Here is a 56,486-nt window from a genome sequence, read left to right as displayed (position 1 = left end):
GATCATCGAGAACCCGTTCACGAACTGGACGCGCAGCAGCTCGGAAATCATCGGCACGGTCTATCTGTCGGTCGATTACCGCACGCCGCTCGCGCCGCTGCGCGAGGAACTCGCGCGGCTCGTCCACGCGGCGCCGGAGTGGGATGGCCGCGTGCAGGTGCTGCAGGTGACCGACGCGACGGAGCGCACGATGCAGTTGCGCGCGCTCGTCAGCGCGGCCGACTCGTCATCGTGCTGGGATCTGCGCTGCCGCGTGCGCGAAGGGTTGATCGCCTACCTGCAGGACCGCTATCCGCAATGCCTGCCGCGCAGCCGGATGGAACTGTATCCGCACGATGCCGCGCCGGACGCGCCGAATCCCGAACGGCCGCACGCGCGCTCGCCTGCCGCCAGCACGGCGGCCAATACCGCGGCCGACCCGCAGACCGCCGAAGGCCGCTGACAGCGGCCCGCACGCTCACCCTCCATCGTCATGACCGCGCTGAACACGCTCGCCATCGCCAATTACCGCTCGCTGCGCGAGCTGATCGTGCCGCTCGCGGCGCTCAACGTCGTCACGGGGCCGAACGGCAGCGGCAAGTCGAGCGTGTACCGCGCACTGCGGCTGCTCGCCGACACCGCGCAGGGGCGCGTGATCCCGTCGCTTGCCCGCGAAGGCGGGTTGCCGTCGACGCTGTGGGCCGGCCCCGAGCGCTTTTCGAGGGCGATGCTGGACGGCGATGCACCGGTCACCGGCACGGTGCGCAAGGGGCCCGTGAGCCTGAAGCTCGGCTTCGCCTGCGACGATTTCGGCTATGCGATCGATCTCGGCATGCCGATCCCGAGCAGCTCGCAGTTCTCGCTCGATCCGGTGGTGAAGCGCGAGTGCATCTGGGGCGGCGCGATGTTGCGCCCGTCGACGCTGCTGGTCGACCGGCAGGGCGCGCAGATCCGCGCGCGCACCGCGTCGGGCGACTGGCAGACGATTCCGCAGCCGGTGGCCAGCTTCGACAGCATGATGACCGAGTTCGCCGATCCGACCGGCGCGCCCGAGATGATCGCGGTGCGCGAACGGATCCGCTCGTGGCGCTTCTACGACCATTTCCGGACCGACGCGCAGGCGCCGGCGCGACAGTCGCACATCGGCACCCATACGCCGGTGCTCGCGGACGACGGCGCCGACCTCGCCGCCGCGTTGCAGACGATTCGCGAGATCGGCGACGGCGCGGCGCTCGATGCGGCGCTCGACGACGCGTTTCCCGGTGCGTCGGTCGAGATCGACAATCCGGGCGGCCGTGGCCGCTTCGACGTGCTGATGCGCCAGCCCGGGCTGCTGCGACCGCTTGCGGCGGCCGAGCTGTCGGACGGCAGGCTGCGCTACCTGCTGCTCGCGGCCGCGCTGCTGACCCCGCGGCCGCCGGCGCTGATGGTGCTGAACGAACCGGAGACGAGCCTGCACCCGGATCTGCTGCCGGCGCTCGGCCGCCTGATCGCGCAGGCGGCGCAGCGTTCGCAGGTGCTCGTCGTGTCGCACGCGGCGCGGCTCATCGCGACGCTCGAGCGCGAGGCCGGCTGCGAATCGCTGGTGCTCGACAAGCAGCTCGGCGCGACCGGGCTCGTCGATGCCGATACGCGCGACCTGCCGCCGTGGAAGTGGCCGTCACGCTGACGGGCAGGGCGGCGGCATGCGTTCGGACGCGATCGTCGCATCGGGGGCCGGATCGGCCCGACGGGCGGAATGTATCCTGCCTGTAACAACACCCATAAAATGAAAGACGGGCGGTTCCGCGCAGCGGGATCGCCAATAATGAAGGGATATCCGGCTGGCGCTGCATGGGGGCCGGGGCGTGAAAGCCCGAAGGCCCGCCGGCCGTGACGCAACGGACAGGACACAGGAGACGTGGACCATGAGAATTGCCCAGATCGCGCCGCTGACCGAATCGGTGCCGCCGAAGCTGTACGGCGGCACGGAGCGCGTCGTGTCCTACATCACCGAGGCGCTCGTCGAGCTCGGCCATGATGTGACGCTGTTCGCGAGCGGCGATTCGACGACGCGGGCGAAGCTCGAGCCGGTCTGGCCGCGCGCGCTGCGGCTCGATTCGTCGATCCGCGACCGGGTCGCGCCGCACATGCTGCTGATGGAGACGGTCGCGCGCCGCGCGAAGGACTTCGACGTGCTCCATTTCCACATGGACTACTACTCGTTCTCGGTCTTCAACCGGCAGGAAACGCCCTACGTGACGACGCTGCACGGCCGGCTCGACCTGCCCGAGCAGCAGCCGGTGTTCGACACGTTCAACACCGCGCCGGTGATCTCGATCTCGAACGCGCAACGCCAGCCGCTGCCGCAGGCGAAATGGCTGACGACGGTCTACCACGGGCTGCCCGATACGCTGTACATGCCGCAGCCGGTCGAGCCGCGCTATCTCGCGTTCCTCGGCCGCATCTCGCCGGAGAAGCGCGTCGACACGGCGATCCGCATCGCCCGCCAGTGCGGGCTGCCGATCAAGATCGCCGCAAAGATCGACGCGGCCGACCAGGAATACTTCGAGCGCGAGATCAAGCCGCTCTTCGCGTTGCCGCACGTCGAATTCATCGGCGAGATCGCCGATCACCAGAAGGCCGAATTCCTGTCGGGCGCGCATGCGCTGCTGTTCCCGATCGACTGGCCGGAGCCGTTCGGCCTGGTGATGATCGAGGCGATGTCGTGCGGCACGCCGGTGATCGCGTTCAATCGCGGCGCGGTGCCCGAAGTGGTGGACGAGGGCGTGTCGGGTTTCATCGTCGAGGACGAAATCAGCGCGGTGGCCGCCGTGAATCGGCTGCACCTGCTGCCGCGAGCGCGCGTGCGGCAGCGCTTCGAGGAACGCTTCACGTCGCGCCGCATGGCGCAGCAGTATGTCGACGTCTACCAGTCGGTGATCCGCGCGCAGAAGCGCTCGCGCTTCAAGGTGATCGACTCGACGACCTGACGCGCGAGGCGCACGACGCGCGCGGATGAAAAAACGGCGATGCCCGCAAGGACATCGCCGTTTGTGCTTGTGCATGGCCCGCGCGCGGTGCGCACGGGCGGTGCCGAGCGTCAGATCTTCAGCTTCGTGACCTTCGTGCCGTTGATCGACACGTCGCCCATCAGGCCCGCGTTCGTCAGCACGACGACCTGGACCGGCGCGGTGGCCGTGTTGGAGTCGACCGCGCCGTTCGCGCCCATCTTCACGAGCGCGACCGACGCGCCTGCGCCGGCTGCCCAGCCGTCCGAGCCGCGGAATTCGTCGAGCGCTTCCTGCGTCATGAACAGGAACACGATCGCCTTCGACTGCGCACCGGCCTGCAGGCCGACCGACAGCGACGACGTGTTGTAGTAGCCGACCGTGCTGCCGCCGACGCGCAGTGCGCCGTTGCCGGACTGGCCGCCGACGATGAAGCCGGCCTGGATGACGTCCGGGAAGACGAGCACGCCGCGCGACTTCGCGACGAGTTCGCGTGAACCCTTGACCGTGGAGTACATGCGCGACAGCGTGGCGTCGACGCTCGAGTCGATTGCCTGGCGCTTCGACGCGTTCGTTGCGGCGTTGTCCGGCTTGTCCGGGGTGGTGGTGCAACCGGTGAGCGCAAGGCTACCGACGATGAGCGCAGCGGCGGCTTTCAGCACAAGATTCCGTTTTTGCATCGTTCTTCTCCATCGGATGATGTTCGGAGTGAGTCTCGCTCAGGGAGCGGATCACGTCGGCAGTTATATCACAGCGGATTACAGCCTCTTTTCGTTGCAGCGTGAAAAAGCGTCAAATCGCTCGGGGATGTCGCGGCGCGCCAACGGACGAACCGGCAACCGCGCGCCGACATCGCATCGGCATGCGGGAAACACGGCGTTTGATCGGACGGCTGCTGCTGCCGCGCGCATCAGTGCGTGACGGGGGGAACAGGCGGCTTGATCGGGGGACGGCGCAGCGCGCGGCGGATCAGCGCGATCACGACCCCGCAGGCGAACAGGAACGCGGCCGGCACGACCCAGTAGCCGACGAACGCATGCCACAGGTAGCCTGCGAGCGTATTGCGGCGCACCACGTATTCGTCGCGGGCTGCCTGCTGGCGCGGTGCATTGCCGGCGAGCACGTCGGCCGGGCAGCCGGCCGCGCGCGCCTCGTCAGGATCCCCGTGGCACTTCGCGGCGGCGCCGGCGGCCTGCTGCGCGTCGCTGAGCTGCCAGGTGGTCAGCGCGAGTTGCAGGTCCGCCTTGTTGTACGCCATTTCCTCGCGGATCTCGCGCACGGCGACGATCGCGACGGGCACGGCCCAGAACACGATCACGATCAGCCAGCGGCGGAACCAGCGGTGTTGTCTCCATGCCATCCATGCCTCCGTTTGACGCGTGTGCGCGTCTGTCTCGAGGGCGGCCCGATGGCGCTTCTTGTACTTGGATGGGCCGCGTTGCAGCCATCATAGAAGAAAACGCGGCGAATTGCCGCACCATGTGGCGGCGCCGGTGCGGCAGGCTGGAAAAGCGGGGCGGGAGGCTGTTGCAACAGCGCGGCGGCGGGGCCGAGCGGGGCGCGTCGATGCGCGTGCAACGAAAACAAAAATGCCGCGCCCGCCGAAGCGGTGCGCGGCATTCGATACGGGAGCGCCGGAACTCAGGCGGCCGGCTGGCTGCTCAGGCAGCTCTTCATGAACGCCTTGCGGTCGTCGCCCTTCTTGCCGGTGGCCTGCGTGTTGCACGCCTTCATCTTTTCCTGCTGCGACATGGCCTTCGCGGGCTTCGCCGACAGGCAGTCCTTCATGAACGCCTTGCGTTCGTCGCCCGTCTTGCCGGCTGCCTGGGTGTTACAGGCCTTCATCTTGTCCTGCTGGCTGTTCGCCGCGAACGCGGGGGAAGCCAGCATGCCGCCGAGAAGCACTGCGGCTACGAGCGATTGGATTTTCATTTCGACACTCCCATGGGGTGAATTGCGTGTGATCGACGCCGTCACGAAGCACCGTGCAATGGCGATAGGGTCGCATCGCACAGCGCGCTCCGATTATGGCAAATCAATGTGAAAACACCAAAACGGCACTTTCTATAACGTTGCGGATGCCACGGCCGTTGACGGCACATGTTGCCGGACGATCGGGACAAACCATGATGCGCGGCGGCCGGCCTCGGTCGCCGTGCCGGAACCTGGCCGCAAGCCTTTACAATCGCGGCCATGAACACTTCGAATTCCGCATCCCCTTCGTCCGCGTCGGCCCTGCCGCGCATCGCCGTGCTCGCCACCGGCGGCACGATCGCCGGCGCCGCGCCCGACGCAGCCAGCACGGCCGGCTACCAGGCCGGCGCGCTCGGCGTCACTTTCCTGGTCGACGCGGTGCCGGCGCTTGCGTCCGTCGCGCGCGTCGACGCCGAGCAGATCGCCAGCATCGACAGCAAGGATCTCGCGTTGCCGCTGTGGAATACGCTCGCCGCGCGGATCGACGCGCTGATGGCCGACCCGGCGGTCGACGGCATCGTGATCACCCACGGCACCGACACGCTCGAGGAAACCGCGTATGCGCTGCACCTGGTCGTCAACGGCGACAAGCCGGTCGTGCTGACGGCCGCGATGCGGCCGGCGACCGCGCTGTCGTCCGACGGCCCGCTGAACCTGCTGAATGCGGTGACGGTGGCCGCGCATCCGTCCGCGCGCGGGCAGGGCGTGCTGGTCGCATTCAACAACCGGATCCACGGCGCGCGCGACGTCGTGAAGACGAGCACCTATGCGGTCGATGCGTTCCAGTCGCCAGAGCTCGGCGCGCTCGGCTGGGTGCAGGACGGCCGGGTCGAATTCGCCCGCCGCGTCACGCGTTCGCGCGACACGCAACTGGCGATCGCCGCCGCGTGGCCGCCCGTCGAAGTCGTCGCGAGCTACGCGGGCGTGACGCGCACGGCCGTCGATGCGCTCGTCGCGGCCGGCGTGCGCGGTCTCGTCGTCGCGGGCACGGGCAACGGCTCGATCCATGCGACGCTGCAGGCGGCGCTGGCCGATGCGGTGAAGGCAGGCGTTGCGGTGGTTCGCGCGTCGCGCGTCGGGTCGGGGCACGTGATGCGCAACGGCGCCGCGAGCGACGATGCGCTCGGCTTCGTGAGCGCAGGGTCGCTGAACCCGTTCAAGGCGCGGGTGCTGCTGATGCTCGCGCTCGCGAACGGCATTCACGGCCGCGACGCGCTGCAACGCGCGTTCGATACGCTGTGACCGACTGATCGATACGCGCGGCGCGGGCCGCACGCATCACCATGAAAAAAGCAGGCCATCGGCCTGCTTTTTTTTGTCCGTCAGTCCGGCAGCAATGCTCAGGACTGCGGCGGAATCACGAGCTTCTGGCCCGGGTAGATCCGGTCCGGGCTCGACAGCATCGGCTTGTTCGCCTCGAAGATCACCGGGTACTTGTTCGCGTCGCCGTAGACTTCCTTGGCGATCGCCGACAGCGTGTCGCCCGGCTTCACGTCGTGGTACTGCACTTCCGGATCGTCCGGCTGCAGATCGTCGTCGTTGACGCCCGCGACGCCTTGCACGTTGCCGGCCGCGACCTTGACCTTGGCCTTCGTGTCGAGGTCGGCGACGCTGCCCGACAGCGTCACGGTGCGCGATGCGCCGTCGAACGCCACGGTCAGGTTCGACGTGTCGAGGCCTTGCGTGTTGATGTAGTTCTTGATGGCATCGGCCGCGGTCTGGTTTGCGGCATTCGGATCTTCCGCGGCTTGCGCATCGGCATGACCCAGCAGTTTTTCGCCCGCCTCTTTGATAAACGAAAGAAGACCCATCGTTGCACTCCTTAGGTGGTTGAAAAGAAAACGCGCCGTGAAGTGGCGAAAAAAACACCGCGCTGGGCGCGGTCACCGGAAGTGAACGCTAGCGCGGCGGTTTTCTCGAAAGGCGTGGCGAAAGTGTAGGCGTTCATGACGACGATTGCATGAAAAATCGCACGCTTGAACGTAAAGAAATGTAATACGCGAAATCCGACAGGCGGACACCCGACGACGACGTCTGACCGACCAAGGCTTCCCCGGCGTCGCCGGGTGCCGCTGCGGACCCCACCACGCCGCTCTCAGCCCAGAGCGGCGTTTTTCGCCCCGTCCCGCATGCCATCGGCAGTGCAGGGCGGGGCGCCCCACCGTGATGCGCGAGCGTGTCGCGCATCGATGCGACCGGCCGTGCCGGTCACGTGTGTCTGTCGCGCGCGTCCGCCATCGCAGCAAAAACGCGCATCGTTGCAGCCGTGTTACGCGGCCGGCGTCTGGCCGATCTCGAAGTTCGACATGATCTCGAGCGCACGCACGAGTGCCGAGTGATCCCATGCCTTGCCGCCGTGCGATGCGCACACGCTGAACAGCTGCTGCGCGCTGGCCGTATGCGGCAGCGCGAGGCCGAGCTTGCGTGCGCCGTCGAGCGCGAGGTTCAGGTCCTTCTGGTGCAGCTCGATGCGGAAGCCCGGATCGAACGTGCGCTTCGTCATCCGCGCGCCGTGCACTTCGAGGATGCGCGACGCAGCGAAGCCGCCCATCAGCGCCTGGCGTACACGCTCCGGATCGGCACCCGAACGTGCGGCGAACAGCAGTGCTTCGCCGACCGCCTCGATGTTCAGCGCGACGATGATCTGGTTCGCGACCTTGCAGGTCTGGCCCGCGCCGTTGTCGCCGACGAGCGTGATGTTCTTGCCCATCTTCTCGAACAGCGGCCTGGCGCGCTCGAATGCCGTCTCCGGGCCGCCGACCATGATCGTCAGCGTCGCTTCGCGTGCGCCGACTTCGCCGCCGGACACCGGCGCGTCGAGGTAGTCGCAGCCGAGTGCGTTGATCTGCTTCGCGAATTCCTGCGTGTCGAGCGGCGAGATCGAGCTCATGTCGATCACGAGCTTGCCGGCCGTCAGGCCCTTCGCGACGCCGTCGTCGGCGAACAGCACGTTACGCACGTCCGGCGTGTCCGGCACCATCGAGATGATGATGTCCGCGTTCCGTGCGACTTCGGTCGAGTTCGCGACGACCTTCGCGCTCGTGCGCAGGTCGTCCGGGATCGGGAACGCGCCGTTCACGACGAGCTGATGGTCGCCCTTGAGCAGGTTGCGCGCCATGTGCGCGCCCATGATGCCGAGGCCGATGAAACCGATGGTTGCCATGTGAAAGTCTCCTATAGGGCTGAAAACGGAAAGGGCGGATCTCAGGCGGCGCGACGCGCCGAGCCCGGTGCGCAGCCGGCGACGCTGTGCAGCCAGCCGAGGCCTTCCGTCGTGGTGGTGCGGGGCTTGTACTCGCAGCCGACGTAGCCGGCATAGCCGAGCCGGTCGAGCAGCGCGAACAGGAACGCGTAGTTGATCTCGCCCGTGCCCGGCTCGTTGCGGCCCGGGTTGTCCGCGAGCTGGACGTGGCCGATCGATGCGAGGTTGCGTTCGATCGTCGCGGCCAGTTCGCCTTCCATGCGCTGCATGTGATAGATGTCGTACTGCAGGAACAGGTTGTCCGAGCCGACCGCGCGGATCACGTCGAGCCCTTCCGACGAGCGGTTCAGCGCGAAGCCCGGGATGTCGAAGCTGTTGCACGGCTCGACGAGCAGGCGGATGCCTTCGCGCTTCAACGCATCGGCGGCAAAGCGCAGGTTGTCGACGATCGTGACGAACGTCTTGTCGCGCGCCGTGCTGGCCGACGGGATGCCGACGAGGCAGTTCAGCTGCGGTACCTTCAGCGCCTTTGCGTACTCGATCGCACGGCCGACCCCTTCCTGGAACTCGCCGACGCGATCGGGCAGGCACGCGATGCCGCGCTCGCCCTGGTCCCAGTTGCCGGCGGGCAGGTTGTGCAGCACGAGGCGCAGGCGATGCGTCTCGAGGCGCTCGGCGAGTTCCTCTTTCGCGTACGGATACGGGAACAGGAACTCGACGGCGTCGAAGCCCGCGTCGGCGGCCGCCTTGAAGCGGTCGAGGAACGGCACTTCGTTGAACAGCATGGTCAGGTTTGCAGCAAACTTCGGCATGAGCTAAGCCTCTTCGGTCGGTCAGTCAAAAAATGTCGTGCGGTTCAGTCGAGCATCGAGATCGCGGTCGGTGCGTGCTCGGCCTTTTCGGCGAGATCCTCGAATTCGTTGATCGCGTCGATTTCGGTGCCCATCGAGATGTTCGTCACGCGCTCGAGGATCACTTCCACGACCACCGGCACGCTGAACTCTTCCGCGAGCGTTTGCGCCTGGCGCAGCGCCGGCTCGATCTCTTCCGGCTTGAACACGCGCAGCGCCTTGCAGCCGAGGCCTTCCGCGACGGCCACGTGGTCGACGCCATAGCCGTTCAGCTCCGGCGCGTTCACGTTGTCGAACGCGAGCTGCACGCAGTAGTCCATGTCGAATGCACGCTGCGCCTGGCGGATCAGCCCGAGGTACGAGTTGTTCACGACGACGTGCACGTACGGCAGCTTGAATTGCGCGCCGGCCGCCAGTTCCTCGATCATGAACTGGAAGTCGTAGTCGCCGGACAGCGCGACGATCGGGCGGCTCGGGTCCGCTGCACGCACGCCGAGCGCGGCGGGGATCGTCCAGCCGAGCGGGCCGGCCTGGCCGCAGTTGATCCAGTTGCGCGCCTTGAACACGTGCAGGAACTGCGCGGCGGCGATCTGCGACAGGCCGATCGTGCTGACGTAGCACGTATCGCGGCCGAACACCTTGTTCATCTCTTCGTACACGCGCTGCGGCTTGACCGGCACGTTGTCGAAGTGCGTCTTGCGCTGCAGCGTGCGCTTGCGTTCCTGGCATTCCGCCACCCATGCGCTGCGGTCCTTCAGCTTGCCGGCGGCCTTCCATTCCCGTGCGACGGCGACGAACAGTTCCAGCGCGGCCTTCGCGTCCGACACGATGCCGAGATCCGGGCCGAACACGCGGCCGATCTGCGTCGGCTCAATGTCGACGTGCACGAACTTGCGGCCCTTCGTATAGACCTCGACGCTGCCCGTGTGGCGGTTCGCCCAGCGGTTGCCGATTCCGAGCACGAAGTCGGACGCGAGCATCGTGGCGTTGCCGTAGCGGTGCGACGTCTGCAGGCCGACCATGCCGGCCATCAGCGGGTGGTCGTCCGGAATCGCGCCCCACGACATCAGCGTCGGGATCACCGGCACGCCGATCGTTTCGGCGAACTGGACGAGCAGGTCTTCCGCCGCTGCATTGAGCACGCCGCCGCCCGACACGATCAGCGGCTTGTCCGCGTCGTTGAGCATCGCGAGCGCCTTCTCGATCTGCGCGCGGGTGGCCGCGGGCTTGTAGACCGGCAGCGGTTCGTACGTGTCGATGTCGAATTCGATTTCGGCGAGCTGCACGTCGATCGGCAGGTCGACCAGCACCGGGCCCGGACGGCCCGAGCGCATCAGGTGGAATGCCTGCTGGAACACGCGCGGCACGAGCGCCGGCTCGCGCACGGTGACGGCCCACTTCGTGACGGGCTTCGCGATCGACTCGATGTCGACGGCCTGGAAGTCTTCCTTGTACAGGCGGGCACGCGGTGCCTGGCCGGTGATCGCGAGGATCGGAATCGAGTCGGCGGAAGCGGAATAGAGACCGGTGATCATGTCGGTGCCGGCGGGGCCCGACGTGCCGATGCACACGCCGATGTTGCCCGGGGCCGCGCGCGTGAAGCCTTCGGCCATGTGCGACGCGCCTTCGACGTGGCGTGCCAGTACGTGGCTGATGCCACCCGACTTGCGCATGGCCGAGTAGAACGGGTTGATCGCTGCGCCCGGCACGCCGAACGCGGTCTGGATGCCTTCTTTCTCGAGCACGAGCACAGCAGCGTCGACGGCTCTCATCTTGGCCATGAATGTCTCCTTGAATGGGGTGGATCTTGCAAATGGGTCTGTTGGGGACACTTTAGGGATGCAGGAAAGGTTTGATAAGATCAGCCGAAGTCGCTTTTTTCGAAACTAAAAGTATGGAATGACGGCCGGGCGGGGCTTTCCGCCGGTGCCGGCACAGAGACGGAGACGGGAGATGGATCGCTTCAAGCAGATCGAGACGTTCGTGCGGGTGGCCGATGCCGGCAGCCTCGCGGCGGCGGCGCTCGAGGAGGGCGTATCGCCGGTGGTGCTCGGGCGGCGCATCGACGCGCTCGAAAAGCGTCTCGGCGTGAAGCTGATGTACCGCTCGACGCGGCGGCTGGTGGTCAGCGAGGAGGGCGCCGCATTCCTCGAGCGCTGTCGCGGCCTCCTGTCCGAATGGGACCAGGCCGAGAACGAGCTGGCCGCCGGGCGCCGCGCGGTCAGCGGGCACCTGATCGTGTCCGCGCCGGCCGCATTCGGGCGCAAGCACGTCGCGCCGCACGCCCCCGGCTTTCTGGCCGACAAGCCCGAGATGCAGCTGTCGTTCAACCTGACCGACCGCGTCGTCGATCTCGTGCGCGAAGGCTACGACCTGTCGATCCGGATCGGCGGGGCCGTCGATCCGAACTTCGTCGCGGTGAAGCTCGCATCGAACCGGCGTGTCGTGTGCGGCACGCCCGAGTATTTCCGCCAGCACGGCCGGCCGAAGTCGCTCGACGACCTGCTCAAGCACAACTGCCTGGCGTTCAACCTGCAGGGCGGGCAGAACCGCGGCTGGTATTTCCAGCGCCACGGCAAGATCGCGACGATGCGCGTGGCGGGCAATCTCGACTGCAACGACGGCGAGCTGCTGCACCGCTGGGTGGCCGAAGGTCTCGGGCTCGGCTGGCGCTCCACGTGGGAGATCGCCGCGCAGCTCGAGACGGGCGAGCTTGAAACCGTGCTCGACGAATATGCGTTGCCCGACTACGACATCCTCGCGGTCTACCCGCAGCAGCGCTACGTGCCGGCGCGCGTGCGCTACTTCATCGACTACCTGCGCGCCGCTTACGCGAGCCCGGGCTACTGGAGTACCACGCCGTAACCGGCGCGGGCGGCCCGGCCACAGGACCGACCGGCGATTTTTTACGCTTCGGGCGCGCGGCGCGGGAATAAACTCGACGCAACGACGGTAAGGTCATCAAGCGTGCACGTTGCCAGTCTGTCCGGGCGCCGTGCTCGGAACGGGCGCGGCTTCGGCCGCCGGGACCAGGGAGGCCATGTGGGGCAAGCCGGACAGGCGATCGAAGAGCGGTCGGCGGACGACGCGGTTGCGCGCGGCGAGCGGTTTCGTGCGCTCGTGCTGCCGCATCTCGACGCCGCGTACAACCTCGCGCGCTGGCTGAGCGGCAACGCCGGCGATGCGGACGACGTCGTCCAGGACGCGTGCATGCGCGCACTGCGCTTCGTCGATTCGTGTCGCGGCGACAACGCCCGGCCTTGGCTGCTGACGATCGTGCGCCACACCTGGTACACGGAATGGCGGCGCCGCACGCATGCGCACGAGGTTGCGCTGCCCGACACGCTCGAGGACACCGACGTGCCCGACGACTGGCAACCCGCGACCGACGATCCGCTCGCGCACCTGCTGCGCGGCGAGAACGTGCGGCTCGTGAATGAAGCGCTCGCGAAGCTGGCACCCGAATACCGCGAGGTGCTCGTGCTGCGCGAGATGGAGGACCTGAGCTACCGCGAGATTGCGGCGATCGCGGACGTGCCGGTCGGCACCGTGATGTCGCGGCTCGCACGCGGCCGGCGCAAGCTCGCCGCGCTGCTGGGCGGCGAGCCGGCACCGGCGGCCGAAGGCAGGCAGGGCCGTGCGCCGGCTGGCGGAACCGCATCGGAGGCTATCGATGGACTGTAACGAAGCGCGAGCGTTGCTGGACGCGGACGTCGACCGCGAGCTGTCGGCGCCCGATGCGTTGCGGGTCCAGCAGCATGTCGAAGCGTGCGAAGCGTGCCGCCGCGAACGCGCGCGGATCGTCACGCTGGTGCAGGCCGTGCGCCAGGCCGACTACCACCGTGCGCCGGATGCGTTGCGGGCCGGCATTCTCGCGAGCCTGCCGGCGGCGGCCGATGCGCCCGTGCGCGAGCAGGCGCAGCCGCAGCCCGAACCGCGGTCAACGCCGCAGCCGCGTCCGCGCGGCCGCCGCTGGTTTTCGTGGCTGACGGATCAAGGCGGGTCGGCACGCCCGGCGTCGGCCGGCATGGGGCCGCGCGTGGCCGCGCTGCCCGGCCTCGGCTGGGGCGTCGCGCTGCTGGTGGCGCTTGCCGCGGCGGGCGGGATGACGTTGTCTGCCCGCCACGCCGACACCGACCGCACGGTCGACGAACTCGTGTCGAGCCACGTGCGGGCCGACCTGTCCGCGCACGACATCGACGTGATCTCGACCGACCGGCACACGGTCAAGCCGTGGTTCAACGGCCGGATCGACTATGCGCCGCCGGTCGAGGACCTCGCGGCGGCCGGCTTCGCGCTGGTCGGCGGCCGGCTCGACTATGTCGGGCGGCGCCGCGTCGCGGTGCTCGTCTACCGTTACCGGCAGCACGTGATCGACGTCTACGTGCGGCCGGCCGGGGAGGGGCCGGGGGCGCCGTACACGACCGTGTCGCAAGGCTACGCGCTCGACCGCTGGGAGGCGGCCGGAATGACCTGGTGGGCCGTGACCGACGCCGAACCGTCGGCGCTCGCGGCGTTCAGGACCGCGCTCGATGCGCGACTCGGCGTGACGCGCACCGAGTGACGGCGGCGGGCGGCGGCCTGCCGCTTGCCGCGCGTTTCTGTTCCGACCCTGACCGGGCAACGCACCGAAGAACGCCTGGGCTGCGCGGGTTCGCCCCTTCAAGTCTTTGAAAACATGGCCGAATCCGCGCGCGAATCGTCGATTGGCCTTGCATGCGCCCCGTATCCGGGTTAGAATCTTCGGCTTCTCACTTGCCACACCGGTTCAGACGCCCGGGTGGCTTTAATCCACAAGGAGTGTGTAATGCGTCATTACGAAATCGTATTCATCGTGCACCCCGATCAGAGCGAGCAAGTGCCCGCGATGATCGAGCGTTACAAGACCACGATCACGTCGCACGGCGGTCAGATCCACCGCGTCGAAGACTGGGGCCGTCGCCAACTGGCCTACATGATCGAGAAACTCGCGAAGGCTCACTACGTCTGCATGAACATCGAGTGCGACCAGACGACGCTCGACGAACTCGAACACGCGTTCAAGTTCAACGACGCCGTGCTGCGCCACCTCATCGTCAAGATGAAGAAGGCCGAAACCGGCCCGTCGCCGATGATGAAGGAAGTTCAGCGCGAAGAAGCCAAGAAGGCGGCTGCAGCTCAGCCGACCGAAGCGCAGGCTTAAGTTCGTCATTCATTAAGCCATCAAGGAGCGCGTCACTCACGTGAACAGGTTGCAATTGACGGCAAGCGTCGTCGAACGCGCACCGGTGCGATATACGCCGGCAGGTGTTCCGATCGCAAGCGCCACATTGCATCACCGCACGGAAGTCGTCGAAGCAGGCATTCCCCGTCAGGTCGAAATGACGATCGAGGCGGTGGCGGCCGGTGAGGCGAGCGGCAGGCTGGAGAGTCGTGAAATGGGCGTCGAAACGCTGTTCACGGGCTTCCTGGCAAAGAAAAGCCGCAACGCGAGAACCTTGGTGTTTCACATCACAGCATTGCAGGACATTGGAAAGGACTGAAATCATGCCCCGCCCGACTGGTAAGAAATTCGACAAGCGTCGTCAGCAACAAAACCCGCTCTTCAAGCGCAAGAAGTTCTGCCGTTTCACGGCTGCAGGCGTCGAGCAGATCGACTACAAGGACACGGAAACGCTGAAGGACTTCATCGGCGAAAACGGCAAGATCACGCCGGCTCGTCTGACGGGTACGAAGGCGCACTATCAGCGTCAGCTGGATACGGCCATCAAGCGTGCGCGTTTCCTCGCGCTGCTGCCGTACACCGATCAGCACAAGGCGTAATCAGGCGACGCAATAAGGAGAATTCGAATGCAAATCATTCTGTTGGAAAAAGTCGCCAATCTGGGTAACCTCGGCGACATCGTCAAGGTCAAGGACGGTTACGCTCGCAACTTCCTGATCCCGAACCGCAAGGCTCGCCGTGCAACGAAGGAAGCGATCGCCGAATTCGAAGTTCGCCGCGCCGAGCTCGAAAAGATCGCCGCTGAAAAGCTGGCAGCATCGCAGGCAGTCGGCGAGAAGCTGAACGGCCAGTCGTTCGAAATCACGCAGAAGTCGGGCGTTGACGGCCGTCTGTTCGGCTCGGTCACGAACGGCGACGTCGCGGAACTGCTGAAGAAGGCAGGTTTCGAAGTCGAGAAGCTGCAAGTTCGCATGCCGGAAGGCCCGCTGAAGATGATCGGCGAGCACAACGTCCAGGTCGCGCTGCATACGGACGTCGTCGTCGACGTCACGATCAACGTGATCGGCGACCACGCGTAAGCGTACGCAAGCTTTCCGGGCGGCTTCCGCCGTCCGGACAAGGGCAGGCGCCCGGGCAACCGGGGCCTGCCTTTTTTATTGCTCGTTCGCCGGTGGCCGGTATGGCGCCGTCCTGTGTAATTCGCGATAATCCCAACCCATGAACGCGCCGCAAGATCCTCAAATCGAATCGCTGAAAGTCCCGCCGCATTCGGTCGAAGCCGAGCAGTCGGTGCTCGGCGGCCTGTTGCTCGACAACGCGGCCTGGGACCGGATTGCCGACTTCCTGTCGCAGGGCGATTTCTACCGCTACGACCACCGGATCATCTACGAGCACATCGGCCGCCTGATCGCGTCGACGCGCCCGGCCGACGTCGTGACCGTGTACGAAGCGCTGACCACGTCCGGCAAGGCCGACGACGTCGGCGGCCTGGCCTACCTGAACGCGCTTGCACAGAACACGCCGAGCGCGGCGAACATCCGCCGCTATGCGGAAATCGTGCGCGACCGCGCGGTGCTGCGCCGGCTCGTGTCGGTCGCCGACGAAATCTCGGCCGATGCGTTCAACCCGCAGGGCAAGGAAGTCCGCCAGCTGCTCGACGAGGCCGAGTCGAAGGTGTTCTCGATCGCCGAAGAGGGCGCGCGCGGCAACCAGGGCTTCCTCGAGATCGGTCCACTGCTCACGCAGGTCGTCGAGCGCATCGATACGCTGTACCACACGGCGAACCCGAGCGACGTCACGGGCACGCCGACGGGCTTCGTCGACCTCGACCGGATGACGTCCGGGATGCACGGCGGTGAACTGATCATCGTTGCGGGGCGCCCGTCGATGGGTAAGGCACAGCCGCTCGACGCGCGCGTCAGGACGTTGACTGGCTGGAAGCCGATGGGCGAGCTGGCGATCGGTGATGCGCTTGCTTCGGTCGACGGTGCATCGTCGATCGTGACCGGCATCTACCCGCAGGGCGAACGCCAGGTGTATCGGGTCAGCTTTTCGGATGGACGTTCGGCCGAATGCTGCGACGAGCACCTGTGGTGCGTCCATTTCCGTGAGTGGGAAAAGCCGCGAGTGCTGTCGACCGCGGAGATTCGCACGTTGCTGACGCGCGAACGCTACCGGAACCGGTTGTGGATCGACATGCCGACCGGCGAGTTTGGTCATGGCGAGGCGCTGCCGGTTGATCCGTGGGTACTCGGCGCGCTGCTGGGCGATGGTGCGCTCGGCGGGACTGCCGTGCGTTTCAGCGTGAAGGCCGAGGAAACGTTGAACCGGATGCGCGAGCGTGTCGACGTGTCGCTCGAACTTGAATACGCAGGCCAGTACGACTGGCGCATCAAGCGCCGGCGGTCGACGGCCGCGGAGGCCCGGCCGTCCGTCAACCCGCTCAAGGCTGCGCTCGAGCAGCTCGGTGTGTGGGGGAGGACGAGTTACGACAAGTTCATCCCGCGTATCTACCTCGATGCGGACAAGGACGCGCGGCTGGATTTGTTGCGCGGGCTGCTCGACACCGACGGCTGGGTCGAGTCGTGGGGTACGGTGCGTTATTCGACCGCCAGTGCGCAGTTGGCGAGCGACGTGCGCGAACTGGCGCGTTCGCTTGGTGCGTGGTGCCAGGTGGTCGAAAAGGCGACGAGCTTCACTGTCGACGGCGAACGCAAGGCCGGTGCGACGGCTTACGTTTGCACGATCAGTCATCCAGATCCGCAGAGCCTGTTCCTGTTCGAGGGCAAGCGCGAGCGGCTGACGGCCGGCCGGACGCGCCGCAAGCTGCCGGTGATTACTGGTATCGAGCCATCGCGCCGGACTGCCACGCAGTGCATCTCGGTTTCGCATCCGTCTCGGCTGTACGTGACCGACGATTACGTCGTGACCCACAATACGGCCTTCTCGATGAACATCGGCGAATACGTCGCGGTCGAGTACGGGCTGCCGGTCGCGGTGTTCTCGATGGAAATGCCGGGTACCCAGCTCGTGATGCGGATGCTCGGCTCGATCGGCCGGCTCGACCAGCACCGGATGCGGACGGGCCGCCTGACGGACGAGGATTGGCCGAAACTGACGCACGCGGTGCAGAAGATGAGCGAGGCGCAGCTCTTCATCGACGAAACCGGCGGCCTGAACCCGATGGAATTGCGCTCGCGCGCACGGCGGCTGGCGCGGCAATGCGGCAAGCTCGGCCTGATCATCGTCGACTACCTGCAGCTGATGTCGGGTTCGTCGCAGGGCGAGAACCGCGCGACCGAAATCTCGGAAATCTCGCGATCGCTGAAGAGCCTCGCGAAGGAACTCGACGTGCCGGTGATCGCGCTGTCGCAGCTGAACCGCGGTCTCGAACAACGCCCGAACAAGCGCCCGGTGATGTCGGATTTGCGTGAATCGGGCGCAATCGAACAGGACGCGGACGTGATCCTGTTCATCTACCGTGACGAAGTCTACAACCCGGACAGCCCCGACAAGGGCACGGCCGAAATCATCATCGGCAAGCAGCGTAACGGCCCGATCGGCCCCGTTCGGCTCACGTTCCTGGGGCAATACACGAAGTTCGACAACTTTGCAGGGGCGCAGACGTTCTACGGCGAGTAACGCCGGTTGTAAAGCCCTAAATCGCCAAACGTTGTATCCAATCCCGGCGCGCGCATGTGCGCGCGTCGCGGCGCGACCGAAAACGGTACAATGTCGCCCGTTTTCGTGACAGTAGTTTGACAATCTCTCAGGAATCCCATGTTCGGTCGATTCATGCCCACCGAGGGCAAGTTCTTTGAACTCTTCAACGCGCACGCGAAGCACATCGTTTCCGGTGGCCGCGAGCTCGAACTGCTGATCGACAATCTCGCCGACGCCGAGATTCACAAGCAAAACGTGCAAACCGCCGAGAAGGCCGCCGACAAGCTCACGCACGAGGCGATCGATCTGCTGCACAAGACTTTCATCACGCCGCTCGATCGCGATGAGATCCACAAGCTGATCACGACGATGGACGACATCCTCGACCTGATGGAAGACGTCGCGACCGCCGTGTCGCTGTACGACGTACGTTCCGTCACGTCCGAAGCGAGCCAGCTCGCGCACATCGTCACGCAGTCGGCCCAGCACGTGCAGCAGGCGGTCGGGTTGCTGTCCGACATGAAGCAGTCGGCGCAGATCCTCAAGCAGTGCGAGGAGATCGACCGCTGGGAGTCGGAGGCCGATCGCGTGCTGCGCGCGGCCATGTCGAAGCTGTTCCGCGAGGAAGACGACGTGAAGACGCTCATCAAGCTGAAGGCGATCTACGAGCTGCTCGAAGAGATCACCGACAAGTGCGAGGACGTCGCGAACATCATCGAAGGCATCGTGCTGGAAAACGCCTGAGCGGACCACGATGCATTCGATACAACTCGCCCTATGGATGGTCGCGGCACTCGTGCTCGTCGCGCTCGTATTCGACTTCATGAACGGCTTTCACGACGCGGCGAACTCGATCGCCACCGTCGTGTCGACCGGGGTGCTGAAGCCCCAGCAGGCCGTCGTGTTCGCGGCCGCGTTCAACGTGATCGCGTACTTCATCTTCCACCTGAAAGTCGCGCAGACCGTCGGTAAAGGCACGATCGACCCCGAGATCGTCGACCACTACGTCATATTCGGCGCGCTGGTCGGCGCGATCGGCTGGAACGTGATCACGTGGTACTACGGGATCCCGTCGAGCTCGTCGCACGCGCTGATCGGTGGCCTCGTCGGCGCGGCGCTCGCGAAGTCAGGCTGGAGCTCGCTGAACATCGACGGGCTGCTGAAGACCATCGCGTTCATCTTCATCTCGCCGCTGCTCGGCTTCATCCTCGGCTCGCTGTTCATGCTCGGCGTGTCGTGGCTGTATTTCCGCACCGCGCCCAGCAAGGTCGACCGGCGCTTCCGCCGGCTGCAGCTGCTGTCGGCCGGGCTGTACAGCCTCGGCCACGGCGGCAACGACGCGCAGAAGACGATCGGCATCATCTGGATGCTGCTGATCGCGTCGGGCTATGCGTCGGCGACCGCCGATGCGCCGCCGGCGTGGGTGATCGGCGCGTGCTACCTGTCGATGGGCCTCGGCACGCTGTTCGGCGGCTGGCGCATCGTGCGCACGATGGGCCAGAAGATCACGAAGCTCAAGCCGGTTGGTGGCTTCTGTGCGGAAACCGGTGGTGCGATGACGCTGTTCCTCGCGTCGTTCCTCGGCATTCCGGTGTCGACCACGCACACGATCACCGGCGCGATCGTCGGTGTCGGCGCGACGCAGAAGCTGTCGGCCGTGCGCTGGGGCGTGGCCGGCAACATCGTGTGGGCATGGGTGCTGACGCTGCCTGCAGCCGCGTTGTTCGCGGCCGGCGGATGGTGGCTCGGTCACCAGATCTTCTGATCGCCGAGGTAGCCGGATCGACATCCGATGCGCCGCAAGCCGAAAGGCTGCGGCGCATTTTCATTTGGAGCGGGGAGTTCGCGGCGGAACGGGCGGGGTGGTGGCACATACCGCCAACGTGATTGACTGTCGAGGTTCGGGCAACCGGTCAGTAGCTTCCGTTCGCAAACCGCGCGATCGGATCGTCTGCCGTACTGGTGCGCGGGCTGACGGGCGCGGATTGCGTCGACGCGCGCAATACCTGCACAGGTGCGGGTTCGATACCGCGCGGAGACGCCGGCGCGGTGGCAGGCGGCGGTTCGGCATCGAACGCGGCGGCCTGGGCGGCCGTGAGCGCCGTCGTCGGAATCTGCGTGCCGGACTCGACCGGGGCGGCAGGCGCTGCATTGGCCGTCATCGCGGTCATCCCGTCATTCACTGACGTTGCCTGTTGCTGCGCGGCCTGCCTGCGCGGTGGCGGCGGTTCGTACGGATCGGCGGCCGGGGCCGAGGGTGCGGCTGCGGCGGTCGTCACGACCGGTGCGGCAGCGATGACCGGCGCGGGCGCAGGCGCCTGCGCGGTTCTCGCTTGCGACGACGCATAGGCAGGCGGCCGCGGCGCAGCGGCCGTCACGACCACCGGGGCCGGTGCGGCCGCCGGCGCGCTGCGCGGCTCGTCGCGCTTCGCCTCGTAGGTCGGTGCATCGAACGGCGTTGGCGCCCCACGCGGCGGCGCGACGCGGCGAATGCCGTCGAAACGCTTGGCCCAGTACGGGTTCGTCAAGTAGTCGAGTCGCACGGTGCCGCCCGTCGACGGTGCGTTGACGAAGCGCAGCTTGCCGACATAGATGCCGACGTGCGAATGTGGCCGTCCGGTCGTATTGAAGAAGATCAGGTCGCCCGGCGCGATCTGTTCGGGCTCGATCGACACGCCGCGGCCGCTCATGTCGGCCGTCGTGCGGGGCAGGTTCACGTCGGCCGCCCGGCCGATCACGTAGCGCACGAGCCCGCTGCAGTCGAAGCCGCTCGTCGGCGTGTTGCCGCCCCAGCGATACGGGACGCCGACGAGGCTCATCGCCTGGATCGAGATTTCTTCCTGGCCGACGCTGTGATCGACGAATTTCGGGAAATTGGCGGGGGCGGGGAACGCGCGCGGTGTCGTGATCCTCATGCCCGAATCGGAGCGCGAGGCCGACTGCGGCGGCACGCTGGAGCAGGCCGCAAGCAGGGAAACGACGGCGACGGGGACCCAAATTCGAAGCATGGCGAGGCGGGCGAGCGCGGCGCGCTCGCGAATCGTATGACAACAGACAGACCCGATGGTAGACGCTCCGGCGGGGCTTAAGCAACCATTCCTGAGAATTTACTTGAAGTTTCGCGCGTAAACTGCGTTGTTGCGTGACGAAGCGTTACTTACGTCTTCGACCCCAAATAAAAACGGCGCTCCTGATAGGAGCGCCGCGAGGCGTCGAAAACCGGCCGACGGGCCGACCTGTCGCGTTACAGGATGTCCGACGCGTAGTCGGCGAGCCGCGAGCGTTCGCCGCGCGCGAGCGTCACGTGGCCGCTGTGGCCCCAGCCCTTGAAGCGGTCGACGACGTACGTGAGGCCCGAGCTGCCTTCGGTCAGGTAAGGCGTGTCGATCTGCGCGATGTTGCCGAGGCACACGATCTTCGTGCCCGGGCCGGCGCGCGTGACGAGCGTCTTCATCTGTTTCGGCGTCAGGTTCTGCGCCTCGTCGATGATCAGGTACTTGTCGACGAACGTCCGGCCGCGCATGAAGTTCATGCTCTTCACCTTCAGGCGCGAACGGATCAGTTCCTGCGTCGCGGCACGGCCCCATTCGCCCGCAGCGTCGTCGGTCTTCTGCAGCACTTCGAGGTTGTCGTCGAATGCGCCCATCCACGGCTGCATCTTCTCTTCCTCGGTGCCCGGCAGGAAACCGATGTCCTCGCCGACCGGCACGGTCGCGCGCGTCACGATGATCTCGTTGTAGCGCTTGTCGTCGAGCACCTGCGCGAGGCCGGCCGCGAGCGCGACGAGCGTCTTGCCGGTGCCGGCCTGGCCAAGCAGCGTGACGAAGTCGATCTCGGGGTTCATCAGCAGGTTCAGCGCGAAATTCTGCTCGCGATTGCGCGCGGTGATGCCCCACACGTTGTTCTTGTGGTGGCTGTAGTCGCGCAGCGTCTGCAGCAGCGCAGTCTTGCCGTTCAGCTCGCGGACGATCGCGTGGAACGTCGGCTCGCCGTTCTGCGGCTCGAGATAGACGAACTCGTTGACGAGCATCGACGCGACGAGCGGGCCGGTCACGCGGTAGTACGTGGTGCCCGTCTTCGTGTCCTGCCAGCTCTCCATGCCCTTCGCATGCTTGGTCCAGAAGTCCTGCGGCAGTTCGCGCACGCCGTTGTACAGGAGGTCCTTATCCTCGAGCACCTGGTCGTTGAAGTAGTCTTCCGCGGGCAGGCTGAGCGCGTGCGCCTTGATCCGCATGTTGATGTCTTTCGACACCAGCACGACCTGGCGATCGGGCCGGTCGCGCTGCAGCGCGCGCACGACGCCGAGGATCTGGTTGTCGGCCTTGCCTTCGGGCAAGCCTTCGACGGGCGCGATGTCCGCCAGCTTCGTCTGGAAGTACAGGCGGCCGAGCGCCTCGCGGCTGCCGAGGCGCGACAGCGGGATGCCGGCCGTGATCGGGCCGGCATCGGCGACGAGCGCGTCGAGCGTGCGGCTGACCTGGCGTGCGTTGCGCGCGACTTCGGACATCCCCTTCTTGTGGTTGTCGAGTTCCTCGAGCGTCATCATCGGCAGATAGACGTCGTGTTCCTCGAAGCGGAAGAGGCTGCTCGGGTCGTGCATCAGCACGTTGGTGTCGAGCACGAACAGTTTCTGCAGTTCGGCTTCGGCGGGCTTGCGGCTGCGCGACTTCGTCGCGGCGCCGGTATCGCGCGCCGGTGCGGCGGCCGGTTTGTCGGCAGCCGGTTTGTCGTTGCGTGCAACGACGGGCGCCGCGGGTTCGGCGGGCGCCGGCATCGGCTGCAGCAGGGCAGCCGTCTGTTTGGTCTTGCGGCCGCGAGCGGGTGCGCTCGCCGCATCTTGCGCCGAAGACGCGACGGCGCGCAAAGGCGCGGCCGTGTTCGCGGCTTCGGTCATCGGTTGGGCCACGCTCGCCGGACCAAAGTCACCGGCTGTGGATGCGTCCCCTTCGGCGGATTTCTTCGCGGCTTTCGCGGGCCGCGCTTTCGCCTTGTATTCGTCGGGCGGCAGCAGGCTGCCGAGCTTGCTGGGGGGAGTAGGCAAAGGCATGGTGTCCCTCGGGAGGAATCGTGTCGCATGGCGTGCGCCGCTGATCGCATCCTGCGTGACGTAGACGCATGCAGTTTGCGCGCGGTGGCGCACAGGAAGTTCGTCTAGCCGGTTCGCCTAAGTGTCGATCAGCTCCTTGACGCGGTGAGGGCCGGACCGAGGCCCGGCGCGCAATCCATAAAAAAAGCCGCTGCCTCGTCGATAGAGGCATGCGGCTTGGCTGATACGGTCGTAATGCGCGTCAGGTGCCGGCAAGCATCGCAACGAGCACCGGCGCAGCTACGAGAAATATGGGGCGAACTGGCATTCATTGCGGCCCAATATAACGCGCCTCAAAGCGCTTGTACAGCACTTAGCACGTCGTCCACATGACCCGGTACCTTGATGCCGCGCCATGCCTGGCGAAGCACGCCGTCGGCGTCGATCAGGAACGTGGAGCGCTCGATTCCGCGCACTTCCTTGCCATACATTTTCTTCATCTTGATGACATCGAACAGCGCGCACAGCGCCTCGTCGGCATCGGAAATCAGCGGGAACGGCAGTTCGAGCTTTGCCTTGAAATTGTCATGCGAGCGCAGGCTGTCGCGCGACACGCCGATGACTTCCGCACCGGCTTTCTTGAACTTCGGATAGAGATCGCGGAACTGCAGCCCTTCGGTCGTGCAGCCCGGCGTGTTGTCCTTCGGATAGAAGTACAGCACGAGTTTCTTGCCCTTCAGGTCGGACAGCGAAATGTCGCCGCCCGTGGCCGGTGCGGTGAAATCGGGAACTTGACGGTCAACTTCGACGGACACGTGTTTCTCCTGTTGTTATGGAAAGGCGCCGCTGCGGCGGCGCGGTACGGCGGGGCGTCGCGGCAGCGCGCCGCAAGGGCGCAGCGGCGACGCCGGCTCGTGCGAACTCAGTCGGGCTGGACGATCAGTTCGCCGGAGCGGCCGGGGATTTCGCCCCACGTGACAGGGTACGATGGCAGCGAGTCGCGGTCCAGCGTCGCGTGGTAGTCGCCCATCGTCGCGAACGTATGGCCTTGCGCGCGCCAGCCGGCGAGCAGTTGCTCGAACACGGGCGCGAGCTTCTGGCCTTCCAGTTCCGCATGCAGCGTGAACACCTGGTCGTGCGGATTGGTTTCGGTGAACTTGAGGATGTGCGCGGCGACGTTGTGCGTGTCGACGCCGTCGATGCCGAGCACTTCGTCGAGCGTCGGCAACGTGGTGGGCATCTGCACGTGCGACAGCGTGCGGCCGTTGACGACGGGCAGGTACGGCGAATGGCCACGGCCGTCGGAGGCGTAGCGCATCCCCCATGCGTCGATCTGCTCGAATGCGGAATCGTTCATCTGCCAGCCGGCCGCGCCGTGCGTGACGGGCGGCGCGCCGAAGACCTCGATGAAGCGCGCGTGACTCTTCTGCATTTCACGCGCGGTCCAGTCGCGATCGCGCGCGCGGACGTTGTCCTGCCAGTAGACGTGATCCCACGTGTGGATCCCGCATTCGAAGCCGGCCTCGTGAATCGCACGCATGTCGGCGATCGCGCGGCGGCCGATGTCGGGGCCCGGCAGCAGCACGCCGTACATCAGCTGCTTCACACCGTAGTGCTCGACCACCGACGTGCGCGACACTTTCTTCAGGAAGCCGGGGCGGAACACGCGCCGCAGCGCCCAGCCCGTGTGATCGGGCCCGAGGCTGAAGAGGAAGGTTGCGCGCGCATTGAAGCGGTCGAAGATGCGCGCGAGGTTCGGCACGCCTTCGCGCGTGCCGCGCAGCGTGTCGACGTCGATCTTGAGGACGATGCGAGCCAAGCGAACGTCCCGATCAGCCTTGCTGTTCGACGAGCGCGCGCGCGTCGGCGACGTGGCCGCGATACGCTTCGAAGATGTTGCGCAGCGCGTCGTCGAACGTCGCTTGCGGCGCCCAGCCGAGTTCCTGCATCGTGTTGTCGATCTTCGGCACGCGGTTCTGCACGTCCTGGTAGCCGTTGCCGTAGTAGGCGCCGGACGTCGTCTCGACGAGCTTCACCTGCTTGGCCGAATCGGCGTACTCGGGGAATTCCGCCGCCAGCTCGAGCATCTTGTGTGCGAGTTCGCGAACCGAGAAGTTGTTCTTCGGATTCCCGATGTTGTAGATCTTGCCCGACGCGACGCCGTCCTTGTTCTCGATGATCTTCATCAGCGCGCTGATGCCGTCGCCGATGTCGGTAAACGCGCGCTTCTGCGAGCCGCCGTCGACGAGGCTGATGTTCTCGCCGCGCACGATGTGGCCGAGGAACTGCGTGACCACGCGCGAGCTGCCTTCCTTCGGCGTGTAGATCGAATCGAGGCCCGGGCCGATCCAGTTGAACGGGCGGAACAGCGTGAAGTTCAGGCCTTCCATCCCGTAGCCCCAGATCACGCGGTCCATCAGCTGCTTCGAGCACGCGTAGATCCAGCGCGGCTTGTTGATCGGGCCGTAGGTGAGGGCCGATGCATCCGGGTCGAACTGCTCGTCCGAGCACATGCCGTAGACCTCGGAGGTCGACGGGAACACGAGGTGCTTGCCGTACTTGACGGCCGAACGCACGATCGGCAGGTTCGCCTCGAAGTCGAGTTCGAACACGCGCAGCGGCTGCTGGACGTAGGTGGCGGGCGTCGCGATCGCGACGAGCGGCAGGATCACGTCGCACTTCTTCACGTGATACTCGACCCACTCCTTGTTGATCGTGATGTCGCCTTCGAAGAAATGCATCCGCTCGTGGTTGACCAGGTCACCCAGCCGATCGGTCTGCATGTCCATGCCGAACACTTCCCAATCGGTGGTTTCAAGAATGCGCTTCGACAGGTGATGGCCGATGAAGCCGTTCACACCCAGGATCAGGACTTTTTTTGCTTTCATGAATGACGGGAAGAATGAATGAACTGCGCGAATTCCGCGGGCGTCACGACGGTTTCGCTGCCGTCGCGCTGCTGCCACAGCTCGAGAATGGATAGGGCGCGGCTGTCGCCGCAGACGCCGAATAGCGCATTATCGCTTACGTGCAGGCCGGGCGGCAAATCTGCCGCGGCGGCCGCAGCCGCGCTGCCGGGCGCCGCCAGGCGCGCGCGCGCGATCACGAAACGCGTGCCGTCGACGTCCGTGAACGCGCCCGGATACGGGGGCGCGACCGCGCGCACCAGGTTGTAGACCTGCGCGGCCGGCTTCGACCAGTCGACGCGGCCGTCCTCGGGCTTGCGCCCGCCGTAGTAGCTGCCGGTCGAGAGATCGTTCGGCAGGTGCGGCGCCTCGCCCGCGAGCAGCGCGGGCAGCACGCGCCAGAGCGTCTGCTCGGCCGCTACCGTGACCTTGTCGAACACCTGCGTGGCCGTGTCGTCCGGCAGGATCGGCACCGCGGTCTGGCCGATGATCGCGCCCGCGTCGGGCTTCGCCGCCATCTCGTGCAGCGTCGCGCCGGTTTCGGTTTCGCCGTTCAGCACCGCCCAGTTGGTCGGTACCCGACCCCGGTATTTCGGCAGCAGCGACCCGTGCATGTTGTACGCGCCCTTCGGCGCGATCGCGAGCAGGTCCACCGGCAGCATGTGCCGGTAGTAGAACGAGAAGATGAAGTCCGGCTGCGCGTCGGATACCGCGCGGCGCAGCGCCGGATCGGCGGGATCGGCCGGCGTGACGACCGGAATGCCGTGCTCGGCCGCGACGGATGCGACGCTGCCGAACCAGATGTTCTCGTTCGGGTTGTCCTCGTGGGTGACGACGAGCGCGACGTCGACGCCGCGCGCGAGCAGCACCTGCAGGCAGCGCACGCCGACGTTGTGATACGCGAAGACGACTGCGCGCGGCTTCATTGCGCGGTACCCGTGCGGTTCGCGCCGGCCGGCACCGGCGGCACGCCGTCGTGCTGCTCGAGCACGGCCTGGATCAGGTAGCGCGGCCGTGCCCGCACCTGCTGGTAGATGCGGCCGACGTATTCGCCGAGCAGGCCGAGCGCGAAGATGATCACGCCGAGCAGGAAGAACGTGATGGCGAACAGCGTGAACACGCCTTGCACTTCCGCGCCGACGATGAAGCGTCGCACGAGCAGCAGCACGAACAGCGCGGCGGAGCCGAGCGACAGGATCACGCCGATGAACGACAGCCACTGCAGCGGCACGACCGAGAAGCCCGTCACGAGGTCGAAGTTCAGCCGGATCAGGCTGTACAGCGAGTACTTCGACTCGCCGGCGAAGCGCTCCTCGTGCGCGACCTCGATTTCGGTCGGTTTCTGCGCGAACGTGTACGCGAGGGCGGGGATGAACGTGTTGACTTCACCGCACACGTTGATCGTGTCGATGATGCGGCGGCTGTATGCGCGCAGCATGCAGCCCTGGTCGGTCATCTTGATGCGCGTGATGCGCTCGCGCAGGCGGTTCATCATCTGCGACGCCTTGCGCCGCCACAGGCTGTCCTGGCGCTGCTTGCGGATCGAGCCGACGTAGTCGTAGCCCTCGCGCATCTTCGCGATCAGCTTGCCGATTTCCTCGGGCGGGTTCTGCAGGTCGGCGTCGAGCGTGATGACGATCTCGCCGCGCGATTGCGCGAAGCCGGCGAGGATCGCCATGTGCTGGCCGTAGTTGCCGTTGAGCAGCACGATGCGCGTCGTGTCGGGACGGACGTGGAACTGATCGGCGAGCATCGCGGCCGAGCGGTCGCGGCTGCCGTCGTTGATCAGGATCACTTCGTATGACGTGTCGAGTGCGTCGAGCGCCGGATACAGCCGCGCGAACAGCGCAGCGAGGCCGTCTTCCTCGTTGTACACGGGGATGATGACCGATACTTCGGGCCGGCCGGCGTCCAGGTGCCCGGCGGCCGGATGCCCGGCGCGTGCTTCAAGGTGACTCATGTACGCTTATTTTCCGTATTGTTCACAAATCTGGTTGATGGCGTCGACCACGCGACGCACGTCGCCGTCCGTCATCTGCGTGAAGAGCGGCAGCGTGACGGTCGACGCGCCGTACCGTTCGGCGTGGGGGAACATGCCCTCCTTGAAGCCGCGTGCACGGTACAGCGTGAAAAGATGGATCGCCGGGTAGTGGATGCCCGTGCCGATGCCGCGTTCCTTCATCTGCGCCATGAACTCGGCGCGGGTGATCGTCAGGCGCTCGAGCGGCAGCGTGATCAGGAACATGTGCCAGTTGCCGTTCTCGAATTCGGCGATCGGCAGGCCGACGCCGAGTTTCACGGCTGCGCTACCGTCGAATGCGGCGAAGTAGGCACGCGCAAGCGCGCGGCGCTGCGCGGTGAAGCGTTCGATGTGCGGCAGCTGGCCGAGGCCGACGCGCGCGGCCACGTCGGTCAGGTTGTACTTGCCGCCGAGCACGTCGCAGTCCATCCCGTCGAAGCCCGTGCGCGTGATGCCCTGCAGCCGGTACTTCTGCGCGAGCGTCGCTTCTTCCTCGTTGTTCAGCACGAGTGCGCCGCCTTCGATCGTCGTCAGGTTCTTGTTCGCGTGGAAGCTGAACGACACGATGTCGCCGATCGCGCCGATGCGCTTGCCGTTCCACGTCGAGCCGAACGCCTGCGCCGCATCCTCGATCACGCGCAGCTTGTGCGCGCGCGCAATCGCGTACAGGCGGTCCATGTCGACCGGCAGGCCGGACAGGAACACGGGGATGATGGCCTTCGTGCGCGGCGTGATCGCCTGCTCGAGCTTGTCGAGGTCGATATTGCGCGTGACGGGATCGATGTCGGCGAACACGGGTGTCGCGCCCGTCTCGAGGATCACGTTGCTGGTCGAGACCCACGACGCCGGCGTCGTGATCACTTCGTCGCCGGGGCCGACGCCCGCGATGCGCAGGCCGATCTCCAGCGTGCAGGTGCCCGAATTGAACGCGCGGACCGGACGGCCGCCGCAGTACTCGGACAGCGCCGCCTCGAATTTCTGGCTCTGCGGGCCGGTGGTGATCCAGCCCGAGCGCAGCACGTCGACGACGCCCTGGATGGTTTCCTCATCGATCTCGGGGCGGGTGAACGGCAGAAACGGAGCGGTAGTCTGGCTCATGTACGCTTTTGGCCTGTAATGGCGTGTAATAAAAGGGTCGGGCGATCCCGGCCGAAACCGGCATTAAACACCGGTTGGCGGAATCGCACCGTGATTTTTTGTAGGCAGACGCTTAATGCGCGCGGCGGGCGTGCTCAGCTTCGCGCGAGCACCAGCACGCCGATCAGGATGATGCCGATGCCGACGAGCCGCTGGACCGACAGCACTTCGCCGAACAGGTACCAGGCCGCGAATGCGTTGACGACGTAGCCGAGCGACAGCATCGGGTACGCGATCGACACGTCGACCCGCGACAGCCCGACGATCCAGACCACGACGCTCAGCACGTAGCAGCCGAGGCCGCCGATGATCGGCAATTGGGTCGCGATCTTCAGGCCGACCGGGATAATGTTCGCACGGCTGAATTCGAAGTGTCCAACGGCGTTGACGCCGGCTTTCAGCAGAAGTTGCGCACAGGCGTTGAGCATCACGCCGGTGATGATGCAGACGAACGAAACGGGATTCATGCAGCGGGCGTCCTTACGATTGCGGTTTCTCGACGATCACGCGGCGGTTGTCGCGTGCAACCACGCGCATCGGCACGCCTTGCTTGACCAGGTTGTCGTACTCGCCGGGCGGCATGATCGCGAGCGCATGGGTTTCCTGCTTCCAGCGCGTGATCCACTCGTCGACGGTCGGAATCCACTTGTTCGGCTCCATCGAGATCCCGAACGCGAGCTCGTCCTGGCGCTGGACCATGATCGTCGTGTGGCCCATATAGAACGGGAACGTGTGATCGAGCATCTCGATCGAGTAGAACGGCGTGTCGGCCGGCAGTTTCGCCAGTTCGGCGCGCACGGTGGGCGCGAGCAGTGCGCCGGAGCTGTAGCGGCCGAATTCGTCGTGACCGGTGCCGCCGATCGTGCCGAACGCGAGCCACGCGGCGCCGAAGGCGGCGAGCGCGGCGGCCGCGCCCGCGCGGCGGTTCAGCCATGCGGCCGCGAGGGTCAGCACGGCCGCGACCGCGAGGCCCGCGTACAGCCACATCTGGAACGCGCGGTACAGCGCGTTCGGCGTACGGGCATCGCCCTGATACGCAAGGAAGATGATCCCGAACGCCGCGACGACGAGGAACACGAGATAGCCGAGCAGGTGGCGGCGGAACCGGTCGGCGCTCATCAACGGCAGGTACGCGCCGATGATCAGCGCGAGCGCCGGCGCGACCGGCAGCACGTACGAGATCAGCTTCGAATGCGACGCGCTGAAGAACAGGAAGATGAATGCGCTCCAGATCAGCAGCACGAGCATCGGCGAGAAGCCGTTCGGCTGGCGCGGCATCCGCAGCGCATGGCGGATGCTCTGCCACGCGACCGACAGCCACGGCAGGAAGCCGACCAGCAGCACGGGCACGAAGTAGTAGAGCGGGCCCGGGCGGTTCTGTTCCGGGGTCAGGTACCGGCGGAACTGCTGGACGATGAAGAAGAAGTTGAAGAACTCGGGGTTGCGCTGCTGGACGAGCACGAACCAAGGCGTGACGATCGCGAAGAAGATCACGAGTCCGCTCACCAGGTACAGGCGCTTCCACAGCGCCCAGTCGCGTGCAATCAGCGTATAGAGCACGAGCACGGCACCGGGCAGGATCAGGCCGACGAGGCCCTTCGACAGCACCGCGAACGCCATCGCGGCCCAGCATGCCCACATCCAGCCGCGTGCCGCGGCCGGGCGCAGCCCGGGCCGCTGCGCGAGCAGCAGCGAGCACAGCGACAGCGCCATCCAGAACGCGAGCCCCATGTCGAGCGCGTTGAAGTGGCCCATCAGGTTCCAGTACGGCGACGACGCGAGCACGACGGCGGCGAGGAAGCCCGACAGCGGGTTGAACAGGCGCGCGCCGGTGTAGCCGACCAGCAGGATGCCGGCGAAGCTCGCGACGGCCGTGTAGAGGCGCGCCTGCCATTCGCCGATGCCGAACCACGCGAACGTGAGCGCGTTCAGCCAGGTCTGCAGCGGCGGCTTCTCGAAATACTTGTAGCCGTTGTAGCGCGGCGTGATCCAGTCGCCGGTGACGAACATCTCGCGCGCCATTTCCGCATAGCGGCCCTCGTCGCTCGGGATCAGGTGGCGCAGCCCGAGCGGCGCGAACCAGACGATCGCGAGCGCGATGACGAGGAGGACGAGCGTGATGCGATTGAGCGGTAGCCTCGACGGCGTATCGTTCATGGATTTTCAGCCTGTTGGTTATTGTGACGGGCCGCCGGCGGGTTGCGCCGGGGGCGGGCGGCCTGGCCGGGCCGATCCGGGGGATCGACCCGCTGCGCCGGCCCGAGTTTTACCGCATCCGGGATTAACGTTCAATTAAGAGCGCGGCGGCGACTTTGCGGCCCTCGGCCATCAGGATGTTGTAGGTGCGGCAGGCCGCCTGGAAATCCATCGTCTCGACGCCGATCCGCTTCGCCGTGAGCGCCGCGACGAGCCGCGGGTGCGGGAAGCGCAGCCGCGCGCCGCTGCCGAAGATCACGAGTTCGGGTGTCGGGTCGAGCAGCATCGCGAAATGCTCGGGCGCGAGCGCGTCGAACGACGACACGGGCCATGCCTGGACCGGCGCGCCGGGCAGCACGATGACGCTCGTTTCATGGCGTTCGAGATTGACGTCGACATAATCGGGGCCGTAGCCGGTGACGGTGTTGAGCGCGCCGCTCGTGTCCTGGTGCAGTTTCAAATCGGTATTCCGCGGTTCCGTAGGGGGAATGTATCGCAGGGCCACACGGGCCCGGATGGCCGGTTTCGCTTGCCCGGGCACGCGGGACGCCTGACGGCGCGGGCCCGGCGCGGCTATGGTGCATTGCGAAAGTCAGCCAAAATCCGCTAAATTATAACTTTTTGGTCGCCCCCGGGCGCCACTTGCGTCGCGCGTCGCCACAAGCCGCGCCCGACCGCCCGCTTTTTCCCCCAGTCTAGACAGCGCGCACAGACCGGCCGCTTTCCAGTTTTGATCCCGTCCCCCGGCCGCAAGGCCAACCCAGGAACCGTGTCGTCGTGAAACCGATTCAGAAGTCGAACAAGCTGCTCAACGTCTGCTACGACATCCGTGGCCCGGTGCTCGAGCACGCGAAGCGCCTCGAGGAAGAAGGCCACCGCATCATCAAGCTGAACATCGGCAACCTCGCGCCGTTCGGTTTCGACGCGCCGGACGAGATCATCCAGGACATGATCCGCAACCTGCCGACGTCGTCCGGCTATTCGGATTCGAAGGGCGTGTTCTCGGCGCGCAAGGCCGTGATGCACTACACGCAGGAAAAGGGCGTCGTGGGCGTCGGCCTCGACGACATCTACATCGGCAACGGCGCGTCCGAGCTGATCGTGATGGCGACCCAGGCGCTGCTGAACGACGGCGACGAAGTGCTGCTGCCCGCGCCCGACTACCCGCTGTGGACGGCGGCGGTCAGCCTGTCGGGCGGCACGCCGGTGCATTACGTCTGCGACGAGCAGAACGCGTGGATGCCCGATCTCGACGACATCCGCCGCAAGATCACGCCGAACACGAAGGCGCTCGTCGTGATCAACCCGAACAACCCGACGGGCGCGCTTTATTCGGACGAATTGCTGCTCGAGCTGCTCGAGATCGCGCGCCAGCACGGGCTGATCGTGTTCGCCGACGAGGTGTACGACAAGATCGTCTACGACGGCCTCGAGCACACGGCGCTGGGTTCGCTGTCGGAGGACGTGATCACCGTCACGTTCAACAGCCTGTCGAAGAGCTATCGCTCGTGCGGCTATCGCGCGGGCTGGATGGCCGTGTCGGGCCTCGGCGGTGACAACCGCCGGCACGCGAAGGATTATCTCGAGGGGCTCGGCATCCTGTCGTCGATGCGCCTGTGCGCGAACGTGCCCGGGCAGTTCGCGATCCAGACGGCGCTCGGCGGCTACCAGAGCATCAACGAGCTGATCGTGCCGAGCGGGCGCCTGTACAAGCAGCGCGAGCTCGCGTACGACATGCTCACGTCGATCCCGGGCGTGACCTGCGTGAAGCCGCAGGCCGCGCTGTACATGTTCCCGCGCCTCGACCCGAAGCTCTATCCGATCCAGAACGACCAGCAGTTCATTCTCGACCTGCTGCTCGAGGAGCGCGTATTGCTCGTACAGGGCACGGGCTTCAACTGGACGACGCCGGATCACTTCCGCGTGGTCTTCCTGCCGAATCTCGACGACCTGACCGATTCGATCAACCGGATCGCACGCTTCCTCGACGGCTACCGCAAGCGCCATTCGGCCTGAGCGGCACGGCCACACGGAACTCACTAATTCTTACTCATTCGATCACACGCAGCATGGAACCGATCAAAGTTGGCCTGTTGGGCTTCGGCACGGTGGGCAGCGGCACCTTCACGGTGCTGGGCCGCAACCAGGAAGAAATCAAGCGACGCGCGGGGCGCGGCATCGAGGTGACGCGCATTGCGGTGCGTAACCCGGCGAAGGCGCTGGCTGCGCTCGGCGGCGATGCCGGCGCCGCGCAGATCACCGACGATTTCAATTCGGTCGTCGATGATCCGTCGATCGCGATCATCGCCGAGATGATCGGCGGCACGGGCATCGCGCGCGAGCTCGTGCTGCGCGCGATCGCGAACGGCAAGCACGTCGTGACGGCCAACAAGGCGCTGCTCGCGGTGCACGGCACCGAGATCTTCGAGGCCGCGCGCGCGAAGGGCGTGATGGTCGCGTTCGAGGCGGCCGTCGCCGGCGGCATCCCGATCATCAAGGCGCTGCGCGAAGGCCTGACCGCGAACCGCATCCAGTACATCGCGGGCATCATCAACGGCACGACCAACTACATCCTGTCGGAAATGCGCGATCGCGGGCTCGACTTCGCGACCGCGCTGAAGGCGGCGCAGGAGCTCGGCTACGCGGAAGCCGATCCGACCTTCGACATCGAAGGCGTCGACGCCGCGCACAAGGCGACGATCATGAGCGCGATCGCGTTCGGCGTGCCGGTGCAGTTCGAGCGCGCGTACGTCGAGGGCATCAGCAAGCTCGACGCGACCGACATCCGCTACGCGGAAGAACTCGGCTACCGGATCAAGCTGCTCGGCATCACGCGCCGCGCCGAAAACGGCATCGAGCTGCGCGTGCATCCGACGCTGATCCCGGAGAAGCGCCTGCTCGCGAACGTCGAAGGCGCGATGAACGCGGTCGTCGTGCACGGCGATGCGGTCGGCACGACGCTGTACTACGGCAAGGGCGCGGGCGCGGAGCCGACCGCATCGGCCGTGGTCGCGGATCTCGTCGACGTCACGCGCCTGCACACGGCGGACCCCGAGCATCGCGTGCCGCACCTCGCGTTCCAGCCCGACAGCCTGTCGAACACGCCGATCTTGCCGATCGAGGAAGTGACGAGCGGCTACTACCTGCGCCTGCGCGTTGCCGACCAGACCGGCGTGCTGGCCGCGATCACGCGCATCCTCGCCGAATCGGGCATCTCGATCGACGCGTTGCTGCAGAAGGAGTCGGAGCAGGTCGACGGTGCGAACGGCGAAACCGACATCATCCTGATCACGCACGAAACGGTCGAGAAGAACGTCAATGCGGCGATCGCGCAAATCGAGAGCCTCGCGACGGTCGTGTCGAAGGTGACGAAGCTGCGCATGGAAGCGCTGAACTGAGCTGAGGGCGACATGAACTACATCTCCACGCGCGGCGCCGGCATCGGCGAGCGCCACACGTTCTCCGACATCCTGCTCGGCGGTCTTGCGAAGGACGGCGGGCTCTACCTGCCGGCCGAGTATCCGACGGTGTCCGCCGACGAGCTCGCGCGCTGGCGCACGCTGTCGTACGCGGATCTCGCGTTCGAGATCCTGTCGAAGTTCTGCGACGACGTGCCGGCCGACGACCTGCGCGCGATCACGCGCCGCACGTACACGGCCGACGTGTACCGCAACACGCGCCATGGCGAGAACGCGTCCGACATCACGCCGCTGAAGACGCTCGGCACCGAGAACGGCGCGCCGATCTCGCTGCTCGAACTGTCGAACGGCCCGACGCTCGCGTTCAAGGACATGGCGATGCAGTTGCTCGGCAACCTGTTCGAGTACACGCTCGCGAAGCACGGGCAGTCGCTGAACATTCTCGGCGCGACGTCCGGCGACACGGGCAGCGCGGCCGAATACGCGATGCGCGGCAAGGCCGGCGTGCGCGTGTTCATGCTGTCGCCGCACAAGAAGATGAGCGCGTTCCAGACGGCCCAGATGTTCAGTCTGCAGGATCCGAACATCTTCAACCTCGCGGTCGAAGGCGTGTTCGACGATTGCCAGGACATCGTGAAGGCCGTGTCGAACGATCACGCGTTCAAGGCGCAGCAGAAGATCGGCACGGTCAACTCGATCAACTGGGCACGTGTCGTCGCGCAGGTCGTGTACTACTTCAAGGGTTACTTCGCGGCCACCCGGTCGAATGACGAGCGCGTGTCGTTCACGGTGCCGTCGGGCAACTTCGGCAATGTCTGCGCAGGCCACATCGCGCGGATGATGGGGTTGCCGATCGCGAAGCTCGTGGTCGCGACCAACGAGAACGACGTGCTCGACGAGTTCTTCCGCACGGGCGCGTATCGCGTGCGCAGCGCCGAGAACACCTATCACACGAGCAGCCCGAGCATGGACATCTCGAAGGCGTCGAACTTCGAGCGCTTCGTGTTCGACCTGCTCGGCCGCGATCCGGCGCGCGTGATGCAGCTGTTCCGCGACGTCGAGGAGAAGGGCGGCTTCGATCTCGCGGCGAGCGGCGATTTCTCGCGCGTCGCCGAGTTCGGTTTCGTGTCGGGCCGCAGCAGCCACGCGGATCGCATCGCGACGATCCGCGACGTGTTCTCGCGCTACGACACGATGATCGACACGCATACGGCCGACGGCGTGAAAGTCGCGCGCGAGCATCTCGACGCGGGCGTGCCGATGGTCGTGCTCGAGACGGCGCAGCCGATCAAGTTCGGCGAAACGATTCGCGAAGCACTCGATCGCGAAGCCGAGCGGCCGGCCGCATTCGACGGTCTCGAGGCGCTGCCGCAGCGTTTCGAGGTCGTGAAGGCCGACGCGCAGCAGGTGAAGGACTTCATCGCCGCCCATACGGGCGCATGACGCACGGCCGGGCCTGCGGGCCCGGTTGAGCAGGACGGCCGGAACGCCGATTCGTCGAACGGATCGGGGTTTCGGCCGTTTCGTTTGGCGGTGCCGCGCGGCTATCGACGCGCTACACCGAAACAAGTGTCAGACCGGCGTGCTCGCGCGAATCACAGTTTCCGCATGTCGGCCATATCGCGCGCCCGCGCGACGGCGTCGCTACAATGACGTATTGAATCCAACGATCCCCGATTCCATCGATGTCGAACCCGAATCCCGCGGCGCCGCGCGCGCCGATGCTGTCGACCGCCGAGGCGCTCGCCGCGCTGCTCGATGCCGCGAAGCCGTTGCCCGGCGCCGAAACCGTCGCCACGCTCGACGCGCTCGGCCGCGTGCTGACGGCCGACGTGAGCTCGCCGCTCGACGTGCCGCCGATGCATACGAGCGCGATGGACGGCTATGCGGTGCGCGTCGCCGATCTGCTGCATGGCGAGCGGCGTTTGCCGGTGTCGCAGCGTATTCCGGCCGGTCATCCGGCCGCGCCGCTCGCAGCCGGCACGGCCGCACGGATCTTCACCGGCGCGACGGTGCCGCCGGGCGCCGACGCCGTCGTGATGCAGGAACAGACGTCGGCCGACGGCGATGCAGTCGAGATCCTGCACACGCCGAAGGCCGGTGAATGGATCACCGCGCAGGGCGCGGATATCCGGCAGGGCTCGGTGATCCTGCCCGCCGGCACGCGGCTCACGCCGCAGGCGCTCGGCCTGGCCGCCTCGGTCGGCTGTGCGCAGTTGCCGGTTGCGCGGCGGATTCGCGTTGCGGTGTTCTTCACCGGCGACGAACTGACGATGCCGGGCGAGCCGCTGAAGCCCGGCGCGATCTACAACTCGAACCGCTTCACGCTGCGCGGGCTGCTGGAGCGGCTCGGCTGCCACGTGACCGACTACGGGATCGTGCCCGATTCGCTCGCCGCGACGCGCGACACGCTGCGCGAGGCTGCACGCGATCACGACGTGATCCTGACGAGCGGCGGCGTGTCGGTCGGCGACGAGGATCACGTGAAGCCGGCCGTCGAGGCCGAAGGGCGGCTCGCGCTGTGGCAGATCGCGATGAAGCCCGGCAAGCCGCTTGCGTACGGCGCGGTGCGCCGTGGCGACGAACGCCCCGATGCGCACTTCATCGGGCTGCCCGGCAACCCGGTGTCGAGCTTCGTCACGTTCCTGCTGTTCGTGCGGCCGTTCCTGCTGCGCCTGTCCGGCGTGCGCGACGTCGCACCGCGCGCGCTGTCGCTGCGTGCCGACTTTTCGCAACACAAGGGCGACCGGCGCAACGAATTCCTGCGTGCGCGCGTCAACGCGGCCGGCGGCCTCGACCTGTTCCCGAACCAGAGCTCGGCCGTGCTGACGTCGACGGTGTGGGGCGATGGCCTGATCGACAATCCGCCGCAGCACGCGATCAGCGCCGGCGAGACCGTGCGTTTCATTCCGTTTTCCGAACTGCTGTCGTAACGCGACGGCTTCCCGAACCATGAAGATTCAACTGAAATTTTTTGCAAGCGTACGCGAGGCACTGGGTGTTGCCGACGAGCAGGCCGACGTGCCGGACAGCGTCACGACCGTGGGCGATGTCCGCGCGTGGCTACGCGTGCGCGGCGGGGCGTGGGCCGAGACACTCTCGGAAGGGCGCGCACTGCGCATGGCGTGCAATCACGAAATGACCGATCCCGACACGCGGCTCACCGAAGGCTGCGAAGTCGCGTTCTTTCCGCCGGTGACGGGCGGGTGAGGTGCCGGCGATGGCAACGGTACGAATCCAGACCGACGACTTCGACCTGAACGCCGAGGTCGCGGCATTGCGTGCGCGCAACCCGAAGATCGGCGCGGTCGCGTGCTTCGTCGGCACGGTGCGCGACCTGAACGAAGGCGATTCGGTGGCCGCGATGGAGCTCGAGCACTATCCGGGGATGACCGAGAAGGCGCTCGAGAAGATTGCCGCCGAGGCCGGCCGGCGCTGGCCGGGCATCGACGTCGCGATCGTGCACCGCGTCGGCAGGCTCTTGCCGCTCGACCAGATCGTGATGGTCGCAACGGTGGCGTCGCACCGCGGCGATGCGTTCGCGTCGTGCGAGTTCGTGATGGACTACCTGAAGACCGAAGCGCCGTTCTGGAAGAAGGAAAAGACGCCGGATGGCGAGCGCTGGGTCGATGCGCGCAGCACCGACGATGCCGCGCTCGCGCGCTGGGGCATCGAATCGGGCAATACGCGGCGCTGAGCACAGCGTCAGGGGCGTGCGGCGCTATGCCGCATAAGCGCCAAGCGTCGCGCGTGACGGCTGCCCGTTACGCGTCCGGATCGCTGCTGCGCCCGATGATCTTCGTCGGAAACGGCTCGCCGCGGGCACGCGACGGCAACGCGTGCGGATCGTCGCCTGCATCGCGACGGCGCGGCGCGATCGCGTCGAGCAGCGCCTGCTGCTCGGGCGGAATCGGGTAGTCCCAGCCGAACCGGCTCAACTGGAGGCTCTGCGCGATCCGCAGCGCCGGCTCCATGAAGCGGATCGCCGCGGGCGGCGCGTAGCGCGTCTCGACGGTCTTCAGGAACAGCGACAGCCAGCGGCTGAAATGGGCCGGCTCGATCCCGTCGAGCGGCTGGTGCGCCTGCTGCACGTTGCCGCGATAGCCCTTGGTGCCGAGCACGAGGCTCGACCAGAACGTGACCATCTTCGGCAGGTGGTCGTCCCAGCGGCCGGCCAGCTTCGCGTCGAACACGGGCCCGAGCAGCGGATCGGCGCGCACGCGGTCGTAGAACGCGTAGACGAGATCGCGGATGTTCGCTTCGGTCGGCTCGGTGTCGCGTGGGCGGGCCGGTGCGGTATCGGGAGAGGCGGGCAGGACGGTCATGGCAAAAGGGCCGGCAGAAATAGGCAACGACAGGGGCGGCGCGGGCATCGAGTAGGACACCGGCCGAATTTTGACGCAAAATAGCGTCCAACACCCCTGAAAAACGTGTAAGTGTCACGCATCTTATTGCGCGCGCGCCATCCCGGCAACCCGGGGCCGCGGAGCAGGGCCGTCAGCCGGCCTCGTGCGCATCCCGGTCGGCCCGGCTCACGTCATCGGGGCACGATCGATTTTTTCCGTATTCGCCCATGAGACTCACCGACTACACCGACTATTCGCTGCGCGTGATGCTGTACCTTGCCGTGCGCGGCGAGGGGCTCGCTACGATCCAGGAGATCTCGGACGCCTACGGCATCTCGAAGAACCATCTGATGAAAGTCGTGCAGCAGCTCGGCGAGCTGGGGTGGGTCGACACCGTCCGCGGTCGCAATGGCGGGCTGCGGCTGTTCCCGGAATCGTTGCAACTGACCGTCGGCGAGGTCGTGCGTGCGACCGAGAGCGATTTCGCGCTGGTTGGCTGCTTTTCGGCCGAGGGCGAATCGCGCGGCTGCGTGATCGAGCCGCATTGCCGGCTGAAGGGCGTGCTGGCGGCCGCGCGCGATGCATTTTTCGCCGAACTCGACCGTCACACGCTCGGCGAACTGATCGAGCCCGCTTCGCCGCTCGCCGCGTTGCTCGGCATCCACCCGGTCGTGCGCCTGCGCGCCGAGCCTTTGCCGGAAGACGCACCAGCGTCCGTCGAGCCGCCGTCGACGGCCGGCTGATACGCGCTCGCCGCGCGTCTCGATCCGGCCATGGCCCGTGCCGGGGCCGCTTCAAGGTTATCCATCGATTTTTGCGCTGAATCAACCCGAATTTCGCTTGAAAGCCGCATAACCATCCTCATCTTGGTGGTAATCGAAAATTGGAGGTCTCGACTAAATGAGAATCGACAAGCTCACCACCAAGTTCCAGGAAGCACTCGCGGACGCGCAAAGCCTCGCGGCAGGCCGCGACAATCAATACATCGAACCCGTTCACGTTCTCGCGGCGCTGGTCGCGCAGCAGGACGGTTCAGCCCGCTCGCTGATGTCGCGCGCGGGCGTTCACATTCAGGCGCTGCAAGGCGCGCTGAACGAGGCCATCTCGCGCCTGCCGCAAGTGACGGGCACGGGCGGCGACATCCAGATCGGCCGTGAACTCGCCGGGCTGCTGAACCAGGCCGACAAGGAAGCGCAGAAGCTCAACGACACGTTCATCGCGAGCGAGATGTTCCTGCTCGCCGTGTCCGACGACAAGGGCGATGCCGGCAAGCTCGCCCGCCAGCACGGCCTCACGCGCAAGGCGCTCGAAGCCGCGATCGCCGCGGTGCGCGGCGGCTCGCAGGTGCACAGCCAGGACGCGGAAAGCCAGCGCGAGGCGCTGAAGAAATACACGGTCGACCTGACCGAGCGCGCCCGTGCGGGCAAGCTCGATCCGGTGATCGGCCGCGACGACGAAATCCGCCGTTCGATCCAGATCCTGCAGCGCCGCACCAAGAACAACCCGGTGCTGATCGGCGAGCCGGGTGTCGGCAAGACGGCGATCGTCGAAGGGCTCGCACAGCGGATCGTCAACGGCGAAGTGCCCGAGACGCTGAAGGGCAAGCGCGTGCTGTCGCTCGACATGGCCGCACTGCTCGCCGGCGCGAAATATCGCGGCGAATTCGAGGAGCGCCTGAAGGCGGTGCTCAACGACATTGCGAAGGACGAAGGCCAGACGATCGTCTTCATCGACGAAATCCACACGATGGTCGGCGCGGGCAAGGCCGAAGGCGCGATGGATGCGGGCAACATGCTGAAGCCGGCGCTGTCGCGCGGCGAACTGCACTGCATCGGCGCGACCACGCTCGACGAATACCGCAAATACATCGAGAAGGATGCCGCGCTCGAGCGCCGCTTCCAGAAGGTGCTCGTCGACGAGCCGAGCGTCGAGGCGACGATCGCGATCCTGCGCGGGCTGCAGGAGAAGTACGAACTGCACCACGGTGTGGACATCACCGACCCGGCGATCGTCGCCGCGGCCGAGCTGTCGCACCGCTACATCACCGACCGCTTCCTGCCGGACAAGGCCATCGACCTGATCGACGAAGCCGCTTCGAAGATCAAGATGGAAATCGATTCGAAGCCCGAAGAGATGGACAAGCTCGACCGCCGCCTGATCCAGCTGAAGATCGAGCGCGAAGCCGTGAAGAAGGAGCAGGACGAAGCGTCGCAGAAGCGCCTGCAGCTGATCGAGGAAGAGATCGAGCGTCTCGGCCGCGAATATGCGGACCTCGAGGAAATCTGGACCGCCGAGAAGGCCGCGGTGCAGGGCAGCGCGCAGTTGAAGGAAGAGATCGAGAAGGTGCGGGCGGACATCGCGCGGCTGCAGCGTGACGGCAAGCTGGAGAAGGTTGCCGAGCTGCAGTACGGCAAGCTGCCGCAGCTCGAGGCGCAGCTGAAGCAGGTCACGCAGGCCGAAGAGCAGGAGCAGCACAACCCGACGCGGCCGCGCCTGCTGCGCACGCAGGTCGGTGCGGAGGAAATCGCGGAAGTCGTGTCGCGTTCGACCGGGATCCCGGTGTCGCGGATGATGCAGGGCGAACGCGAGAAGCTGCTGCACATCGAGGAAAAGCTGCACGAGCGCGTGGTCGGCCAGGACGAGGCGATCAGCGCGGTGGCCGACGCGATCCGTCGTTCGCGCGCCGGTCTCGCCGATCCGAACCGTCCGTACGGCTCGTTCCTGTTCCTCGGCCCGACCGGTGTCGGCAAGACCGAGCTGTGCAAGGCGCTGGCGTCGTTCCTGTTCGACTCGGAAGAGCACCTGATCCGCATCGACATGAGCGAGTTCATGGAGAAGCACAGCGTCGCGCGGCTGATCGGCGCGCCGCCGGGCTATGTCGGCTACGAGGAAGGCGGCTACCTGACGGAAGCCGTGCGCCGCAAGCCGTACAGCGTGATCCTGCTCGACGAGATCGAGAAGGCGCATCCGGACGTGTTCAACGTGCTGCTGCAGGTGCTCGACGACGGCCGCATGACGGACGGGCAGGGGCGCACGGTCGACTTCAAGAACACGGTGATCGTGATGACGTCGAACCTCGGCTCGCAGGTCATCCAGGCGATGACGGGTGCGCCGCAGGAAGAGATCAAGGACGCCGTGTGGCTCGAGGTGAAGCAGCATTTCCGCCCCGAGTTCCTGAACCGGATCGACGACGTCGTCGTGTTCCATGCGCTCGACCGCAGCAACATCGAGTCGATCGCGAAGATCCAGCTCGCACGCCTGCACGATCGGCTCGCGAAGCTCGACATGGCGCTCGACGTGTCGCCGGCGGCGCTCGAACAGATCGCGAAGGTCGGCTACGACCCGGTGTTCGGTGCGCGGCCGCTGAAGCGCGCGATCCAGCAGGAGATCGAGAACCCGGTCGCGAAGCTGATCCTCGCGGGCCGCTTCGGTCCGAAGGACGTGATCCCGGTCGACGTCAACGACGGCCAGTTCGTGTTCGACCGCGTCGTTCACTGATCGCAGGCCTTCGGCCGCCGCCCGGTTCGCGCCGGGCGCGCAAAAACAAACACCCCGCCTCGGCGGGGTGTTTGCTTATGGCGCGTCGCAACGACGCAGCGCGTCAGCCCTGCTTGTTGCCGCCGAACATGCCGGCGATCTGCGACAGCGAGCCGAGCACGTTCGACGGGTCGACCTGTGCCTGGCCATCGGCCGGCACTGCACCGTCCGGCGTCGCGTGGTTGACGACGTGCGGCAGCACTTGCGCGAGGACGGTCGAGGCCATCGACGGATCGACACCGAACTTGCTCGCGAGCGCACCGATCGCGTCCGAGCCGAGCACGTTCTGCAGTGTGTCCGGCGAGATCGGCTGGTTCTGGCCGGTGCCGACCCACGAGCCGATGATGTCGCCGGCGCCGCCGGCCTTGAACTTCTCGATCAGGCCATTCAGGCCGCCCGGCTGGTTGTTGATGAATTCGAGCGCGGTCGTGATCAGCGCGCTTTGCGAGTTGCCGCCGGCCTGGCCGCCGAGCAGACCGCCAACGATGTCGAGGAGACCCATGGTTCTTCACCTTTACCGATAAGGGCGCCACGCCGTGGGCGCCCGTTGAACGAATGCCGCGCGCACGCCGTCGCGCGCGCGGCGCACATCAGGCGCCCGACGCCGCGGCGGCGGAGGCTGCCTTGTCCTTCTTGCTTTTCTTCTTCGAACCCTTCGTCGCTTTTGTCGACGACGCGGCGGCCGGTGCGCTCGCACCCGCATCGGCGGATGCCGCCGCTGCTGCGGCCGCTTTTTCCTTCTTCGTCATGCGCTTGGCCTTGGCCGGTTTCGCCGCCGTATCCGGCGCGCTTGCCGCCGGTGCCGCCGGTGCCGGCGCGGTGGCCGTCGTGCCGGCCGTCGCGGTCGTGGACGTCGACGCCGTGCCTGCCGACGTCGTGGCCGACGTGGTAGCCGATGTCGTCGCGGCCGGCTTCGACAGCTTCACGCCCTTCGGCGGCGTCGACGCGCCGCCGATCGTCAGGCCGTTTTCCTCGAGATGCCCGACCGACTTCGTGCCGAGGCCCTTGACGCGATTCGCGAGATCGTCCGCGTCCTTGAACGGGCCGTTCTTGGTGCGTTCGTCGATGATCGCCTTCGACTTCACGGGTCCGAGACCCTTTACGGACTCGAGCGCGGCCTGGTCAGCCGTGTTGACTTCGACGGCCGCGGCAAGGCCTGCGGCGAGCGACAGCGATAGCGCGACGAACAGCATCAGCAGCTTTTTCAGCATGGCAAAGGCTCCCTGGTTCTGACGGATGAATGGCTGTTGCAACGGACGGCGGCGTGACGCCCGGCCGGGCGTCGCCGTTAAGCATAGGACAAATGCGTGCCCTTTTTAAGACAGGCTGACCGAATCTTGCTGAAGGCTTGCGGCGCTGTAAAGACCGAAACCTGCGCCGGGCGGCGGTTTTGACCATTCTTTACGGTGTCGCCGGGGTGTCGCCGATGATCGTCGTACTGGCTGTTCGATAGCGCTTGACTTAGAGTGAACTCTAACTCCTAACCTTGTTCCTGCCATGTCGAAAACCGTAACCCAACCTTCCTCTGCCTCTGCCGGTCCGCTGACGATCGGCCAGGTCGCCGAAATGACCGGTCTGTCGACGCATACGCTGCGGTACTACGAGCAGGCCGGCCTGCTGCGCGCGATTTCGCGCACGGCGGCCGGGCACCGGCTCTATGCGCCGGCCGACCTGGACTGGCTGGCCTTCGTGATGCGCCTGAAGGCGACCGGCATGCCGATCGCGCAGATGCAGGCGTTCGCGGCGCTGCGCGCGCAAGGCGAGTCGACCTTCGGTGCGCGGCGCAGCCTGCTCGTCGCACATCACGAGGCAGTGCGCGCGCATATCGCGGAGCTGCAGGCGAGCCTCGATGTGATCAGCGACAAGATCGTGAACTATGAGGCACAGGAGCGGGAGATGGCACGACGGGCAAGACCTTCTCACTCTCTATCGGAACAGGACGGACACAATGGAACGACTCGTTGAAGACCGCTACACGCGCGGCTGGAACAAACTGAAGGAAATCGACGGCGAAGTGGGCGAGCGCGTGATCGCGGCGCTCGCGCCGATCGCGCCGGACTTCGGGCGACTCCTGGTCGAATTCAGCTTCGGCGACATCTACAGCCGGCCGCAGCTCGACCTGAAAGCGCGCGAGATCGCGACGATCGCGGCGCTGGCCGCGCTCGGCAATGCGCAACCGCAGCTGAAGGTGCATATCGAGGCCGCGCTGAACGTCGGCTGCACGCGCGACGAGATCGTCGAGGTGTTCATGCAGATGGCCGTGTACGCGGGGATGCCGGCCGCGCTCAACGCGCTGTTCGCCGCACATGAAGTGTTCACGCGGCGCGATGAAGCGGCCGGCAACGCGGCGGACGCGAACGAAGCGGCCGGGCAGCCCGCATGACGAAGCGCGCGCCGGCGCGTCACGCGCGGTGCGGCGCGACGATCCGGTGCTTCGCGATGCGCCGGTACAGCGTCGCGCGCGAGATGCCGAGCGCCTGCGCGGCCGCGTCGGGCCGCCAGCGATGCGCGGTGAGCGCCGCGACGATGCGGCCGCGTTCGTCGTCGGGCAGCGTGCCGGGTACGACGCCGCCGAGTTGCGCGGCGATCTCGGCCGGCAGATCTCGCCGCGTCACGCGCGCGGCGTCGCACACCGCGCACGCATAGCGCAGCACGTTGCGCAATTGCCGCACGTTGCCGGGCCACGGATACGCGGCGAGCTGTTCGGCGAGCGTCGCATCGAGCGTCAGCACGTGGCCGGTGGCCTGCGCTTCCTCGGCGAATACGGCGGCGATCACGTCGCGCACGTCGGCACGCTCGCGCAGCGGCGGCAGTTCGAACGTCGCGCCGCTCAGCCGGTAGTAGAGGTCCTCGCGGAACGTGCCGTCGGCCACCATGCGTGCGAGATCGCGGTGCGTCGCGCAGATCACGTCGAGATCGACGCGCACGGGCGTATCGCTGCCGAGCGGCACGACTTCGCCATCGGCGAGCACGCGCAACAGGCGCGTCTGCAGCGCGAGCGGCATGTCGCCGATTTCATCGAGGAACAGCGTGCCGCCGTCGGCGAGCGCGATCTTGCCGCGTGCGCCATGCTTGCGTGCGCCGGTGAACGCGCCGGCCGCATAGCCGAACAGTTCGCTCTCGATCAGCGCTTCCGGCAGCGCGCCGCAGTTGACCGCGACGAACGGCCGCGCACGCCGCGCGCCGGCATCGTGGATCGCACGCGCGAATACTTCCTTCCCCGCACCGGTTTCGCCGAGTACGAGAATCGGCAGCCGCTTGCTTGCGACACGCAGCGCGAGTTCGGCCTGCTGCGCGATATGCGCATCGCTGCTGTGCAGAAACGGCGTCAGCGCGCCGACGTGGCGTTGCGCGCTTCCCGGGCGGCGCGAGGCCGTGCCGGGCTCGCGGCCGGTGCGCCGTAGCGGCGCACGCAGCCGCGCATAGAGCGGCGCGCCGGTCGCGCGCAGCCGCAGCGCGACGATCGCATCGAGCCGCGCGGCATCGCGCAGCGGCATCTCGGTCGCATCGAAGATCTCGTCGATATGGCGCGGTTCGCGCAGCGCCGGCAGCGCGTCGCGCGCCTGCCGGTTCGCGGCGACGATGTTGCCGCATTCGTCGAACGCGATCAGCCACTCGGGTTGCGCTTCGACGTAGTGACGATTCGGATGCCCGAACAGGATCCAGTGCTGCGTGGTGCTGTGCACGAAGTAGCCGTCCTCGATCAGCGCCGCGCTCTGCCGCACGAGCTGATAGACGAGACGCTGGCTGTCGCGGCCGTCGGGCGAATGAACGGCCGACGCGTCGAGCACGCCGATCAGCTCGCCGCCCGGCGAGAAGATCGGCGCCGCGCTGCAGGTGAGCGTCGTGAACGCCGCGCGAAAGTGATCCGTCTTGTGCACGGTGATCGGCGCGAGATCGGTCAGCACGTTCGCGACACCGCAGGTGCCTTCCTCGCTTTCCGACCAGCACGAGCCGATGTGCAGCCCCGCATGGCGGAAGTCGTTACGGCGCTCGCGGTCGATCCGGTAGTCGATCGTCACGCCGTGCGCGTCGGTCAGCATCACGCAGTAGTCGGCGACGCGGATCATGTCGTGCAGCCGCGTCAGGCACTGGCCCGACGCGCGCAGGAAGGCCTCCTCCTTGTCGCGCACTTCGCGCAGCTCGGCCGCGGTCAGCACGCGCGGGCCGATCGACGAAGCGGGGTCGAGGCTGTAACGCTCCAGCGACCGCTGCCACGACGACACGAGGCGCGTGGAGTCGGCCGGCGCGGGCAGGCGTCCGGCGAGCGCGCCGAGCACGCGGTCGGCGTGCTGGGTCTGGGGGACGGCGTAGGGCATGGTCGGCTCCGGTTCCGTACGGCGGGGATGCGATGTTCTTGTAGCACATCCCGTTCGACGGATCACATTGCATCGCAGCACGCGGCGAGCCTGAGACGTTCGTCTCACGGTATCGGGGGCTGTCTCGTGTCGTTGAGACGCGTTCATGTGCGACAGGCGGAGACCGTCCGGCATGACGCGGCCTGCGCGGCACCGCGATATGGCGGGGTTTGCGGGCAGGGCGGTGCGCTTGCGCCGGCGTCGCGGCGGCCGTTTCGTCGTATCGACGCGGTGAGACGAGCGGGCCGAATGGCCGCGCGCGCCGTCCTTCCCGCGGCGATTCCGGAACACCGGCATCCCCGTCGCGTCAGCATTCACAAGGGTTTCACGTTCATCGCACGCAGGGTGGCACGCCGCTTGCAGAGATCACGGGCAAGTCGGCGCGGTCGCGTCGACGACGATCCGCCGCCCGGCGATGGCAGCGGACGAGACAGGCAGAGTCGCGGCACGCCAACGCGCCGCGACAGGCCAACTGGATGGAGACGAACCCGTGACGATGCCCGTTACCGTCGGCGTGATCGCGAACCCCGCATCGGGGCGCGACATCCGCCGCCTCACGACGCATGCCTCCGTGTTTCCGACGGCGGAGAAGGCGAACATGATCGTGCGCCTGCTGGCCGGCCTCGGCGCGATGGGCGTCGAGCGCGTGCTGACGCTGCGCGACCGGACGGGCATCGCGACGCTGCTGCTGCGTGCGATCGACACGCACCGTGCGGTCGCGCCGCACGAGCGCTGGCCCGAGGTCGAATTCGTCGACCTGCCGATCACCGACACCGTCGCCGATACCCAGGCCGGCGCCGCGTACCTGCACCGGATGGAAGTCGCGCTGATCGTCGTGCTCGGCGGCGACGGCACCCATCGTGCGGTTGCCGCGCACTGCGGCGCGACGCCGCTCGTCGCGCTGTCCACCGGCACCAACAACGCATTTCCCGAGCATCGTGAAGCCACGGTCGCCGGCGTCGCGGCAGGACTCGCCGCGACCGGCGCGGTGCCGGCCGAAGTCGCGTTCACGCGCAACAAGCGGCTCGTCGTGCGCTGCGTGGCGGGCGCGCAGCCGGGGCGCGAGGAGATCGCGCTCGTCGACGTATGCGCCGCGCGGCAGCGCTTCATCGGCGCCCGCGCGATCTCGGGGTCCGCCGACATCGATTCGCTGTACCTGACATTCGCGGAACCGGACGGGATCGGTCTGTCCGCGCTCGGCGGCGCGTGGGCGCCGCTCGAACGCAGCGCGCCGCACGGGCTTGCGATGCGCTTTGCGGCCGATGGCGAGACCGCCGGCACGCCGCTCGTCGCGCCGATTGCACCGGGCCGCGTGGACCGCGTCGTGATGCGCAGTTGCGAGCGACTCGAGCCGGGTGCGTGGCAGACGATTCCGTTCGAGCACGGCACGCTCGCGTTCGACGGCGAGCGCGAGATCGAGGTCGCGCGCGGCGATCGCTACGAGATCTCGCTCGACTGGTGCGGGCCGTTGACGGTCGACGTCGGGCGCACGCTGCGCTACGCGTCGTCACGCCAGCTGCTGCGCGATGCCGGCGAGTGGCGCTATTGAGCAATGCTTTACCGAGTGACATTTCGACATCCATAACGATCGACAAGGAGACATCGCCATGACAGCCCCACTCGAAGGACAGGTCGTCATCGTCACGGGCGGCGCGCGCGGCATCGGCCGCGGCATTGCCCTGACGCTTGCCGGTGCGGGCGCCGACATCCTGCTGGCCGACCTGCTCGACGACGCACTCGACGCCACCGCGCGCGAGGTACGCGCGCTCGGCCGCCGGGCGGCGGTTGCGAAGGTCGACGTCACGCAGGCCGCGCAGGTCGACGCGATGGTTGCGCAGGCGCTCGCCGACCTCGGCCGGCTCGACATCCTCGTGAACTGCGCGGGCGTGATCAGCATTCATCCGGTCGGCGAACTGACCGAGCGCGACTGGGATGTCGTGATGGACGTGAACGCGAAGGGCACGTTCCTCGGCTGCCGGGCGGCGCTCGCACCGCTGAAGGCGCAGGGCCGCGGCCGGATCATCAACGTCGCGTCGATCGCCGGCAAGGAGGGCTTTCCGAATCTCGCGCATTACAGCGCATCGAAATTCGCGGTCGTCGGCTTCACGAACGCGCTTGCGAAGGAGGTCGCGCGCGACGGCGTGACCGTCAACGCGATCTGCCCCGGCATCGTGCGGACGTATATGTGGGACCGGCTGTCCGACGAATGGAAGACCGACGGCGAATCGGTCGAGGAATCGTGGCAGCGGCACCAGTTGACGCTGATTCCGCAGGGCCGCGCGCAGACGCCGGAGGACATGGGCCGGCTCGCGCTGTTCTTCGCGACGATGGACAACGTGACGGGCCAGGCCGTGAACGTCGACGGCGGCTTCACGTTCCACTGACGGCCGCCGGCCGTGCAATCCGTCGCCGCGGCCCGGCCGCGGCGGCATTCGCAGTCAGACCTACTCAGGAGACACACATGACCGCTTCGACACAGCTCAGCAGGGACAAGCTGCTGGACGCCTACCGGCTGATGCGCACGATCCGCGAATTCGAGGAGCGCCTGCACGTCGAATTCGCGACCGGCGAGATTCCCGGCTTCGTTCACCTGTATGCGGGCGAGGAGGCGTCCGCGGTCGGCACGATACTGCACCTCGGCCTCGACGACTACGTCGCGACCACGCACCGCGGCCACGGGCATTGCATCGCGAAGGGCGTCGACGTGCACGGGATGATGGCCGAGATCTACGGCAAGAAGACGGGCGTCTGCCACGGCAAGGGCGGCTCGATGCACATCGCCGACCTGTCGATGGGGATGCTCGGCGCGAACGGGATCGTCGGCGCGGGCGGCCCGCTCGTCTGCGGCGCGGCGCTCGCGGCGAAGCACAAGAATACCGGCGGCGTCGGCGTGTGCTTCTTCGGCGACGGCGCATCGAACCAGGGCGTGATCTTCGAATCGATGAACCTTGCGTCGGTGTGGCGGCTGCCCGCGATCTTCGTGGCCGAGAACAACGGCTATGCGGAAGCGACGTCGTCGAGCTGGTCGGTCGCGACCGACAACATCGCCGATCGCGCGAACGGGTTCGGGATGCCGGGCGTGATCGTCGACGGCTTCGACTTTTTCGCGGTACATGAAGCGCTCGGCGAAGCCGTCGAACGCGCGCGCAATGGTGGCGGTCCGACGCTCGTCGAGGTGAAGTTCACGCGCTATTTCGGCCACTTCGAAGGCGATGCGCAAACCTATCGCGCACCGGGGGAAGTGCAGAAGCTGCGCGACGAGAAGGACTGCCTGAAGCATTTCGAAACGCGCGTCGTGCGGGCCGAGGCGCTGACGACCGCCGACCTGCGCGCAGTCGATGCCCAGGTGAAGGCCCTGATCGACGATGCGGTCGCGCAGGCCAAGGCCGCGCCGGTACCCGACGCCGCCGACCTGCTGACCGACGTCTACGTGTCGTACCCGTGAGCGCGGCCTGATACCGCAGCCGGCACGGCGAACCGAACATTCCAGGAGACAGACATGGCAAGGAAGATCACTTATTCGCAGGCGATCAACGAAGCGCTCGCGCAGGAAATGGCGCGCGACGACAGCGTGATCGTGATGGGCGAGGACAATGCAGGCGGCGCGGGCGCGCCGGGCGAGGACGACGCGTGGGGCGGCGTGCTCGGCGTGACGAAGGGGCTGTTCCACAAGTTTCCGGGCCGCGTGCTCGATACGCCGCTGTCGGAGGGCGGCTACATCGGCGCGGCGGTCGGTGCTGCCGCGTGCGGGATGCGGCCCGTCGCGGAGCTGATGTTCATCGATTTCATGGGCGTGTGCTTCGACCAGATCTTCAACCAGGCCGCCAAGTTCCGCTACATGTTCGGCGGCAAGGCCGTGACGCCGGTCGTGATCCGCGCGATGTACGGCGCAGGCCTTCGCGCGGCCGCGCAGCATTCACAGATGCTGACGTCGCTGTTCACGCACATTCCTGGGCTGAAGGTCGTGTGCCCGTCGACGCCGTACGACGCGAAGGGGCTGCTGATCCAGGCGATCCGCGACAACGATCCCGTGATCTTCCTCGAACACAAGCTGCTTTATACCCGCGAAGGCGACGTGCCGGAGGAGTCCTATGCGATTCCGTTCGGCGAAGCGAACGTGATGCGCGACGGCGACGACGCGACGATCGTCACGTACGGCCGGATGGTGCATCTCGCGATGGACGCGGCCGCGAAGCTCGCGAAGGACGGGATCCAGGTCGACGTGATCGACCTGCGCACGACGTCGCCGCTCGACGAGGAAACGATCCTCGAAAGCGCGGAGCGCACCGGACGCGTGGTGGTCGTCGACGAAGCGAACCCGCGCTGCTCGATCGCGACCGATATCGCCGCGCTCGTCGCACAGCGTGCATTCCACGCGCTGAAGGCGCCGATCGGGCTTGTGACCGCGCCGCATACGCCCGCGCCGTTCGCGAGCGTGCTGGAAGACCTGTATATCCCGTCCGCCGATGCGATTGCGCAGGCGGTCCTGAAGACGAGGAGCTGACACGATGTCGATTCACATGATCACGATGCCCAAGTGGGGGCTGTCGATGGAGCAGGGGCAGGTCAACGGCTGGCTGAAGGCGCTCGGCGAACGCGTGACGAAGGGCGACGAAGTGCTCGACGTCGAGACCGACAAGATCTCGTCGGGCGTCGAATGCGCGTTCGACGGCACGCTGCGCCGGCAGGTCGCGCAGGAAGGCGAGACGCTGCCGGTCGGCGCGCTGCTCGGCGTCGTCGCGGCCGCCGACGCGAGCGATGCCGACATCGACGCGGCGATCGCCGAATTCCAGCGCGATTTCGTGCCGAGCGCGGCGTCCGACGAAGCCGCGGGCCCGCAGCCCGAGAAGGCGCAGATCGGCGGCCGGACGGTGCGCTTCCTGAAGCTCGGCGAAGGCAGCGGCACACCCGCCGTGCTGATCCACGGCTTCGGCGGCGATCTCAACAACTGGCTGTTCAATCACGCCGATCTCGCCGCGCACCGGCCGGTGTGGGCGCTCGACCTGCCCGGTCACGGCGAGTCGGGCAAGGCGGTCGAGACGGGCAGCCTCGATGAACTGGCCGACGCGGTGCTCGCGCTGCTCGATGCGAAGGGCATCGACCACGCCCACCTGATCGGCCATTCGATGGGCGGTGCGGTCGCGATGGCGGCGGCCGAGCGCGCGCCGCAACGGGTCGCGTCGCTGACGCTGATCGCGAGCGCGGGGCTCGGCACCGACATCAACCGCGCTTACATCGACGGCTTCGTCGCCGGCAACAGCCGCAATACGTTGAAGCCGCACCTTGGCGCGCTGTTCGCGGACAACGCGCTGGTCACGCGGCAGCTCGTCGAGGATCTCGTCAAGTACAAGCGCCTCGAAGGCGTGCAGGCCGCGCTGGAGAAGATCGCGCATGCCGCGTTCGACGGTGCCGCGCAGCGGCGCGTGTTCCGCGACCGGCTCGCGACGCTTGCGCCGCGCACGCTCGTGATCTGGGGCGAGCACGACCAGGTGATCCCGGCGCAGCACGCGCAGGGCTTGCCTGACGGCGTGCGTGCCGAGGTGATCGCCGGCAGCGGGCACATGGTGCAGATGGAGGCGGCCGCCGACGTGAACCGCCTGATCGTCGCGTTTCTCGGAGACTGACGATGGCCGCCGCGCTCGAACGACCCAGCCTTACCGCGCTCGGCCAGCCGGGCGCGAGAAGCCGTGACAAGCTCGCGCGCATTCCGGTGCGCGTCGAGCCCGCGGCCGGTGCGGCGTTGCCGAAGCCGCCGTGGCTGCGCGCGCGGCCGATGATGAGCGCGGCGGTCGCCGACATGGCGGCCGTGCTGCGCGATCATCGGCTGCATTCCGTCTGCGAGGAGGCGATGTGCCCGAACATCGGCGAATGCTTCGCGCAGCGCACGGCGACTTTCATGATCATGGGCGGCCTGTGCACGCGGCGCTGCCCGTTCTGCGACGTCGCGCACGGCCGTCCCGAACCGCTCGATCCCGACGAGCCCACGCGGCTGGCCGATGCGGCCGCGGCGCTCGGGCTGCGCTACGTCGTGATCACGTCGGTCGATCGCGACGACCTGCGCGACGGCGGCGCCGCGCATTTCGCCGCATGCATCGCGGCGGTGCGCGCGAGCGTGCCGGGCATCGGCGTCGAAGTGCTGACACCGGACTTCCGCGGCCGCGTGGCCCGCGCACTCGATGCACTGTCGACGGCCTGGCCCGACGTGTTCAACCACAACATCGAGACGGTGCCGTCGCTGTATCGCGCGGCGCGGCCGGGCGCCGACTATCGCGGCTCGCTCGAACTGCTCGCGCAGGCGAAGCGGGCACGGCCGGAGTTGGTGACGAAATCGGGGTTGATGCTCGGCCTTGGCGAGTGCGACGACGAAGTGCGCGACACGCTGCGCGACCTGCGTGCGCATGACGTCGACGTGCTGACGCTCGGCCAGTATCTCGCGCCGTCCGCGCACCATCTGCCCGTGCGGCGCTACGTGAGCCCCGACGCATTTGCCGCGTGGCGCGACGAGGCGCTGTTGCTCGGTTTCAGGGAAGTCGTCGCCGGCCCGCTGGTGCGGTCGTCGTATCACGCGGCCGACGTGCTGGAGGAGACGTAGCGGGCGGCGCGTCAGGCGGACGTGGAAGCAGCGGCGTGCGCACGACTGACGCGGCGCAGGTACAGCACGAGCCCGGCGCCCGCGAGCATCAGGCTGATCGTGTTCGCGAACCAGAAGCCGCGCGCGCCGGTCAGCCATGCGGGCGCGATGCCGCCCACGTCGAAACCGAGCACGTAGCCGCCGCTGAGCCCGACGCCCCACAGCGCGACCGCATAGATCACGGTCGGCACGACCGCGACCTTGTAGGCGCGCAGCACGAACGCCGACGTGACCTGCAGCGCATCGAAGACGTGGTAGCACGCGACGATCGCGACGAGCGGCATCGCGGCCGCGGCGACGGCCGGGTTCGGCGTATAGCCGCCGATGATCAGCGGGCGCAGCACGAACACGAGCAGGCCGTAGGTCGCGGCGATGCCGCACGCGAAGATCACGCTGTGCCGGCCGAGCAGCCGGGCTTCCTCGGGCCGTCCGGCGCCGAGCGCGCGCGCGACCAGCGTCGACGCCGCCACGCCGATCGACAGCGGCGTCATGTACAGCACCGCGCCGATGTTGCCGGCGATCTGGTGGCCGGCGAGCGTCGTCGTGCCGAACTGCGCGATGAACAGCGCCATGCACGTGTACGACGTGACCTCGATCAGGTACGACAGGCCCATCGGCACGCCGAGTTTCAGGATCGCCTTCTGGCGCTCCCAGACCGGCCAGCAGAAGCGCGAAAAGATCGCGAGCGGCGCGAACACGTCGAGCTTCGCGAGCAGCGTGTAGCCGATCAGCGCGAGTGCCCAGTTGATCAGCGTGCTCGCGAGCCCGCAGCCGGGGCCGCCGAGGGCCGGCACGCCGAACCCGCCGAAGATGAACCACACGTTGAGCGGGAACTTGAGCAGCAGCGCGCCGATCTGCAGGATCATCGCGAGGCGCGGCTTGCCGGCCGCGTTGGTCAGCGCGTTGTAGATGCGGAAGACGAGGCTGGCGGGCAGCCCGTACGACAGGACGCGCAGATAGTCGACGGTGCGGTCGTGCAGCGCGGCAGGCGTGTGCGCGACGCGCAGCAGCGGTTCGGGAAAATGCAGCAGGAGAAAGCCGGGCACCGCGAGCAGCAGTGCGAGCCACAGCGCCTGGCGCACTTCCTCGCCGATCTCGGCATAGCGCCGCGCGCCGTACAGCTGCCCGGTGATCGGCTGCAGTGCGGACAGGATGCCCGTCAGGCCGATATAGATCGAGATGTAGATCGACGAACCGAGCCCGAGCGCGGCGAGATCGACGGCCGAGTAGCGCCCGACCATCGCGGTGTCGATCACGCCGAACGCGATGATCGCGAGCTGGCCGACGAGCACCGGCCATGCGAGACCGACGATCCGGCGGATGTCGCCAAACATCGTCAATCGGCCGGCTGGCGGCGCGGCGGACGCCGCTTGACGGGCGTCTTCGGCCGTTCGATGCGCTCGTACAGGCGGAAGCGCTCGTCACGGTCGGCGGCGCGGCGGCCTTCCCACACGAGACGCCACACGTATTGCGACATCGAGCTCGGCTCGCCGAAGTCCGAGCGGTCCTGGCGCAGGATCACGTCGCAGTCGCCGGAGAAATCGAAGCGCATGTTGCCGAAATACGCGAAGGTCGCGATCTGCGCGTCACCGAGCCGTACCGGCGAGATGCACTCGTAGTCGGACGGCAGATGCACCGCGATCTGCTGCGCGACGTCGCGATAGGTCCGGCCGTAGTTGACGATCGGCAGCCATAGCGTCATCAGCAGCACCCACATCAGCGTGGTGCCCGCACCCGACAGCACGACGCTGCGCCACAGCACTTTCGGCTGCCGCGAGATGCGCCAGCGCACCAGGAAGCACCAGCACACGGTGGCGATCACCGCGCAGATGAACGACAGGATCTTGAAGTGCGGCTCGTAGCCGGGCACGAGGCGGGCGAGGTTGCGCGCGAGCGGATGCGGGAAGCCGGTGATCGATGCGAGCCACACGAGCCACACGAAGGTGCCGAGAATCGTGAAGCTCAGCACCGCGAACCAGTCGATCGCGTTGATCGCGCCGCGCTTGAGGGTCGGCAGCGCGAACGTCGCGAGCACCGCGAGCGGCGGCAGCAGCAGCATGTACATGCGGTTCGACTGCTGGCTCTGCAGGATCACGAGCGCGACGAGCGGTACGGCGACCGACAGCGGAATCGCGACGTGCGCACGGCGGCGCATGCCGGCCCAGCTCCACCATGCCCAGATGGCGAGCGGCCACGCGGGCCACGTGAACAGCGGCAGGTTCTTCGCCGCATAGCCGAGCACCGCGGTCGGCGGACCGGAAAAGCGCATCAGGCTGCCGTGGATCCACTGGTTGAAGAACCATGCGGCATCGTCGGGCGCCGCGACGAATGCGGCCAGCGGCCACAGCGCGAAGATCGCTGCCGCGAGCGGCACGCCGACCAGCGGCAGGCGCAGGTTGCGCATCTCGGGCGTGACGAGCCACAGCACGGCCGTGCCGGCGAGCAGCGCGACGACCAGCACCGGATTGCCGGATAGCGCGACGAGGCCCATCGCGAGGCCCCACCACAGCGCGCCCTGCATCGGCTTGTCGATGCCGCGCACGATCCCGTAGACGAGCATCGCGATCCACGCGAACTGCGCGAGCTGCGGCGTCGTTTCGTGCCCGCGCTCCGCGAGACCGAAGCAGGCGACGAGCACCAGCAGCGCGCCGTCGGCGAGCGTGCGGCCGTAGTCGCGCGGCTCGGGCTCGCCGCCGAATGCGTACTTGAACGGCTGGACCTCGGCACGCCGGCCGAGCAGGTAGGCCGCGTACCAGACGAATGCACACGCGACGCAGAACAGCACGCCGGTATCGACGCGCGACGCGTTGCTTGCGTCGACCCACGGGCCGAGGCCGCGGATCGACAGCGCGCCGAGCCAGTAGCCGAGCGGCCCGTCGGTCGTGATGAACTTGCCGACCAGGTTCGGCAGCAGCCAGTCGTGCCAGCCGCCCTTGGCCATCGTCCACATCACGCCAAAGCCTGCCGCGTCCTCGTTCTTCCACGGGTCGCGGCCGAACAGGCCGAACGCGGCGTAGACGAAGCAGAGCGTGAGCAGCAGCCAGCGCG

At 67.0% G+C, this 56,486-nt stretch carries 55 protein-coding genes and 1 pseudogene (2 of these 56 only partly in view); 31 read left to right on the top strand and 25 right to left on the bottom strand.

Translation table 11 applies throughout. The features are described from left to right. The 3 genes from CFB45_RS10890 to CFB45_RS10880 form a co-directional block, all read left to right on the top strand. On the top strand, positions 1–442 hold the final stretch of the coding sequence (locus CFB45_RS10890) for a mechanosensitive ion channel family protein (protein WP_089425601.1). The gene continues 731 nt to the left of window position 1, outside the view; only the last 442 of its 1,173 coding nucleotides appear in the window; its start codon lies beyond the left edge, outside the window; the stop codon is at positions 440–442. A gap of 30 nt (positions 443–472) precedes the next feature. Then, on the top strand, positions 473–1,648 hold the full coding sequence (locus tag CFB45_RS10885; RefSeq protein WP_089425600.1) for an AAA family ATPase: 1,176 nt from the start codon (positions 473–475) through the stop codon (positions 1,646–1,648). Positions 1,649–1,886: 238 nt separating this feature from the next. After that, positions 1,887–2,951 carry a glycosyltransferase family 4 protein gene (locus CFB45_RS10880; protein WP_089425599.1) on the top strand — a complete coding sequence of 355 codons (1,065 nt, stop codon included), beginning with the start codon at positions 1,887–1,889 and terminating at the stop codon, positions 2,949–2,951. A gap of 110 nt (positions 2,952–3,061) precedes the next feature. Here the strand turns inward: CFB45_RS10880 and CFB45_RS10875 are convergent, their stop codons facing one another. The 3 genes from CFB45_RS10875 to CFB45_RS10865 all read right to left on the bottom strand — a co-directional run bounded on the left by CFB45_RS10875 (position 3,062) and on the right by CFB45_RS10865 (position 4,901). After that, the gene (locus tag CFB45_RS10875) at positions 3,062–3,649 is read right to left on the bottom strand and encodes a BPSL1445 family SYLF domain-containing lipoprotein (RefSeq protein WP_069248150.1); all 588 of its coding nucleotides are present in this window, start codon (positions 3,647–3,649) and stop codon (positions 3,062–3,064) included. A 230-nt stretch (positions 3,650–3,879) separates the two neighbouring features. Beyond that, a complete protein-coding gene (locus tag CFB45_RS10870) occupies positions 3,880–4,329 on the bottom strand; it encodes a hypothetical protein (RefSeq protein ID WP_174972708.1) in 450 nt (149 codons plus the stop codon). Positions 4,330–4,610: 281 nt separating this feature from the next. Then, positions 4,611–4,901: a PsiF family protein gene (locus tag CFB45_RS10865; protein ID WP_043188161.1), complete on the bottom strand. Its 291-nt coding sequence runs from the start codon at positions 4,899–4,901 to the stop codon at positions 4,611–4,613. Positions 4,902–5,162: 261 nt separating this feature from the next. Here CFB45_RS10865 and CFB45_RS10860 point away from each other — a divergent pair, with 261 nt between their 5' ends. After that, positions 5,163–6,185, top strand: a complete 1,023-nt coding sequence (locus CFB45_RS10860; protein WP_089425598.1) for an asparaginase — start codon at positions 5,163–5,165, stop codon at positions 6,183–6,185. Positions 6,186–6,283: 98 nt separating this feature from the next. On the opposite strand, the gene lysM is transcribed toward CFB45_RS10860, so the two are convergent. The 5 genes from lysM to gcl form a co-directional block, all read right to left on the bottom strand. After that, a complete protein-coding gene (lysM, locus tag CFB45_RS10855; RefSeq protein WP_039367010.1) occupies positions 6,284–6,754 on the bottom strand; it encodes a peptidoglycan-binding protein LysM in 471 nt (156 codons plus the stop codon). A gap of 11 nt (positions 6,755–6,765) precedes the next feature. Next, positions 6,766–6,891 (bottom strand): hypothetical protein, encoded by a 126-nt coding sequence (locus tag CFB45_RS39425; RefSeq protein WP_256093589.1) that lies wholly within the window; start codon positions 6,889–6,891, stop codon positions 6,766–6,768. Between the two features lie 321 nt (positions 6,892–7,212). Then, positions 7,213–8,106 (bottom strand): 2-hydroxy-3-oxopropionate reductase, encoded by an 894-nt coding sequence (locus CFB45_RS10850; RefSeq protein WP_089425597.1) that lies wholly within the window; start codon positions 8,104–8,106, stop codon positions 7,213–7,215. Between the two features lie 41 nt (positions 8,107–8,147). After that, positions 8,148–8,957, bottom strand: coding sequence for a hydroxypyruvate isomerase (hyi, locus tag CFB45_RS10845; protein WP_021162122.1), 810 nt, complete (start codon positions 8,955–8,957; stop codon positions 8,148–8,150). Between the two features lie 44 nt (positions 8,958–9,001). Then, a complete protein-coding gene (gene gcl / locus CFB45_RS10840) occupies positions 9,002–10,777 on the bottom strand; it encodes a glyoxylate carboligase (protein ID WP_089425596.1) in 1,776 nt (591 codons plus the stop codon). A gap of 172 nt (positions 10,778–10,949) precedes the next feature. Between gcl and CFB45_RS10835 the strand changes: the two genes are divergently transcribed. From CFB45_RS10835 to CFB45_RS10790, 10 genes are all read left to right on the top strand, one after another. Next, a complete protein-coding gene (locus CFB45_RS10835) occupies positions 10,950–11,861 on the top strand; it encodes a LysR family transcriptional regulator (RefSeq protein ID WP_089425595.1) in 912 nt (303 codons plus the stop codon). 177 nt (positions 11,862–12,038) lie between these two features. After that, positions 12,039–12,680 carry an RNA polymerase sigma factor gene (locus tag CFB45_RS10830; protein ID WP_089425594.1) on the top strand — a complete coding sequence of 214 codons (642 nt, stop codon included), beginning with the start codon at positions 12,039–12,041 and terminating at the stop codon, positions 12,678–12,680. Then, positions 12,670–13,560: an anti-sigma factor family protein gene (locus CFB45_RS10825; protein ID WP_089425593.1), complete on the top strand. Its 891-nt coding sequence runs from the start codon at positions 12,670–12,672 to the stop codon at positions 13,558–13,560. Before CFB45_RS10830 ends, CFB45_RS10825 begins: the two co-directional genes overlap by 11 nt. 243 nt (positions 13,561–13,803) lie before the next feature. Continuing rightward, on the top strand, positions 13,804–14,178 hold the full coding sequence (gene rpsF / locus CFB45_RS10820) for a 30S ribosomal protein S6 (RefSeq protein ID WP_006402295.1): 375 nt from the start codon (positions 13,804–13,806) through the stop codon (positions 14,176–14,178). A gap of 40 nt (positions 14,179–14,218) precedes the next feature. After that, positions 14,219–14,518: a primosomal replication protein N gene (gene priB, locus CFB45_RS10815; RefSeq protein WP_011657069.1), complete on the top strand. Its 300-nt coding sequence runs from the start codon at positions 14,219–14,221 to the stop codon at positions 14,516–14,518. A gap of 4 nt (positions 14,519–14,522) precedes the next feature. Beyond that, positions 14,523–14,798, top strand: a complete 276-nt coding sequence (gene rpsR / locus CFB45_RS10810) for a 30S ribosomal protein S18 (RefSeq protein ID WP_006486248.1) — start codon at positions 14,523–14,525, stop codon at positions 14,796–14,798. A gap of 27 nt (positions 14,799–14,825) precedes the next feature. Continuing rightward, the gene (gene rplI, locus CFB45_RS10805; RefSeq protein WP_021156519.1) at positions 14,826–15,278 is read left to right on the top strand and encodes a 50S ribosomal protein L9; all 453 of its coding nucleotides are present in this window, start codon (positions 14,826–14,828) and stop codon (positions 15,276–15,278) included. 139 nt (positions 15,279–15,417) lie between these two features. After that, on the top strand, positions 15,418–17,841 hold the full coding sequence (gene dnaB, locus CFB45_RS10800) for a replicative DNA helicase (RefSeq protein ID WP_089425592.1): 2,424 nt from the start codon (positions 15,418–15,420) through the stop codon (positions 17,839–17,841). 138 nt (positions 17,842–17,979) lie between these two features. Then, a complete protein-coding gene (locus tag CFB45_RS10795; RefSeq protein WP_034188683.1) occupies positions 17,980–18,606 on the top strand; it encodes a DUF47 domain-containing protein in 627 nt (208 codons plus the stop codon). Between the two features lie 10 nt (positions 18,607–18,616). Then, positions 18,617–19,627 (top strand): inorganic phosphate transporter, encoded by a 1,011-nt coding sequence (locus tag CFB45_RS10790; protein WP_046543500.1) that lies wholly within the window; start codon positions 18,617–18,619, stop codon positions 19,625–19,627. Between the two features lie 148 nt (positions 19,628–19,775). On the opposite strand, the gene CFB45_RS10785 is transcribed toward CFB45_RS10790, so the two are convergent. Beyond that, positions 19,776–20,870: a C40 family peptidase gene (locus CFB45_RS10785; RefSeq protein WP_089425591.1), complete on the bottom strand. Its 1,095-nt coding sequence runs from the start codon at positions 20,868–20,870 to the stop codon at positions 19,776–19,778. 236 nt (positions 20,871–21,106) lie between these two features. Continuing rightward, positions 21,107–22,909 (bottom strand): PhoH family protein, encoded by a 1,803-nt coding sequence (locus CFB45_RS10780; RefSeq protein WP_089425590.1) that lies wholly within the window; start codon positions 22,907–22,909, stop codon positions 21,107–21,109. Here CFB45_RS10780 and CFB45_RS39420 point away from each other — a divergent pair. Further along, positions 22,805–23,049 (top strand): annotated as a pseudogene (locus CFB45_RS39420) (hypothetical protein); the annotation flags it as partial. The gene CFB45_RS10780 and the pseudogene CFB45_RS39420 sit on opposite strands and share 105 nt — an antisense overlap. 192 nt (positions 23,050–23,241) lie before the next feature. Here CFB45_RS39420 and CFB45_RS10770 read toward each other — a convergent pair. The 9 genes from CFB45_RS10770 to CFB45_RS10730 form a co-directional block, all read right to left on the bottom strand. Next, positions 23,242–23,703, bottom strand: a complete 462-nt coding sequence (locus CFB45_RS10770; RefSeq protein ID WP_006756046.1) for a peroxiredoxin — start codon at positions 23,701–23,703, stop codon at positions 23,242–23,244. 107 nt (positions 23,704–23,810) lie between these two features. Continuing rightward, the gene (locus CFB45_RS10765; RefSeq protein WP_089425589.1) at positions 23,811–24,707 is read right to left on the bottom strand and encodes a polysaccharide deacetylase family protein; all 897 of its coding nucleotides are present in this window, start codon (positions 24,705–24,707) and stop codon (positions 23,811–23,813) included. A 13-nt stretch (positions 24,708–24,720) separates the two neighbouring features. Next, complete coding sequence (locus CFB45_RS10760) at positions 24,721–25,776, bottom strand: bifunctional UDP-4-keto-pentose/UDP-xylose synthase (RefSeq protein ID WP_006482864.1); 1,056 nt, start codon at positions 25,774–25,776, stop codon at positions 24,721–24,723. Continuing rightward, complete coding sequence (locus tag CFB45_RS10755) at positions 25,773–26,720, bottom strand: formyltransferase (RefSeq protein ID WP_089425588.1); 948 nt, start codon at positions 26,718–26,720, stop codon at positions 25,773–25,775. The genes CFB45_RS10760 and CFB45_RS10755 overlap by 4 nt, the downstream gene beginning before the upstream one ends. Then, the gene (locus tag CFB45_RS10750; RefSeq protein ID WP_089425587.1) at positions 26,717–27,754 is read right to left on the bottom strand and encodes a glycosyltransferase; all 1,038 of its coding nucleotides are present in this window, start codon (positions 27,752–27,754) and stop codon (positions 26,717–26,719) included. Before CFB45_RS10750 ends, CFB45_RS10755 begins: the two co-directional genes overlap by 4 nt. A 6-nt stretch (positions 27,755–27,760) precedes the next feature. Continuing rightward, entirely contained in the window at positions 27,761–28,912 is a 1,152-nt protein-coding gene (locus CFB45_RS10745) for a DegT/DnrJ/EryC1/StrS family aminotransferase (protein ID WP_089425586.1), read from the bottom strand. Positions 28,913–29,046: 134 nt separating this feature from the next. Continuing rightward, positions 29,047–29,418: an EamA family transporter gene (locus CFB45_RS10740; RefSeq protein WP_011352303.1), complete on the bottom strand. Its 372-nt coding sequence runs from the start codon at positions 29,416–29,418 to the stop codon at positions 29,047–29,049. A 13-nt stretch (positions 29,419–29,431) separates the two neighbouring features. Continuing rightward, entirely contained in the window at positions 29,432–31,108 is a 1,677-nt protein-coding gene (locus CFB45_RS10735) for a glycosyltransferase family 39 protein (protein ID WP_089425585.1), read from the bottom strand. 124 nt (positions 31,109–31,232) lie between these two features. Next, a complete protein-coding gene (locus tag CFB45_RS10730; RefSeq protein WP_012328660.1) occupies positions 31,233–31,607 on the bottom strand; it encodes an Mth938-like domain-containing protein in 375 nt (124 codons plus the stop codon). A 317-nt stretch (positions 31,608–31,924) separates the two neighbouring features. Here CFB45_RS10730 and CFB45_RS10725 point away from each other — a divergent pair, with 317 nt between their 5' ends. From CFB45_RS10725 to CFB45_RS10700, 6 genes are all read left to right on the top strand, one after another. Beyond that, a complete protein-coding gene (locus CFB45_RS10725) occupies positions 31,925–33,163 on the top strand; it encodes a pyridoxal phosphate-dependent aminotransferase (RefSeq protein WP_089425584.1) in 1,239 nt (412 codons plus the stop codon). Between the two features lie 53 nt (positions 33,164–33,216). Then, a complete protein-coding gene (locus CFB45_RS10720) occupies positions 33,217–34,545 on the top strand; it encodes a homoserine dehydrogenase (RefSeq protein WP_046545878.1) in 1,329 nt (442 codons plus the stop codon). A gap of 12 nt (positions 34,546–34,557) precedes the next feature. Continuing rightward, positions 34,558–36,009 carry a threonine synthase gene (gene thrC / locus CFB45_RS10715; RefSeq protein ID WP_089425583.1) on the top strand — a complete coding sequence of 484 codons (1,452 nt, stop codon included), beginning with the start codon at positions 34,558–34,560 and terminating at the stop codon, positions 36,007–36,009. Between the two features lie 242 nt (positions 36,010–36,251). Further along, positions 36,252–37,499 (top strand): molybdopterin molybdotransferase MoeA, encoded by a 1,248-nt coding sequence (locus CFB45_RS10710; protein ID WP_089425582.1) that lies wholly within the window; start codon positions 36,252–36,254, stop codon positions 37,497–37,499. A gap of 19 nt (positions 37,500–37,518) precedes the next feature. Continuing rightward, positions 37,519–37,776, top strand: coding sequence for a molybdopterin converting factor subunit 1 (moaD, locus tag CFB45_RS10705; protein WP_089425581.1), 258 nt, complete (start codon positions 37,519–37,521; stop codon positions 37,774–37,776). 10 nt (positions 37,777–37,786) lie between these two features. Beyond that, entirely contained in the window at positions 37,787–38,263 is a 477-nt protein-coding gene (locus CFB45_RS10700; protein ID WP_089425936.1) for a molybdenum cofactor biosynthesis protein MoaE, read from the top strand. A gap of 67 nt (positions 38,264–38,330) precedes the next feature. Here the strand turns inward: CFB45_RS10700 and CFB45_RS10695 are convergent, their stop codons facing one another. Next, positions 38,331–38,891, bottom strand: coding sequence for a group III truncated hemoglobin (locus tag CFB45_RS10695; RefSeq protein ID WP_089425580.1), 561 nt, complete (start codon positions 38,889–38,891; stop codon positions 38,331–38,333). A gap of 248 nt (positions 38,892–39,139) precedes the next feature. On the opposite strand from CFB45_RS10695, the gene CFB45_RS10690 reads away from it, so the two are divergent. Continuing rightward, positions 39,140–39,655 (top strand): Rrf2 family transcriptional regulator, encoded by a 516-nt coding sequence (locus CFB45_RS10690; protein WP_089425579.1) that lies wholly within the window; start codon positions 39,140–39,142, stop codon positions 39,653–39,655. 157 nt (positions 39,656–39,812) lie between these two features. Further along, a complete protein-coding gene (clpB, locus tag CFB45_RS10685; RefSeq protein WP_089425578.1) occupies positions 39,813–42,410 on the top strand; it encodes an ATP-dependent chaperone ClpB in 2,598 nt (865 codons plus the stop codon). 103 nt (positions 42,411–42,513) lie between these two features. Here clpB and CFB45_RS10680 read toward each other — a convergent pair whose 3' ends face one another. Next, complete coding sequence (locus CFB45_RS10680) at positions 42,514–42,951, bottom strand: YidB family protein (RefSeq protein ID WP_069248127.1); 438 nt, start codon at positions 42,949–42,951, stop codon at positions 42,514–42,516. A gap of 88 nt (positions 42,952–43,039) precedes the next feature. Then, complete coding sequence (locus CFB45_RS10675) at positions 43,040–43,660, bottom strand: ComEA family DNA-binding protein (RefSeq protein WP_089425577.1); 621 nt, start codon at positions 43,658–43,660, stop codon at positions 43,040–43,042. Between the two features lie 286 nt (positions 43,661–43,946). On the opposite strand from CFB45_RS10675, the gene CFB45_RS10670 reads away from it, so the two are divergent. Next, entirely contained in the window at positions 43,947–44,414 is a 468-nt protein-coding gene (locus tag CFB45_RS10670) for a MerR family transcriptional regulator (RefSeq protein ID WP_089425576.1), read from the top strand. After that, positions 44,398–44,832, top strand: coding sequence for a carboxymuconolactone decarboxylase family protein (locus tag CFB45_RS10665; protein ID WP_071334593.1), 435 nt, complete (start codon positions 44,398–44,400; stop codon positions 44,830–44,832). The genes CFB45_RS10670 and CFB45_RS10665 overlap by 17 nt, the downstream gene beginning before the upstream one ends. Before the next feature lie 19 nt (positions 44,833–44,851). Here CFB45_RS10665 and CFB45_RS10660 read toward each other — a convergent pair whose 3' ends face one another. Then, positions 44,852–46,768, bottom strand: coding sequence for a sigma-54-dependent Fis family transcriptional regulator (locus CFB45_RS10660; protein ID WP_089425575.1), 1,917 nt, complete (start codon positions 46,766–46,768; stop codon positions 44,852–44,854). A 529-nt stretch (positions 46,769–47,297) separates the two neighbouring features. On the opposite strand from CFB45_RS10660, the gene CFB45_RS10655 reads away from it, so the two are divergent. From CFB45_RS10655 to lipA, 6 genes are all read left to right on the top strand, one after another. Beyond that, on the top strand, positions 47,298–48,356 hold the full coding sequence (locus CFB45_RS10655) for an ATP-NAD kinase family protein (protein ID WP_089425574.1): 1,059 nt from the start codon (positions 47,298–47,300) through the stop codon (positions 48,354–48,356). A gap of 58 nt (positions 48,357–48,414) precedes the next feature. Beyond that, on the top strand, positions 48,415–49,191 hold the full coding sequence (locus tag CFB45_RS10650) for an SDR family NAD(P)-dependent oxidoreductase (RefSeq protein WP_089425573.1): 777 nt from the start codon (positions 48,415–48,417) through the stop codon (positions 49,189–49,191). A gap of 77 nt (positions 49,192–49,268) precedes the next feature. Further along, positions 49,269–50,252 (top strand): thiamine pyrophosphate-dependent dehydrogenase E1 component subunit alpha, encoded by a 984-nt coding sequence (locus tag CFB45_RS10645; RefSeq protein WP_089425572.1) that lies wholly within the window; start codon positions 49,269–49,271, stop codon positions 50,250–50,252. 54 nt (positions 50,253–50,306) lie between these two features. Beyond that, positions 50,307–51,311, top strand: a complete 1,005-nt coding sequence (locus tag CFB45_RS10640; protein WP_060372406.1) for an alpha-ketoacid dehydrogenase subunit beta — start codon at positions 50,307–50,309, stop codon at positions 51,309–51,311. Between the two features lie 4 nt (positions 51,312–51,315). Continuing rightward, entirely contained in the window at positions 51,316–52,431 is a 1,116-nt protein-coding gene (locus CFB45_RS10635; protein WP_089425571.1) for an acetoin dehydrogenase dihydrolipoyllysine-residue acetyltransferase subunit, read from the top strand. Between the two features lie 2 nt (positions 52,432–52,433). Further along, a complete protein-coding gene (lipA, locus tag CFB45_RS10630; RefSeq protein WP_089425570.1) occupies positions 52,434–53,399 on the top strand; it encodes a lipoyl synthase in 966 nt (321 codons plus the stop codon). 11 nt (positions 53,400–53,410) lie between these two features. On the opposite strand, the gene CFB45_RS10625 is transcribed toward lipA, so the two are convergent. Next, entirely contained in the window at positions 53,411–54,772 is a 1,362-nt protein-coding gene (locus CFB45_RS10625) for an MATE family efflux transporter (RefSeq protein ID WP_089425569.1), read from the bottom strand. Positions 54,773–54,774: 2 nt separating this feature from the next. Beyond that, positions 54,775–56,486: the 3' portion of an ArnT family glycosyltransferase gene (locus CFB45_RS10620; protein WP_089425568.1), read on the bottom strand. 121 nt of this gene lie beyond the right edge of the window; the window shows 1,712 of its 1,833 coding nt (coding positions 122–1,833); the start codon falls outside the window, past its right edge; its stop codon occupies positions 54,775–54,777.

This window comes from Burkholderia sp. HI2500 (assembly GCF_002223055.1).
Lineage (GTDB): Bacteria > Pseudomonadota > Gammaproteobacteria > Burkholderiales > Burkholderiaceae > Burkholderia.
The sequence above is the reverse complement of the archived record's forward strand: the minus strand, read 5'-3'. Positions and strand labels throughout refer to the sequence as shown.

Coding starts and splice junctions, on each gene's coding strand:
- CFB45_RS10885 (WP_089425600.1), top strand. CDS start 473: ATGACCGCGCTGAACACGCTCGCCATCGCCAATTACCGCTCGCTGCGC.
- CFB45_RS10880 (WP_089425599.1), top strand. CDS start 1,887: ATGAGAATTGCCCAGATCGCGCCGCTGACCGAATCGGTGCCGCCGAAG.
- CFB45_RS10875 (WP_069248150.1), bottom strand. CDS start 3,649: ATGCAAAAACGGAATCTTGTGCTGAAAGCCGCCGCTGCGCTCATCGTC.
- CFB45_RS10870 (WP_174972708.1), bottom strand. CDS start 4,329: ATGGCATGGAGACAACACCGCTGGTTCCGCCGCTGGCTGATCGTGATC.
- CFB45_RS10865 (WP_043188161.1), bottom strand. CDS start 4,901: ATGAAAATCCAATCGCTCGTAGCCGCAGTGCTTCTCGGCGGCATGCTG.
- CFB45_RS10860 (WP_089425598.1), top strand. CDS start 5,163: ATGAACACTTCGAATTCCGCATCCCCTTCGTCCGCGTCGGCCCTGCCG.
- lysM (WP_039367010.1), bottom strand. CDS start 6,754: ATGGGTCTTCTTTCGTTTATCAAAGAGGCGGGCGAAAAACTGCTGGGT.
- CFB45_RS39425 (WP_256093589.1), bottom strand. CDS start 6,891: ATGAACGCCTACACTTTCGCCACGCCTTTCGAGAAAACCGCCGCGCTA.
- CFB45_RS10850 (WP_089425597.1), bottom strand. CDS start 8,106: ATGGCAACCATCGGTTTCATCGGCCTCGGCATCATGGGCGCGCACATG.
- hyi (WP_021162122.1), bottom strand. CDS start 8,957: ATGCCGAAGTTTGCTGCAAACCTGACCATGCTGTTCAACGAAGTGCCG.
- gcl (WP_089425596.1), bottom strand. CDS start 10,777: ATGGCCAAGATGAGAGCCGTCGACGCTGCTGTGCTCGTGCTCGAGAAA.
- CFB45_RS10835 (WP_089425595.1), top strand. CDS start 10,950: ATGGATCGCTTCAAGCAGATCGAGACGTTCGTGCGGGTGGCCGATGCC.
- CFB45_RS10825 (WP_089425593.1), top strand. CDS start 12,670: ATGGACTGTAACGAAGCGCGAGCGTTGCTGGACGCGGACGTCGACCGC.
- rpsF (WP_006402295.1), top strand. CDS start 13,804: ATGCGTCATTACGAAATCGTATTCATCGTGCACCCCGATCAGAGCGAG.
- rpsR (WP_006486248.1), top strand. CDS start 14,523: ATGCCCCGCCCGACTGGTAAGAAATTCGACAAGCGTCGTCAGCAACAA.
- rplI (WP_021156519.1), top strand. CDS start 14,826: ATGCAAATCATTCTGTTGGAAAAAGTCGCCAATCTGGGTAACCTCGGC.
- dnaB (WP_089425592.1), top strand. CDS start 15,418: ATGAACGCGCCGCAAGATCCTCAAATCGAATCGCTGAAAGTCCCGCCG.
- CFB45_RS10795 (WP_034188683.1), top strand. CDS start 17,980: ATGTTCGGTCGATTCATGCCCACCGAGGGCAAGTTCTTTGAACTCTTC.
- CFB45_RS10790 (WP_046543500.1), top strand. CDS start 18,617: ATGCATTCGATACAACTCGCCCTATGGATGGTCGCGGCACTCGTGCTC.
- CFB45_RS10785 (WP_089425591.1), bottom strand. CDS start 20,870: ATGCTTCGAATTTGGGTCCCCGTCGCCGTCGTTTCCCTGCTTGCGGCC.
- CFB45_RS10780 (WP_089425590.1), bottom strand. CDS start 22,909: ATGCCTTTGCCTACTCCCCCCAGCAAGCTCGGCAGCCTGCTGCCGCCC.
- CFB45_RS10760 (WP_006482864.1), bottom strand. CDS start 25,776: ATGAAAGCAAAAAAAGTCCTGATCCTGGGTGTGAACGGCTTCATCGGC.
- CFB45_RS10755 (WP_089425588.1), bottom strand. CDS start 26,720: ATGAAGCCGCGCGCAGTCGTCTTCGCGTATCACAACGTCGGCGTGCGC.
- CFB45_RS10750 (WP_089425587.1), bottom strand. CDS start 27,754: ATGAGTCACCTTGAAGCACGCGCCGGGCATCCGGCCGCCGGGCACCTG.
- CFB45_RS10745 (WP_089425586.1), bottom strand. CDS start 28,912: ATGAGCCAGACTACCGCTCCGTTTCTGCCGTTCACCCGCCCCGAGATC.
- CFB45_RS10740 (WP_011352303.1), bottom strand. CDS start 29,418: ATGAATCCCGTTTCGTTCGTCTGCATCATCACCGGCGTGATGCTCAAC.
- CFB45_RS10735 (WP_089425585.1), bottom strand. CDS start 31,108: ATGAACGATACGCCGTCGAGGCTACCGCTCAATCGCATCACGCTCGTC.
- CFB45_RS10720 (WP_046545878.1), top strand. CDS start 33,217: ATGGAACCGATCAAAGTTGGCCTGTTGGGCTTCGGCACGGTGGGCAGC.
- thrC (WP_089425583.1), top strand. CDS start 34,558: ATGAACTACATCTCCACGCGCGGCGCCGGCATCGGCGAGCGCCACACG.
- CFB45_RS10710 (WP_089425582.1), top strand. CDS start 36,252: ATGTCGAACCCGAATCCCGCGGCGCCGCGCGCGCCGATGCTGTCGACC.
- moaD (WP_089425581.1), top strand. CDS start 37,519: ATGAAGATTCAACTGAAATTTTTTGCAAGCGTACGCGAGGCACTGGGT.
- CFB45_RS10700 (WP_089425936.1), top strand. CDS start 37,787: ATGGCAACGGTACGAATCCAGACCGACGACTTCGACCTGAACGCCGAG.
- CFB45_RS10695 (WP_089425580.1), bottom strand. CDS start 38,891: ATGACCGTCCTGCCCGCCTCTCCCGATACCGCACCGGCCCGCCCACGC.
- CFB45_RS10690 (WP_089425579.1), top strand. CDS start 39,140: ATGAGACTCACCGACTACACCGACTATTCGCTGCGCGTGATGCTGTAC.
- clpB (WP_089425578.1), top strand. CDS start 39,813: ATGAGAATCGACAAGCTCACCACCAAGTTCCAGGAAGCACTCGCGGAC.
- CFB45_RS10680 (WP_069248127.1), bottom strand. CDS start 42,951: ATGGGTCTCCTCGACATCGTTGGCGGTCTGCTCGGCGGCCAGGCCGGC.
- CFB45_RS10675 (WP_089425577.1), bottom strand. CDS start 43,660: ATGCTGAAAAAGCTGCTGATGCTGTTCGTCGCGCTATCGCTGTCGCTC.
- CFB45_RS10670 (WP_089425576.1), top strand. CDS start 43,947: ATGTCGAAAACCGTAACCCAACCTTCCTCTGCCTCTGCCGGTCCGCTG.
- CFB45_RS10665 (WP_071334593.1), top strand. CDS start 44,398: ATGGAACGACTCGTTGAAGACCGCTACACGCGCGGCTGGAACAAACTG.
- CFB45_RS10660 (WP_089425575.1), bottom strand. CDS start 46,768: ATGCCCTACGCCGTCCCCCAGACCCAGCACGCCGACCGCGTGCTCGGC.
- CFB45_RS10650 (WP_089425573.1), top strand. CDS start 48,415: ATGACAGCCCCACTCGAAGGACAGGTCGTCATCGTCACGGGCGGCGCG.
- CFB45_RS10645 (WP_089425572.1), top strand. CDS start 49,269: ATGACCGCTTCGACACAGCTCAGCAGGGACAAGCTGCTGGACGCCTAC.
- CFB45_RS10640 (WP_060372406.1), top strand. CDS start 50,307: ATGGCAAGGAAGATCACTTATTCGCAGGCGATCAACGAAGCGCTCGCG.
- CFB45_RS10635 (WP_089425571.1), top strand. CDS start 51,316: ATGTCGATTCACATGATCACGATGCCCAAGTGGGGGCTGTCGATGGAG.
- lipA (WP_089425570.1), top strand. CDS start 52,434: ATGGCCGCCGCGCTCGAACGACCCAGCCTTACCGCGCTCGGCCAGCCG.
- CFB45_RS10625 (WP_089425569.1), bottom strand. CDS start 54,772: ATGTTTGGCGACATCCGCCGGATCGTCGGTCTCGCATGGCCGGTGCTC.